A 57,671-nucleotide genomic window follows, 5' to 3' on the forward strand; every position below is an offset into this window, starting at 1 on the left:
TTGAGGGATCTTGTCGCGAGGTGTTTTGGGAAGCCAGGCACCGTTATCTGGATCGTTGATACGGATTTTCGCCCGCGCTAGCCGAGCACGTAGCAGCGGAGCCTTATCAAAACGAAAGTCTCCGCCGGGAACGATATGGTGGGCCTCAATGCGGTTCGGCGCTTCTGCCGGTCTACCCTTTATACGGGGAATAGGGCAGGGCTTTCCGTTTCTTTCCAGATTTGTCGCGAGCTTGGACGAGTCGTGTGTTTCAGTACGAAACTGTTTGCTACTCCAGCCATCAGAATCCCTCCGATACTTCTGCAATCCGGCATCGACACTGGCTAAACACTGGATATAACCAAGTAGAGCCTGCTCTTCCGAAACGGAGACCTTTTCGGGTAGTTCGCCAAAGTTCTCGATTGCGCAGTCGAGCAGTGACTTTTGACGATGGTGGGAGAGGCCCTCCATATCTTCGAGCAGAGGCATAAGATGAATCCCTTTCTCATCCAAATTCCATTTCTTGCATTGAACCACGAGAGCGCTGGGGGCTCCAAGCCAGAGTTGACTTAAAGGTGAAAAATGCGAAATTCCCCAGCGGTTTGATGTTCTAGAGCCAAATGTAGCGTTAACCGGGCTCGGAATGAATCAGTGAGCTTTCGAGTTCGCCCATACCCCGGGGAATATCCACAGTAACACCGAGATCCCGCATGGTGCACCCAAATGCGTGCAGGGTACGGAACAGGTTCTGTGCACGGCACTGCTCGCCCATTTGTCCGATGCGCACAAGGGGTAGCCCGAAGGACCCGGAGATTTCCACCTGGTACTTTTCCGACATGGTCGCGCAGATGTCGCGATTGCTCACCGCCTGTGGCGCTTCGATGCCGATCACCGAGTTCAGGCGGCTTTCCTCGGGTATAAACAGTTTCAGCCCCATGGCCTGGACGCCTTTTTGCAGCGCCCGGGAGCAGCGCTCGTGTCGCTGAAAACGCGCCTGCAATCCCTCCAGGCAGATCAGCCGCAAGGCTTCGTGCAAGGCGAGTACGCCGGAAACCGGTGCGGTGTAGTGATAGGAGCCCTTGTGCCAGAAATTCTCTGCGAGCTTGGCGTCCAGACACCAGTGGGCCGGTGTCCAGGCACGGCTTTGAATGCGGTCCCAGGCATTTTCCGAGAAGGCCACCAGGGACACGCCGGGAATGGAAGACAGCCCCTTCTGCCCGCCGGTGATTACCGCATCGATCCCCCAGTCGTCCATCTGCAGAGGCATGGTGCTGAGGGTGCACACGGCGTCGACGATGGTAATGCAGGCTCTTTTTCTGGCGGCGCTGGTGAGCTGGGGCAATTGCCGGTTGAAGGTGGTGTTGGAAGTCTCGCCCTGCACAATCGTAATGCAGTCGGGCTCGAAACGGTCCATCGCCGCAACAAAGCGGTCCAGATCCACCTGGCCCTTCTCGGGACTCTGGAGAATTTCGATATTCGCCCCGAGCCGCTGACACATCTCGGCCATGCGGTGGCTGAAGTATCCGTTGCACACGCACAGTACTTTGGTATTGCGGGTCACCAGATTGGCAATGGCCATTTCCATGGCCGCAGACCCCGGCCCCGCCACACCGAGAATCCACGGTGAGCTGGTCTGGAAGACATACTGCGACATCTCCTTCACCTGGCTGATGATCCGGGACATGGTAGCCCCCAGGTGATTGATCACGTTGCGGTTGGCGTTGGCCACCAGCTCGGGAATCGGCACCGGCCCGGCACCCATCATCAGCAGGGGTTCTGCGGGCAATATTTCACTCAGCGATGCAATGGTGGGCGCGGGCAGCATTCCTGCTTTGGTGGTGTCTTCCATAGTGAACTTCAGTAAACAGTCAGGTGGATTCGAGGGGCGCTATTTTTATCACAAAAAAGCGGGGGCGCGTGTAGGGATTTGTGGCGCATCACGGCGCGGGGCTGTCGCCATGTGGCATCACCGCTGGCTGTGATGGCGATTTGACCAGACAAGGTGCTCAGAATAAGTGGCTTGCGGAGGCCGTGGCCAGGTTCGCTGGTTTCAGTTTGGTTTGTTGACGGAAAGTGGGACGGGTTTTCCCGTACAGCCAAACCACATCCGTAAAGCATCATGCCAGAATATTGCGACATGCTCGTCCACTGCACGGACAGAAACGTCTTCTGTCTGATGGTGTAGACAACACGAATAAAAAACATCGGTGCAAAGTATGGAAAACCTGGCAACCGCTTCCGCGGCTGGTATTCACTCGTTGGCAACTCCGGCCAGGCCATCGCGATCAAATACCCGCGTCATTGCATTAGATGCGCTTCGCGGACTCGCCGTGATGGGAATGATCCTGGTTGTCAGCCCCGGCTCCTGGAATTACCGCCTCCCTATGCTTAACCACGCGCCATGGCACGGATATACGCTGGCTGATCTCGTATTCCCGGCGTTTCTGTTCGCCGTAGGCGTTGCCATTGCTCTGGGTTTTCGTGGAGATCGGCCACTGGGGGCAAGTGTTGCCAGAATTCTGCGCCGAACCTTGTCCCTGATTGGGTTGGGATTGCTATTGAATCTACTGCCCGCTTTCGACTTGGCCAATTTCCGTATCTCCGGCGTCCTGCAGAGGATTGGGCTGTGCTACGGCCTTGCGGCGATATTTGTACTTATGTCGGCGCGAGCGGCAGGATGTACCCGCTACCTGGACGCAACACGCGTGACCGTGGCTGCCGTGACATTGCTTGTAGGCTGGGCGCTTGTTCTGAGTTTCACATCGGCTCCGGGATTTCCGGTGGGGGATGTGAGCCAGGCCGGAACTCTCGGCGCATGGTTTGATCGTCAGGTGATTACACCAGCGCACATGTGGCCCCATGGAACCGACGCCGCGGGCGCTGTCGTGTTTGATCCGGAAGGGATCCTCTCCACATTTCCCGCCCTAGCGAGTGTGTTGATCGGTGTGATGTGTGGCCAGTGGTTGGGCAAAACACCGTCTATGCGTCTGTTGAAACTCGGCGCTGGAATGGGGTTTGCTCTGGTACTGTCTGGTTACCTGATGAGCCCCCTTATTGTGGTCAACAAATGGATCTGGACCCCGAGTTTCGCGCTGGTGTCGAGCGGGTGGTCGCTGTTGGCTTACTGTGCTTTACACTTTGCGTTACAGCGCAGCGCCGGGCAGGCAGTATTGAAGCCCGTTTTGATTCTTGGTGGCAACGCCATATTAGCCTTTGTGTTGTGCGAGCTTCTGGGGAAAATCGCCGGTATCCCAGTCGCAGGTGAGAGCCCTCAAAACTTTGCTTTTCAAACCATGCTGTCCATGGTGAACGATCCATGGATGTCATCGTTTCTGTGCGCACTGGGAGTTCTCGGTATTATCCTGCTGGTGATATGGCCATTGCAGCGGCGGGGTATCCATATCCGGCTATAATTGCCGCTCGTATTGTAAATACGCACATAACAATAACGAATGGATCGAAACTGTGGGGACGACGGCTTTCTTCGCAGTATCGCTTCGTACAGAGGACGCTCGCTATGTCCCATGGCTCCCGCAATCCCGATATTCTCGGTGTCGATGCGCACACCTTCAAAGATCTTGAGATATTCGAGTCGGATACGGGCGATGCCAGCCTGTTTGATTTCTGCAACCGGACGCGATCCCTCGGCGGCGCAGCGGTACTACGGCGGCGTATGCAGAATCCGTGGGCCCGCGCGGAGTACATTGAGGCCACTCAGCTTGCGGTCCGTTTTATTGCCGAGCAGCGCGCTGTTTTCAAAGAGATGCCCTCCATATATGCGGTTGAAGGCACCCAGGATTATCTGCAGGAAATTTTGCCGAACCTGGATTTCCGCAACCGGCTGGAATTCATTCTGGGTTCGTTTCAGACCTGGGCCAATCAGGACAGTCATTACTTCAGTATTGTGCGCGGTGCCCAGGCAGCCTGCCGCCTGATTCGCGCACTGCGCCGATTTCTGGAGATTCCTCAATTAAACCGTGTACCCGGGGAGCTGGGGCCACTGTTACAGCAGCTGCGCGCGCTTCTCTCGCGCCCCAACTTTCGTATGGTGCCGGATTTTGACGTGGGTGGCTGGGGCGTGTGGAGAATGCTCAAACTCGACCAGATGCTCCGTATAAAAGAGAAGGACACACTCAGCCGCTTGATGGCACTGAATTATGAGCTGGAGGCGCTGGTGTCGATGGCGGATGCCAACAGCGAGCACGGGTTTGTTCTGCCGAAAATCGGCGATGGCCCACTGCAGGTCACCGCCGAGGGGCTCTATCACCCCTACCTCACCGATCCCATCGCCAACCCTGCCACTCTCAACCAGCAACGCCGAATCCTGTTCCTAACCGGCCCGAACATGGCTGGCAAGACCACCTACCTGCGCGCCTTTGCCACTGCCCTCTATCTCGCTCACCTGGGGATGGGCGTACCCGCACGCGCTTTCCAGTTTGTGCCAATGCAGTGGCTGTTCAGCTCCATTTCCCTGACGGACGACCTGCGGCGCGGCGTGAGCTACTTCCGCGCAGAAGCGCTGCGGGTGAAAGCCGTGGCGGAGGCTGTGGCCCGGGGAGACAGGGTGCTGGCGCTGATGGACGAGCCGTTCAAGGGCACCAATGTGAAAGATGCCTTCGAGGCATCACTGGCCATCCTCGAGCGCTTCTCTATTCGCGAGAATTGCCTGTTCATGTTTTCCTCCCACCAGATTGAACTAAGCGGTCACCTGCACCGCCTGCACAATCAGGTGGACTGCCGCTACTTTGAGGCGGTGGAGGCGGAGGATCGCCTGCGTTTCGATTACAAGCTGCGCTCGGGAATCTCCGACCAGAGACTGGGGATGCGAGTACTGCGGGAGGAGGGGGTGTTCGCGCTGCTGGATGAGGGTTCAATTGTGGCCTCGGAGAGCATCCGTCTTTAGATCGCAAGTGCTGCCTTTTCCGAGAGAAATTAGTTCATCACCCCATACCGCTGAAGTCATCTCTGAAAATTTTATTAAAGATGTATCCGAAGGGACGACTCCATTCGGTTGGCCCTGACTCAATCAGGTCTGAAGGTAAGGCAGCCTTCAAGTTGCGGTTGGCTGCGGTTTCAGTGGAGAACTGATATAAAAAAAGCCCCGTGGTTGCGGACAACCACGGGGCTTTTTTACGTACGTTGGCGAGCGTGAAATCAGTCGCCGTAGATGATTTTGCTGTTCACCTTAACGGTCAGTGGGTGGTAGCCCGGCTTGGCCTTTTCGAAAATCCGCTTGGCTTCGTCGGTCTTGCCGTTTTCTACCATGTTGCGGTACAGCGGGCGCAGGAATTTGTTGCGACCGATACTGACGAGGAAGTCTTCCAGGCGGGCGTTGGCCGGTTCGTAGTCGTTGCGCACGGCGATCATCAGCCAGCTGAAGGCGATCTCGTTGTTTTTCGACTGGGTCAGGTCAAAGGTGCTGTCCAGCTCCTTCAGCTGATCTTCGCTCAGTTTTTCCGGCATGCCGTCGAGGAAGTATTTCCACTGGTGGAAGGTCCAGTTTTTGGTATCGATATCGCTGGCTTTGCTCTCGCCGTTCAGCCACTTCTCGCGAATCGAATCCAGCTTGGTAAACGCATCGGAGGTGGGTTGCGGTGCGCCTTCCGGAATGCCCGGCTCGAAGATCCATTCCTGAATACGTTCGCGGTCCAGTTTGTCTGGATACTGCTTGAGCAGGGTGTCGTCCAGATACTTCACGAAGTCTTCGGTGGTGATGCTCTGGAAGGCGAAATGGTTGAAGTATTCCATCAGGAACTTGTCGAAGTTCTCGCGGCCCACTTTCTGCTCCAGTTCGTACAGGAACAGGGAGCCTTTTTCGTAGGGAATATTCGAGAAGACTTCATCGGGATCGCGGCCGCGCAGGTCGATGGCCATGATCTCGTCTTTGTCCTCGCGGTCGTCCAGGTCGGCTTTGAGGTCGTCATAGCCCAGAGCCATTTCCATCTGGTAGCGCTCGTCACCGTACACGAACTGCATGATGCGGTTGGTGAGGTAGGTGGTGAAGCCTTCGTTCAGCCACAGGTCGCGCCAGCTGGCGTTGGTGATCAGGTTGCCGGACCAGGAGTGGGCAAGTTCGTGGGCGATCAGTGCCACCAGGCTTTTGTCACCGGCGATGACCGTGGGGGTGATAAACGAAAGGCGCGGGTTTTCCATGCCGCCGAAGGGGAAGCTTGGGGGCAGGATCAGCAGGTCGTAGCGGTCCCAGCGGTAAGGGCCGTAGTTTTCCTCGGTCACCTCGAGCATGTCTTCGGTGTCTTCGAATTCCGCGGCGGCGGCATCCAGTAATTCCGGCTCGGCGTAAACCCCGGTGCGCTCGCCCATGGGCTTGAACTCCAGATTGCCGATGCCGATGGCGATCAGGTAGGACGGAATCGGCTGAGGCATTTCAAATTCATACACGCCGTCTTTTTCCGTTTGCGGGTCGTTGTTGGCGCTCATCACTGCCAGCAACTCTTCCGGGGTGCGGATGGTGGCCTTGTAGGTCATGCGCACTTTCGGGGTGTCCTGTAGGGGGATAAAGCTGCGCGCGTGGATGGCCTGGGCCTGGGTGAACAGGAAAGGGTGCTTTTTGCCCGCGGTCTGCTCGGGTTCCAGCCACTGTACGCCGGAGGCGCCGGGGGAGGTCTGGTACTGGATGGCGACACGGTTGGCGCCTTTGGGCAGCTCAATTTTCAGCGGGGTGCCCAGGTGCGGGTCTTTTTTGCCCATGCTGAATTTGGTGTCGGCCAGGCTGTCGCCGATGCCTGCGCGCACGGCGGTCACGTCGATATCGCGGGTGTCGAGGATCAGAGCGGGATTTTTCTGGGTGAGGCGCTGGATATCCAGAATTGCTTCACCCTTGAGGACTTTCTTGTCAAAGTCCGCGGTGAGGTCGAGATCCAGGTGCTTGACGCGGTAATCGTCGGTGTTGGCAAAGGAGTGGTAGTCGATGCCTGATTTCGGGGCGTTCCCGTCCCTCGATTTCTGGGCCATGGGGCCTTCTTTTTCGAGGTTTTCTTGAGTGTATTCGGTGGCGGCTTCCGGAATATCGTCAGCGCCCTGGCTGGCGGCGGGGCGCTCTTCGATCTGCTTCTGGCGGGCCGGGTCTTCGGACTTGCCACAGGCGCTCAGGGTGGCAAGGCTGCAGGCGAGTAGTCCGGCGCCGATCAGACGGCCGAAACTGGCTTGGAACAATGGGGGCTGCATGGTGGGCTCCGTAATTGTTGTATTTATGAACTCAGAACTGGGTAAATTCGTCGCGGCACAGAATACCCAATTGCCGATGTGACTTGGAAGCTTTCGATATCAAGTTGTGCGTATTCGGCAAGAATAGTCTTTTTTGTGCGCATTGTAGTAGCGATTGCGGGCAATATAGGGTTAGAGGGCGAGGTCGCGATGGGGGGAGAAGCACCTCCGGCGTATGTTCGGCTTAATAATTACAAGTAAAAGGACTTCTGGATGTTTATTTGCAGGTTGGGAAGGTGTGTGATGTGCGCACTGACAATGGTGATCTTCAGCGGGTGTAGTACTACCGCAGAGGTTCAGGTTTATACCCAGTACTTGTCTGTCGATGACAAGGCTGATCTTGCGCGCCGTTTTAGTGATGTTAACTTTGAAGTGAATTTCAATGACACGCCAATTCCTGCGGGTATACGCCATACAACATTAATTTACTCTCCGCATATCCCGGATATCGAAGCGATAACATCTCTGGTGGAGCTTTTGGAAACCACCAAGCATGGAGTTCCAAGATTGGCATTGACTGGGACGGAGAATCACTATTACTCCCGCGATATTCTGGGGCTTTACCTCGTGCCGGAGGCGAAAGGTATCAATACGCAGGTTCAGGTGAGTGAAGCGCTGGCGGTTGAATACAACGGGCGATGTGAGAGTGTAGATGTGAGCCTGAGCCTTAATAAAAATGGCACGTTGCTAATGGTGAGTGATTTGTGGGATGAGGAGCAAGATATTGGCTACAGTGAAAGCCGAAGCGGGGTATGGGTATTTTCTGACAGGCAAATTTCAATCACTCTTGAGGGCGATAGCCCGGTCGAATTTGACGTTGCCAGGTTTGAGAAAAAAAGTGGCCCGCAAGGGAATACATTAGCCGTAATCGAGCTGAACAGAAGTGGTAGTGCACCGTTTTACGATGGATGTGATTTCGTTTATCAAGCCATGGTGTATTAGCCATAAATTCAGTAGCGCGTAAACAAAGCCGGTAAGAACTTACCGGCTTTGTTCTTTGAGGTGGGTGTCAAAATTTTGAGCCCATTAAGTGTTCCCGGGCTCGGGCTGGCCCCACAAAAAGGCAGTGATGATGCCTAAAAAAAGCCCCGAATGGTGTATTCGGGGCTTTTGCTTGGGGCTTTTTTTGAGCTCTTTGTCAGGGGCGAGAGAGCCGAGTGATCACCAGCTTGGGTGCGCTGGTCAGGCTGATGACTGAGAGGCCATCGGCAGACAGTACCAACTGCCGTTGCCTGATTTCATTTCCGTAGCTGGAAATGTGGCCGCTCAGTTCGTTGACGCCATCTTTGCTGTACCACCAGTAGTCGGCACTCCCATAGTTGTAATGATCGCGGGCGCCAGCAAGCAGATCGTCATCGGTTGCAAGCTCGACACAGCAAGGGTAGGCAACGCCGGGGAAGTTACCTAAAACGGTGCCGCTGCTGGTGTCGAACTTGTCAAAGCTGTAGCCGGAAGTTCCAGAGAGGGCGTAGACAAAATCACCGTTGAAACTCACTGCAACATCACCTTCGCCGGAGGGTTGGGCGCGCTGTGTGGAGCGGATGTCGTCATGCAGACTTGAAAATGCGATATCAAAGCAGGCCATTCCAGTTCCGGTGGAGCAGTACACTTGGCCATTTTCACTCACGTCCAGTTCATCTCTATAGGCGGAATTAAACTCGGTGGTCGCTGTGATCAGTGACAGGTCTACCGCATCGATTACCTGCAGTCGGCCAAACGTGGAGTATTCGCTTTCCCGATAAAAAGTAAGCGCCAGTGGTTTACCATTTACCCGCCCATATCGGACATAAAGTGGATGTTTGTCGAACGTATTGGCGGTTTCGGTTTTGAGTGACAGATCGTAAGCCGTGACCGTACTTTGCAGGGTGTCTGTTGCAAATAGCGTATTGCCATCACTGGAAATCGCCAGGGAGCTAATTTCGTCCACCGACAGGGTGACGGTGTCTTCAAGGTCGCCGCTGTAGATGTTGTATATTTCAACGGTGTTGCTGCTGGCGACATATGCGTAGGGCTTGGCCGGGTCCGCCAGCACGTGACCGTAATCGCCATCGATCTCGATAGACTCGGATGGATTTGTGCTGCCTACCCAGAGGCTTACCTGAATGGTTTCAGTGTTGCTCACCGCGGTGTTGCTGGAACTTATGGCAATTTCCGCGGTGTGCAATGTATCCAGTGCCAGGCCATCCGGATTCGCCGAAATGGTGAGGTTTTCACCGCTGACACCGGCACTGTTGATCGTCAGCCAGTGAGCGTCTGTGGACGCCTCCCATGACACACCGCCCTGCCAGTAGCTGTCTTCAATCAATACCGATTTCTGCAGCACCTGCTGTGCGGGGAAGCTGGAAAACGCAATCCCATTATCGTGTGCAATTAGCCGGTTTTCTGAGCTTTTGATTGTGAAGTTATAGCTGGTGTCGATCGCTTCACCGTCTACGGTTGCCGATAGGGTGACCGTGCCGCTATGGGTTCCTTGCTGAAATTTTGTCGGGTCAAAATCCAGTGCGATCTCGTGTTGCTCGCCATCGACATACAGCTCCGGCGCCACCTCCCATGCACCGGCAAGTGGGAAGTCCACCGCAACACTTGTGATGTGACTATTGCTGCCGGTACCCAGGCTCACCTGATTGACCAGCGCGGTGCTGTTCCAGCCAAAGCTGGCGTCCAGCTCCTGAGTCGCTTCTGCAACCGTGAGTTGTGGTAGTTGAATGTCAAAATTGAATGTTACTTGTTCGACGTCGCCAGCATCGGGATCCGTGATGGACACGGTTTCGATAACCGTGCTAGCAGGGATCTGGGTCATGTCCAGGGTGAAGACCACCTGACCATCACCATGGCCGCTGGCTACGTCTGCACTAATGCCTGCCACAGTGTCGGAGGCTAATTCCCAATCCAGGTTTTCGGCTACAACATCGACGGCGAAGGTAAATGTACTCTCGGAGCTGCCGCGGACATAAGTAACGTTGTGTGTGCTGTTGGTAAGTGCCAGCTTTGCCCATTTTTCGGGATCGTACGGATAGTTGTCCGAGGTGTCGTCGTAGCCGTCGTTGTCATCGTCGGTATCGGCGTTGTCTCCGATACCATCGTTGTCGTAATCGGAGGCCTCATTCGGATTGGTCGGGAAGGCATCGTTCTCATCTGCTACGCCATCATTGTCGTCGTCACCATCGGCATTGTTGCCAATACCATCACTATCGCTATCTTCCCACTCGTTGGGATCACTCGGGAAGGCGTCTTCGCTATCTGGAACGCCGTCATTATCGCTATCGGGATTGCCGCCGCCAGAGCTGCTACTACTGGAACTGCCACTGCTGGAACCGCTACCGCTCGAACTGCCGCCTGAACCGGAAGAGCCGCCGCTGGAGCTGGACGAGCTGCTGCTGGATGAACTGCTTGAAGAAGAGCTACTTGAAGAAGAGCTGCTCGATGAAGATCCATCGCCACCGGTATACGAACCGGTGTAATCGGTGAGCTGGAATTCGTAGTCGGCGTCTGCCAGTCGCGCAATACCCAGGTCTTTGACGAAGGCAAAGCCGTGGTAGAGCTGAAGTAATACCTGGGTTCCGCCGATATTGGCCGTGGCGTCGAGAGCGAGTTGCACAACGTGTGCGTTGTCTTCAGTGTAGCTTGTGGTTACCGTGCCTTCGCCCTGATAGCCGCGTGCTGCATCATAGCTAAAGGTATTATTGCCATATTCTGGCGAGATATGGACGGTGCCACTTCCGCTCTGCTCATGAAAATTGCCCGCAGCCAGATTTTCATCCCACAGTAGTATTTTCTCATTCAAACGAAGATCTACGGTATAGGTGCCGACTCCGTCGATATAGAGGTCCGGTGCGTAAAAGCCGAGATAATAAATGCCGCTGTTGTCGGATACGAAGTAATACTTCGCTCCGCTCGGGAATACCAGAGCGCTGGCACTTTCTGAATTAATCTCCACATCTTCGAAATGAGCGGGCTCTGTGCTCCAGTTGTAATAGAGCTCAATATCGCTGCCTGTGGGGAGGTAGGCGTTGCCGCTGCCCGAAGAATTATTGTCTCCTCCGCTGCTACTGCTACTGCTACTGCTACTGCTACTGCTCGAATTACTACCAGACGAGCTACCAGAGGAACTACCAGAGGAGCTACCGGAGTCGCCGCCGTCTCCGCCCCCACCGCAGGCCGTGAGTGTTGCCGAAAAAACCAGGTAGAGAAGGACCCTGAAAATCGAATGTTGCATGCATTATTCCCTAAAATGCTTATTTGTCCGGTCCATCGGCAGGCCCGTCTGAATTAACGCCCGATATGACTTATTAGATCGAGTGACTATGCCGGTGGAGTGCCGCAGTATCTTACTTGGACAGCCGTCACCAGAGGCACGCGGAGTATGCTCCTGGCGACGAAATGTCTGCCGAAATTGGAATAATCGACTATACCATCAAGGTTTGTAAGAAAAAAATGCCGCCATCATGGTCTGAGCAAGTCGCTCTGCTAAGCGGAGCGGTAGGAGGTGTGCAGGCGCCTCACGAGGCACTCGCCACCTTCATCAACACCAGCCCGGCGACAATCAGTACCGCGGCGGTGATTTTCAGGGCGTTGGCGGGCTCGCCGAGTATGAGGGTGCCCACTAGGAAGGCGCCCACGGCGCCGATGCCGGTCCAGATTGCGTAGGCGGTGCTGAGCGGCAGGGTGCGCATCGACATTGCCAGCAGCCAGAAGCTCGCGATCATGGCGACGAGGGTGATGACGGTGGGGGTGGGCTTGCTGAAGCCTTGAGACTGCTTCATGGAAAATGCCCAGACGATCTCGAGGATGCCGGCAGCGAGAAGATGTAACCAGGCCATGTGGCCCTCCTTTTTTCAAGGTAGGAGCCAGGTCGTCCTGGTGATTTTTCCCGGTATGGGGGAGGTCGTTCCTCCTGTGCTGCCGATTCTACTCAATCTAAACTGAAATCAAAGTCCATCTCATCCCCCGGCGGCTGTACATAGTAGCCCTGGATGTAGTCGGTGCCGGTCTGCCACAGGGTGGGCAGCATGCTGGCTTGCTCGACGTGGGGGACGATAACCTGGGTATCGATTTCTTTCAGCTGGCCCACCAGTTTGACCAGTCCTTCGCTGTCCTCGCCTTCGTCCTGTACTTCGCGAACGAAGGAGGCGTCGATTTTGGCGATGTCGACTTTGACGTGCTCCAGGGCCTTGAACGGGCTGAGGCCGGTGCCGAAGTGGCAGATGGCCACGCGGCAGCCCATACCCTGTACCTGGGCGGCGAAGTCGCGGGCGGCGTGCAGGTTGCTGTTGATGTCTTCGGCGCGCAGCTGGAAGGTGACCGCATTGGGCGGCACCTTGGCGGCTTTGAAGGCAACGCCGAGCCAGGCGGCGAGGCTGGTGTCTTTCAGGGAGGCGACGGTGAGGTGCAGCAATACGGAAACCGCCTCACCTTTGGCGCGTTGTGCCGCGGCGGCCTTGATCGCGCTGAGGATTACCCAGCGGTCCATCTTGGTGGACAGGCCGGCGTCGCCGAGTGTCTCCAGGAAGGCAATGGGGGCGAGCTGTTCCTTGCCGTCCACCAGGCGCACCAGTACTTCGTAAATCTTTTCACCGCTGCCTTGCAGGCTGAGGATCGGCTGGTACAGCAGTTTCAGGTTGCCGGCTTCCAGGGCCTGGGTGACGCGGGCGCGGTGGTAGGTGTTGGCGTCGCCCTGCTGTTCGCTGTCGGGTTCGTACAGGGCGAAGCCGTTGCCGCTTTCTTTCTTGTACGCCTGGTCGTGGGCTTTTGAGGCCTGTTCGAGGACCTTGTCGGCGTTGCCGGACGTTTCACTGAGCAGGGAAATACCGACAGACGCGGTAATGTGCAGGGTTTTGCCGGCGGCTTCAAAAATGGTGTCGGCAATTTTTTGCAGCAGTTCTTTGGCGCGGCCTTCCGCGCTGTCCGGGGTGGTTTCCGGCATCAGCAGGCAGTAGCTCTCTTCGCCGTAGCGGGCGACTACGTCACCGCGGCGCACGCTGCTCTGCAGCAGCTGGGCAAATTTGCGGTGCAGGTCGTCGGCACCGGCAACGCCGACAATCTGTTGCACAGACTCTTCGAAGCGGTCGATTTCGATATACATCAGGCCACCGGTGCGCTGGGAGCCGGCGGCGGTCTGGATGGCGTTGTCCAGCAGCTGCACGAAGCGCTGGCGGTTGTAGAGGCCGGTGGCGCCGTCACGGTTTTTGGCTTCGCTGAGCTGGGCTTCGAGCTCCTCGGTATTGCCGCTGCTGGCGCCGATACGGATCTGCAGGCAGCGCTCTTCGTCGTACACGGTGGAGAGCACTTCCGCTTTGGTGCCGAGCGGCGCGCCGCTGGCGGTTTTGGCGGTGAACTGCCACTCCTGGGCTTCCACTTCATTGCTGTTGATGGCGCACTGGCGCAGGAACTCGCGCGCATCTTCCTGCTCGCCTTCAGTGAGCATGTCGATCAGTGGTTGGTATTCGATGTCGTCGCGGTCGCTGTAGCCGAAGCGCTCGGCGAAGGATTCGTTGGCGTAGACGATCAGGCCGTCGGACACGTAGGCGATGGCGTCCTTGGAGCTGTCGAGCAGTTCTTTGGCGCGGTTCAGGGTGGCGTGGTAACGGCGGTCGTGCAGTCGCGCATTGCGGCGCTCTTCCAGGGCAGTGAGCTCGCGCTGGATTACCAGAAGCAGATGCTGGTCTTCGTCGACGGTGACCACGTCGCGGGCGCCGGACTTGAGGCCTTCCACCACTGGCTGTGACCCTTCGCGCTCACTGAGCAGAATGGTGGGCACGTCTTTCTGCAATTTGTTGATAGTGCGGATGGCGGTCGCGGCTTCGAGCTGTTTGCTCTGCTCGGCGGCGATCAGCAGGTCCCAGGTGTGTTCCTGCAGAAGCTTGGTCAGGGCCGCCTCGCTGGCGACGTGCTGGGCCCGGTTGGGGCGGCCGGCATTGTGCAGCATGCTCACCAGTCGCTGGGCTTCAGTGGGGGTGTCGTTGATCAGAAGAAGGCGGATGGTGTTGTCGCTGCTCATTGTTTTCCTGTTGTACTGCGTCGCGGCGGTATTGTCTGGTTCGACTGTTTCATTCTGTGTGTAACCGCTTCCATGCTGTACCTGAGGGTCGGGTCGGTTGGCGTTCAACCGTCAGGCAGTCCGTGAGGCCGCGAACCGGGTAGTGTAGTTCGCGTGAAATGGCGCAAACAAGTGCATAGTCGGCACTCTGGGATCTGCTATGGAGATCCTACGTTAAAACAACGGTTTTTGCGCCATTTCCCTCAGGAAAACTCGAAGATGGCAAGGCTGCCAGTGGCGAGGCTCTGGGTGTGGAGGGTCACTGTGCGCGCCTGGCCGGCGCTGACGATATCCACAGTGTCACCGGTCTGGAACAGGGGGATGGGGAGTACCAGCTCCGGGGGCAGCCCGGCGTCGCCGGTGAGCAGACCGGCCATGGGATCTGTGCGGCGGCCGCCGCGGGTGTGGCGGTGCACGAGTACCGCGCTGGTGTGACCACCCAGGAATTCTACGCCCGCGCGACACTGGTCCGGCAGGGCGAACTGCCAGCGGATCAGCGCCACTTCCCAGTGACCTTTGCTCCACAGGGCGACCAGCTCGCCACAGCGCAGCCGCTCCTGAATGTTCGAAGGCAGCCGCAGGCCGGCGCCACCGTTGCTGGTGTTGAGCAGGGTGGCGGGAATCGGCTGGTAGCGTTGGCGTGCGGTTTTCACACCGCGATTGCGCGATACCGAGGGTGCATCGGGTAGCAGGCAGCTGCTACTGCTAACACTAGAAGTATCGGACGCCGACACTTCGTAGCTGCCGAGGGTGCGGCCCGAGCGGAAGTCGATGCTGTCGACGTCCATAACCAGGTCTCGGGCTGCCTCGTGGCTGGAAAAGGTCGCCTCAATTTCCGGGGCGGGTTCATCGCCGTGCTTCAGGTGGTGACAGATGGCGCTGATGCCAATCACCATCTGGCAGCGGATATTGACCGGTGTACGCTGCCCGCCACGGCTCTTTTCGCCCGCCCAGATATCCTGCACGCGCTGCAACAGATCGGTGCTCGCCTCTTTGCTGCGACGCAGGCGTTGTTGCAGGTGCTGCAGGGGGTGGGTGAGATCCAGAACCCAGCCCTGCGGCGCGGAGAAGTGCTTCATGTCTACCCGGCTGCGCTGCAGGCGGATGGCGGGAATCGGGGGTTGGTCGAGCCTGATGCTGGCGAGTAGCCCTGGTGTGCCGTCTTGGGGGCCGTCGAGTAGTCGGGTTTTCCCAGACCAGTGGCGGCAGAAGTGCCACAGCTGCAGTTGCTCCCTGGTGTCCAGCTGCATGGGATTGGCGCTGGCGAACAGCGCAGTCTGCAGGTACGCCTGCGCAATTCGGCCCCAGCGAAAACCGCCGGCCAGCAGGTCGGTGATAGACGATGCGAGCGGATCGGATACCCGCCGCTGGTCCAGGTGTTGCTTCCGGGCCAGTTGCAGCAGGCGCTGTATCCGCCCCCAGCTGCCTTTGGGGCTGGCGAGGAAGAACAGGCTGCTGGTGAAGATCAGCCGGCGGTAGCCGTCGATCCCCCGCTGCAGGGCTATAGCCAGACGACGGCGAGTCAACAGATTCTGCGGTGCTGAGGCGAGTTGCACACAGACGCTGGTGTAGGCCAGCGCCAGATGCTGGAACAGGATGATGCCCGTCAACAGGTCGCGCCGCTGCTCCTGTGTCTGCGCAAAAGCGGGGGTTTCACGGGCCTGAATCAACAGAGGCTGGATCAGTTGCTGGCAGTGCGCCACGACGACCGGGCGCAGGATCTCCAGGCTCGCCAGCCGCGTCCCCGCAGGTACTTTCCAGCGCGTGATCTCGGTGAGCAGGCTGCGCAGGGTGCCGGCGTTGCGCTGTGCTTTATCCGCCAGTGGGTTCTGTTGCAGGTAGCTGCTTATCCAGCGCTTTAATTGACGTGGGGAGTGACAGCCGCAGGTCAGGGCTGGCAGGTCCAGTACTGCCGGTGACAGGCGCTCCAGCAATGATGAAGGTGCGGTAGTCGATGTCGTAGAAGGTCGCGCAGACGATGTAGACGCAGGTGAGGCGTGCCTGGGGGAGGTCGCCCGGGGTTCTGGGTGGCCGGCTTCACTGCCGGTGGGGGCTTTGCCCGCAATTTGAGTATCGACTGCTTCCTGCATGACTCTGACCGGATCTTATCTCTCCGCAGTATACGAGACATCCGGGCATAAACAATCGTACCAGTTGAATGTGGCGACACATGTGTGTGGTTTTTCGCTTTATGGGTGCGCTCGCCGTCCCGCTGTTGGCGTCTGTTGGCTCTTTTTAGGGGATCGTTAGCCCTTTTTAGGGGGCTTCGGGGGTGTGCTTTTAGAGCGGTGTTTTGGATTTTTCCGCGGGGATCTCGCGCACCAGTTTGGGCACCAGGTAGCCGGGTAGCTGCTGGCGCAGCTGTTCAATCAGGTCGCGCGCGCGGGCGTCGCTCACCTCGAAGTGCGCGGCGCCCTGCACCCGGTCCAGCTGGTGCAGGTAATAGGGCAGCACCCCGGCGGCAAACAGTCGCTCGGACAGGGCCGAGAGCACATCGGCATTGTCGTTAATCCCCTGAAGCAGTACCGACTGGTTCAGCAGGGTGACGCCGGCGGCACGCAGCTTGTGCAGGGCTGAGGCTACCGCTTCGTCGATCTCGCTGGCGTGATTGCAGTGCAGTACCAGAACCGGCTTGAGGCGACTGCGGCTGAACCATGCCAGAAACTCCTCGTTGACCCGTGAAGGGGCCACGATGGGCAGTCGGGTGTGGATGCGCAGCTTGTCCAGTTGCGGGATCTGTTCCAGCTCCCCCGCCAGCCAGCCCAGTTGTCGGTCGCTCATTACCAGGGGGTCGCCGCCACTGAGAATCACTTCGCGCAGGTCCTTCTGGCTGCGGATATAGTCCAGCGCCTGCTGCCACTGGCTGCGGCTGAGGTGGTTGTCGCTGTAGGGGAAGGCGCGGCGGAAGCAGTAGCGGCAGTTTACCGCGCACTGGCCGGCGGCAATTAACAGCAGGCGGCCGCGGTATTTGTGCACTACACCCGGTACCGGGTTGGCATTGGCCTCCTCCAGCGGATCGTCACTGAACCCGGGAGTGGGCTGCAGTTCGGCGGCACTGGGCAATACTTGCAGCAGCAGCGGGTCCTGCGGGTCGCAGGGGCGGATGCGCTGGAGGTAGGGGCGCGGTACGCGCAACTGGAACAGCCCGGAGGCGGCGGCCAGCTGCGGCAGTTGCTCCGGCGCCAGTTGCAGCAGGTCGAGCAGCTCTTGCGGATCGGTGACCAGATCGGCCATTTCGTCCTGCCAGCGTCGCTCGGCGGCACTTTCCCCGCCGTGGGTGCGGATTTCGGTACTGCTGATTTCACGGGAGGGCTGGCGGTGCTGTATCATATCCGGCTGTTTTTTGGCGTGGTCGCGGGTTGCTGCTGAGTGGCTCATTTTCCCGGTATCGGGGCGCGCGAAGTTTAATCAATTTGTCAGCGTAATGCTGTTATTTCGAGGAACTCATGGGTACATATTCCACTAACGAATTCAAAGGCGGTCTGAAGGTAATGCTGGACGGCGACCCCTGCTCCATTGTGGAGAATGAGTTCGTGAAGCCCGGTAAGGGCCAGGCGTTCAGCCGCGTGAAGCTGCGCAACCTGAAGACTGGCCGGGTGTGGGAGCGCACCTTCCGTTCCGGTGAGAGTCTGGAGTCGGCGGATGTGATGGACCGGGATATGGAGTATCTCTATAGCGACGGTGAGTTCTTCCACTTCATGGAGCCGGAGACCTTTGAGCAGTATCAGGCGGATGCGAAGGCGGTCGGCGATGCGGCGAAGTGGCTGAAAGAGCAGGATGTGTGCGTGGTGACGCTGTTCAACGGTGCGCCGCTGGCGGTGACGCCGCCGAATCATGTGATTCTGGAAATCACCGATACCGATCCGGGTCTGCGTGGTGATACGGCGCAGGGCGGTAACAAGCCGGCGACGCTGTCTACCGGTGCGGTGGTGAAGGTGCCGCTGTTCCTGGAGATCGGCGAGAGCATCAAGGTGGATACCCGCACCGCGGAATATCAGGGACGCGCCAAGGAAGACTGATCTTTTCTGATCTGGTGACTCTGAAGGGCGGATACTCTGGTATTCGCCCTTTTTCTTTCCAGCATCGGTGGCTTTGGTTCTCGGCCCTGTGGCGGCAAAGCGCTGGGTGCGCATCTGCGCTTCGTGGTTGTTGGCAGCTAAACTGGTATCTCCTTTCGATTGATTAATCCCATGTCTGAATCTCTCTGGCGCCCTACCGCCCCTCTGGAAAACCTCCGCCGCCGCGCCACCCTGCTTGCGGACATCCGTCGTTTTTTCAGCGAGCGACAGGTGCTGGAAATGGAGGTGCCGCTCCTGTCCCGTCGCGCCACCAGCGATCCCCATATCGACTCGATCACTGCCGGCTGCAGCGGTGCGCCGGCGTTTCTGGCCACCAGTCCGGAGTTTGGCCTGAAGCGCCTGGTAGCCGCGGGGATCGGCGATTGTTACTACCTGGGCAAGGCGTTCCGCAACGGTGAGGCCGGGGGCCGGCACAATCCGGAGTTCACCATGCTGGAGTGGTATCGGCTGGGTTGGGATGACCATCGGTTGATGATTGAGGTGGGGGAGTTGCTGTCGCACGTGTTGAGGATTTCCCGGGTGCGTTCCTACAGCTACCGCTCGCTGTTTTTACAGCACCTGGATGTTGACCCGCACCGGGCGTCGCTTGAAGAGTTGAAAGCGGTGGTGGCGCGGGTGCTGGAGTTGTCGTTTGAGCCGGCGGGGCGGGATGAGTGTCTGGATCTGTTGATGAGCCATCATATTGAGCCCCGTATGGATGGGGATGGCCAGCCGGGGATTACGCTGGTCTACGATTTCCCGGCCTCCCAGGCAGCACTGGCGCGGGTGGAGGACGATGAGCTTGAGGTGCCGGTAGCGCGGCGGTTTGAAGCGTATGTGGGTGGTATGGAGCTGGCTAACGGCTACTGGGAGCTGACGGATGCGCCAGAGCAGTTGCGCCGCTTTGAGGCGGACCGCCGCTATCGGGAGGACAACGATAAGCCGGTGTATCCGTTTGAGGAGCGGCTGGTGCAGGCGCTGGAAGCAGGGATGCCCGATTGTGCGGGTGTGGCACTGGGGGTGGACCGATTGTTGATGCTGGCCTGCGGGGCAGGCCGGATTGAAGAGGTGATTGCGTTTCCGGTGGAGCGGGCCTGAGCTGGATTTTAAGCCAGTCAGGCGCTTCGTCGGTCGTCGTCCAGGTCACTGTCTGGGGCTTCACCGCTATTGGTGATATGCGCGCTGCCGCGCTCGGGGGTAAATTCGTAGTGCGCCACTTCGCCGACGGCGTAAAAGCCCGCGTTCAGCCAGATATCCTGCTGGTCTTCTCCCACCAGGGCCACGGCGTGCTTGTGGTGGCTGTGTATGACTTCGTTGATCAGGTGCTGTAGCAGGGTGCTGCCAATGCCGCGCCCGCGGTGTCCCGGCAGGGTGGCGAGATCGTAAAAACCCAGTGAGTCGGCGGAGGAAAACAGGGTGCCGGTTGCGACAGGTTCACCCTGGTATTCACCGAGGTAGAGCTTCAGGCGGCTGTGTTTGTGTTCCGGCAGCTCAGAGAGTTTCTGGTAAAACTTTTTGATTTGAGCGGTTTCGCGCGGGCAGTCCTGCATGTTCGCAATCAGGTCGCCGAAGGCAATAATACCGTCGGCGGTGGTGACCGGTTTGATCTCCAGTCCCTCGATTTTTTTTTCGTCCGCGGCCAGCTGTTTTACTTCCGCCGCCACAGCGATTTGTGGCGCCTGTCGCTTCAGGTGCAGCGTGTCCATGGCCTCATCATCGAGAGATTTGCTGGCGCAGTGCCACAGGGAAAAGGGGCTGTGGCGTTCGGCGAAATAGTCGACCACAAAGCGCTGCAGTATGCGCATCTGCATCACCGAATTACTTACCACCTGGTTGAAGCGGCTACTGAGCAGCCCGCTGTCGGTTCGCAGCAGGCCGGTAATTTCCTTGCTCTGCTTGGGGTTGAGGAGATCTGCGCAGTACCCGGCTTTGTTTTCCAGGTTGCGGCACACGAGGTTTTTTGCGCTGAGACTGTATTTCATGGTTACAGAATAGTCCTGCCGGTGGTTGGCCGTATCTATAGTTCATAACCTGTGACAGCAGAATCAGCGCAATTGATCCACCTGCGACAGCGCGCACTGGTTCATCGACAGGGCTGGCTGGTCACAGCTCGCGGTGCCGATGACTTCGGCGGGTACCCCGGCCACCAGGGACTTCTCCGGTACGGCTTTGAGGACCACACTGCCGGAGGCGATTTGCGAGCAGCGGCCGATTTCGATATTGCCAAGGATTTTGCTGCCGGCGCCGATCAGCACGCCACAGCGCACCTTTGGGTGACGGTCGCCGGATTCCTTGCCGGTGCCGCCAAGGGTGACGGACTGCATGATCGAGACGTTGTCTTCCACTACTGCGGTTTCACCAATCACGATTCCGGTGGCGTGATCCAGCAGGATGCCCTGGCCCAGTTGCGCCGCCGGGTGAATATCTACACCAAATACCACTGAGATACGGTGCTGCACGAACAGGGAAAGGGAGCGGCGATTCTGCTGCCAGAGCCAGTGGGCTACCCGCCAGGCTTGCAGGGTGTGAAACCCTTTGAAAAACAGGAAGGGCTCGTAGAGGGATTGGCAGGCGCTGTCGCGCTCTTGGATGGCAGCCAGGTCGGCGCGCGCAGCGAGGCCAATGGTCGGGTCGGCTTCCAGCGCCTCGTCGATCACCTCGCGAATCAGTAGCGCGGGCGCCACGGCACTGTCGAGTTTGTTGGCCAGGTGGAAGCTGAGCGCCGCTTCCAGAGCGTCGTGGTTGAGAATGGTGGCGTGCAGAAAGCTCGCCAGAATCGGCTCCCGCTCCACCTGCACCGCCACTTCCCGGCGGATGTTGCTCCAGAGGTCGTCCTGTTCCACTCGGGGTTGCACGCTTTCCATTTGCCTATCTTCCGTTTGCCAGTCTTTCATCGGTTCCATTCACTCAGTGCCCGGCTACACCGCACCGAGGGTCAGTGTCGGCTCCTGCAGGGCGGACAATTGTTCGCGCAGCGCCAGAATATGTTCCGCCCAGTAGCGCGGAGAGTTGAACCACGGGAACGCCATGGGGAACGCCGGGTCCTCCCAGCGCCGCGCCAGCCATGCGGCGTGGTGCATCTGGCGCAGACAGCGCAGTGGTTCCACCAGCTGCAGTTGCGCCGGATCAAAAGGGTAGAAGGTTTCATAGCCTTCCACGACCGTGTCGAGGTAAGCGGTTGCCTCGGCGCGGTCACCGGAGATCAGCATCCAGATATCCTGAATGGCCGGGCCAGTAAGGCAGTCGTCCAGGTCCACAAACCAGGGGGTCTCATCCCGCCACAGGAAATTGCCGCTGTGACAGTCGCCGTGCAGGCGCAGGGTTTCCCACTGGCGGTCGAACAGCGGTGCAATCTGCTCGATGATATGCGCGGTGGTGGTTGCGTAGGCTTCCACGTTCTCTCGCGGTAGAAAATCCCCGGCGAGAATGAATTCGCGGCTGTCGATGGCGAAGCGCTGTAGGGTCAGTTCTGAGCGGTGTTCGAATGGCCGCGCTGCGCCGACGGCGTGAATACGCCCGAGCATGGTGCCCACCTGCTCGAGGTGCTCGAAGTTGTCCAGTTCCACCTGGCGGCCACCGCGGCGAGGAAAGAGCGCAAAGCGGAAACCGTGGGCCTCGTGCAGGGTGTCGCCGTTGATCTGCATCGGTGCCACCACCGGCACCTCCGCATCCGCCAGCTCCAGTGAAAACTGGTGCTCCTCGCGAATCTGCGCATCGCTCCAGCGCCCCGGGCGATAGAACTTGGCGATCAGTGGTTGCGCCTCGTCGATACCCACCTGGTAGACGCGGTTTTCGTAGCTGTTGAGGGGGAAGATGCGCGCATCGGACAGCAGCCCCACGCTCTCCACGCAGTCAATCACCCGGTCCGGGGTGAGCGCATCGTAAGGGTGTGACGATTCGGTCATTACAGCGCTCCGGCGAGCCCGCGGGCCCGTTTAAATAAGGGGCGCTATGCTAACGCGGTTACCCAATACCGCCAAACTTCAAACAAGACCCGCAGGAGCCTGCCCGCAGGCGAACCCAGCCGCAGGCTCACACCCAACTAAATCCGGAGACCTGATGAAATACATCTTCGAAGTCACCATAAAACCCGGCCACACCGCCGAACAATACGCAGATGCCTGGGTGCGCGCGTCAGAGCTGATTCAACAGGCGCCCGGCGCCATGGGCACCGAACTGCACCGCAAGATCGGCGAGCCGGACAAGCTGATTGCCATTGCCCGCTGGGCCAGCAAAGCCGAGCGCGACGCGATGGAAGCCCGGCACAATCCTGAGATCGAAAAGATCATCAAAAGCGCCGCACCGTTTGTGGAGATACGCAGCCTGGGCGGCTATGAGGAGCCGGAGTGGGTGGTGCTGCCGCCAGGCGGCGGCAGCGAACAGTAGGATTGCGCGGTCGCCGAGATTAAACGACGACTTTTTCCAGCGCCAGGCTGCCAATGGAATAGCCTGCACCAAACGAGCAGATTACCCCCGTGCTGCCCACCGGCAGATCGTCGCTGTGCAGGTTGAACGCGATCACCGAGCCAGCACAGCCAGTGTTGGCATATTCATCCAGCACAATGGGGGCGCGCTCGGGGGTGGCGTCGTTGCCCATGAGTTTTTTTGCGATCAACAGGTTCATGTTGATATTCGCCTGGTGCAGCCACCAGCGGCTTATTGAATTCGGCTCCATATCCAGCTCGTTCACCTGGTTTTCCAGGTGTGCCGCTGCCATGGGGCAGACTTCCTTGAATACCTTGCGACCGTTCTGGCGGAACAGCTTGCCCTCGCCGAACGGGTCCACATCGGCTGCGCGGGAGGTGTAACTGACGTTGGAGCGGATATTGTTGGAGAAAACAGTTTTCGCCTTGGTGCCGAGAATTTCCCAGGCAGTATCGGCGTTGCAGCTTTCCTTGCGCTCTACCACCGTGGCTACCGCCACATCGCCAAAAATAAAGTGACTGTCGCGATCGGTGTAATCCACCTGAGGTGAGGCCAGTTCCGGATTGATCACCAGCACCGCTTTTGCGGAGCCAGAGCTGATGGAATCTACCGCACGTTGCAGTGCGAAGGTGGCAGAAGAGCAGGCTACTTCCATATCGAACGCAAAGCCGTCGATACCCAGTTCGCCCTGAATCTCGATGGCGATGGCCGGGTAAGCGCGCTGCAGGTAAGAGGCGCCCACGATCACCGCGTCGATGTCTTCAGGCTTCTTGTTGGCTTTTTCCAATGCCAGCTTTGCCGCCTTCAGGCCCATTTCCGCCTGCAGGCACAGCTCTTCGTCTTTGCGCTCCGGCAGGTAGGGGCGCATACGCTCCGGATCGAGAATACCTTCTTTACTGATCACATAGCGGTTCTTGATCCCGGAAGCCTTCTCGATAAATTCCGCAGAAGAATAGGGCTTGGCCTGAACCTGGCCAGATTCGATGGCGTCGGCATTTTCGCGGTTGAATTTCTCCGCATGGGTGTTGAGCGCCTGTACCAGCTCTTCATTGCTGATGGCGTCCGGCGGTGTCCACAGTCCGGTGCCGCTGATCACGATGCCGCGGGGCATGTTGAATTCACTCATGTTCTTTATCCCATCATCCTGTGCTGTCCACCCGCGGAAGCCCTGAACCAGGTGGGCCGAATCGGGCGAACTCTATTTATAACGTTAGCAGCCGGTGGATTTTTGCGCAGCTGCGGAAAAGGGCGACTATTGTGGCGCCTGGAGTCACATGGGTCTAGAAATGAGCACGGGAGTACCGCTTGGTCACCGGGTCAAACTGGCTGAGGGTTGGGGTGTTTTGGCCACTCGTGTGTGCCGCCCGGGATTGATCCTTCAGATACTGCGGAGGAGCGTTTCGTTCAGTTGCGCAGTTTGCCCCCCTGGGGCAGGATTCCTCAGAGTATCTAAAGGAAGAAAAAATGATAAGAACAATAGGTATCGTTGTTGTGGCAGCCCTGATGCTCTCAGGGTGTGTGTCCAAGGTGACGTCCATCCAGCAGGATCTGGACTCCGGCCTGGAAAAGGGGGAAGGCTATTTACTGATCGGGGTGGATACGAATCAGCAGCTTGATGAGATTCATATTTCGGGCTGGCGAAGCTTCATTCTTACCGAGTCTGACCTTGATAAAGAACAAAATTATATCCTGTTCAAAGCCCCCGCCGGTGAGTACAGGGTTCGTAAAGTTGATATCAATTACTTTTTCGGATTTCGGTTGAATGATGATAACTGGGGCTTCTCGGTAAAACCCGGTGTGATCAGCTATGTAGGTGACCTGAAAGTGCGAACCAATCGCTGGTCCCTGATTGGTGAATTCGAGTTAGTGAATGAGTCTTCGCAGGCATTGGAGTATCTGGAAGAAAAGTTCCCACACCTGCTCTCTAGTCGGCGAGTAGAGTATTTTGGCCCCGGCGAGGATGATTTTTTTCGGTTGGCGGAAGGTTTACAGGGCGGAGGTGAATCATGAGGTGTTTTACCCCTTTCTTGTGGCTGGCAGTGGTGAGTTTGTTCCCATTGGGTAGTGCGGCGAAAAGTATTGATCCGGAAGTTCTGTTCAGCAACCCCAATATCCTGACGCTTGAAATGAGCCCTGACTCGGAACAGATTGCGGGGCACCTCCTGGACCAGGGGGAATTCCTGGGGGTGTTCAACCACAAAACAGGAATTTTTGACGGGCTGATCAATTTTGACAAAGATTATCTGGAGTTGTCCGGGTACGGCTGGGTGGATAACGATACCCTGCATTTCCGTTATCAAGACACCAGAATCAATCGTACGAGTCATGGCTTTGTGGATCTGAGCATCGTTGATGGTGAGGTGAGCTTTGATGTTCGATACGTTGCCGAGCACGGGTATATCGTCGATTATCTACCAGACTCAGAGAATGAGGTTGTGTTCGCTCATCGATCAGACCGCGATCCAAGTAGCCAGAAACTATATCGCCTGACTGTGGACCAGCTGGTGGAAGAAGATTTTGGCCGCAGAAATCGCTTCCGCAAAGAGATAGACGATGCTCTCTACTATCTGTGGGATGCGTCCAGTGAAAGCTTGATTTCCCTGGTTAGCGCGAATGGCTCGGTGGAGATCTGGGTGCTGTACAGGGATGCGCACGACTGGCGCAACATCTACCGGATTGAATCTTCGGTTGAGGAGTTCCTGCCTGTCTCGATGATTGATCAATCCAAAATGATTGTATTGAGTAACAAGGTGACCGATACCGTAGCGCTTGTTGAATACGACCTGGATAGCAACCAGTTTGGAAAAGTGCTTTATCAGCATGAGCGTTATGACCTGGACGATGCGGATATCGTCCTCGTGAGTGCCGGTAAAAACGACACCGTTGAGCAGAGTGTGCACATCAGGTCTGTAACCTACTATGACCATGGCCGCCGTTCAGTGCGTTATTTTCTGGATGAGGATGTCAGGCAAAATAAACTTCTAAGTGCTGCATTTCCTGGTAAGCAAGTTGCCGTGGTCTCGGAAGGGTTGAAAACGGAAAGGAAGGTATTACTCGTGTCTTCCTCTTCAGATCCGGGCGCCTACTATCTCTATGATTCGCAGCGCAAAGAGGCTGCGCTGATTGGCGAGCGATTTACCCGGATAAACCATTCTCTACTATCGGAGTCAAAGGTGATGACCTCCGAGATGGAAGATGGAACCCTGGTTGAATCGATATTTACCGAACCGCGCAGACATTCAAACAATGTACTTCTGGTGATGCCTCACGGCGGACCGGTCGGCGTCAGGGATTACGCCCACTTTAACCCGGAAGTTCAGTATTTTGTCAGCCGGGGATTCTCTGTACTGCAGGTAAATTTTCGCGGCTCTGCCGGCTTCGGGAAGAGGTTTATCGCCAGCGGTCGCGGGGAATGGGGTAAAGCCATCGAGCAGGATATATCGGCCGTTGTAAATCAAGTACGTGCCGATCACGACTTCAGAAATACCTGCTCAATTGGCTCCAGTTATGGGGGCTACTCCGCCCTGATGTTGGCAATCGATCAACCTGCTATCTACGATTGCGCTGTTGCCATGTACGGCGTATTTGATATTCCTCTGCTATTCAATACCAGCAATTTACGTTTGCACGAGGGTTATCTGAAAAGCGTGGAAAAAGTGGTTGGAAAGTTCGATGAGGGCATGAAGGTGCGGTCCCCTTTCCGGCTAGTGGATAAAATTGATGTGCCGGTTTTGCTGGTGGCCGGCAAAGAAGACAGTGTTTCCGGGTTTGAACAGAGCAACCGGATGAAGTATGTGTTACAGCAAAGCGGAGGCGACGTCGAGTTTCTTGCCTATGAAGCCGTTGGGCACGGGAACCATAACTGGGTGGGCGAGCGGCATCAGGCTGCGCTGGTGAATGAATTTCTGGTGCGTAAACTGGGGTTGCCCGATCAAAATTTTGTCGAAGACTCAGTGCGGATTGACGAGGCAATATTGCTTGCAGATTCCTTCTGGTTCGGAGCTGCCACAGTCAAGGACCTTCCGCGCGCAATCTTCCACTACACTCGTGCCGCGGAGCTGGGTAGCGGCAAGGCAATGTACATTCTGGGACAGTACTTCCGGCGGCCGGGTCCCCACAAGAACCTTGAATTGGCTTCGAACTGGTATCGGCGCGCTATGGATGAGGGGTTCGCTCCCGCACCGTACTGGCTGGCCCGGTTGGCAGAGGACGGGGTATTTGACAATGTCAGCGATCCGGAACTGCTGCAGTATTACACCCGTGCTGAAGAGCTGGGCTACGAGTATGCCGCGTTGGATATCGCGAGACTGAATTGTCTGGGGGGCGAAGGATTCGGTCAGAACCCGGGCAAGTGCCTGGATTTATTGGCTTCGGATCGGGAGAGCACCGATTTGGAGGAAAAAGATGACGACTTACTGAAAAAATTCGATCGCCACAGGCTGAGTATACTTGCGCAGATCGTCACCTCGCCCCGGTATGATCGTGCCTCGGCCGATGTGGTGCGGCAGGTCCTTGAGGAGGTGTACGATGTGGATACCCATGACGTTTCCGTACATCTGGAAGATTTTGGAAATGTCGCAAGGCGTCGCAACGCGAACAGGGTATATGTCCGTTCAACGAAAGACCGTATCGATGTCAACGAAGACTCCCGCTTCGGTATAGAAGTGGAGGTTGAGGACCGGTTTGTGGATGGGAAAGAGGAACCCAAAGTGGCGATTGTGGTGCGTTGGCGTTTCCCTGAGTTGGAAAATGAGCAGGGCGATCGCACGTCTGAGTCATCGCAGCTGCTCTTTCCATCCGTGGGCGATGAGACGGTCGTTTACCAAACCATGGACGAGGAGTGGGAAAAAGTCCCTGGGGATTGGGCCGTGGATCTTTTGTCGGTGGACGGGACAGTACTGGCATCCAAGCAGTTCACGGTGACAGATTCCAGGCCGGACTGAGTATCTGATATTCGAATCACGGCACGCGCGCCAACGCAAAGGTGCTGACTTTCTCGGCTCCCGCCTCCAGCAGCGCCTGTGCCGCGACTTCCAGCGTGGCACCGGTGGTAATCACGTCGTCGACAAGGCCAATGTGCAGGCCGGCAACGCGCCCGTGCGCGGCAAAGCTGCCGGACAGGTTATTCAGGCGCTCGCGACGGCGCAGTTCCTGCTGGCTGCCGGTCAGTGCGACCTTGCGCAGGACGCGAGTATTTACGGGTATGCGCCACTGATGGCCGAGCCGCTCGGCGATCAGCCCGGCCTGGTTGTAGCCGCGGGAGAGCTGCTTGCGCCAATGCAGAGGCACGGGAACGAGCAGATCGGGTTTGTCTTTCCCTGGATTGAGCCGGGTTGCGGCCAGTTCCGCCAGGGTGCGGCCGGCGGTTAGGTCGCGGCGGTATTTGAAGCGTTGGATCAGCTGTGCCACCGGGTAGGCGTAATACCAGCAGGCGCGGCTGATCGCTTGCGGCGGTGGCTTCTGCAGGCAGCGGGGGCACTGATGGTCCGAGACGTGTTGCAGCGGCAGTGCGCAGCTACTGCAAGCGTGGCCGATGGCGGGCAGGTTCCACTGGCATGACGGGCAGATCCCCGCACGAATATCGTTACCGCTGGCGCACAACAGGCATACGGCCAAATGACGGTCGATAGTGCGGTCAAGCAGCTGTCCCAGCAAGCGCATTACCATGGATCTTCCCTCTCTCCTTCCCTTTCCTTTTGGGGCCCGCTAGCCCCCATCCTCGCGGTGTCAGACTTGTAAACCAGAATTGGTTTTCCAGGTTGACAGCGAAGGGGCCGCGGCTAAACTGGCAGGCTTTGATGGAAACCCGGTTAATCAACCGACCCCGACGCTGTGACCCAGTATGTTGACTGTTTAGTCCCGTCGCCCGAGGAGAATAATTCCTGTGACTGCCAACCCGCAAATGTCTTCTGAATCGTCCACCTACGGCCAGCTGCGCCACGACTGGACTCGCCGGCAGGTTCTGGACCTGTTTGCGATGCCGTTCAACGATCTGCTGTTTACCGCGCAGACGGTGCACCGCCAGCATTTTGACGCCAACCGGGTCCAGGTGAGCACACTCTGTTCCATCAAAACCGGCGCCTGCCCGGAAGACTGCAGCTACTGCCCGCAGAGCGCCCGCTACGATACCGGCCTGGAGCGCGAAAAGCTGATGAAGGTGGAAGCTGTGGTGGAAGAGGCCCGCGCGGCCAAGGCCAGTGGCGCCACCCGTTTCTGCATGGGGGCCGCCTGGCGCTCGCCGAAGAAAAAAGACATGCCCTATGTCACCCAGATGGTGAAGGAAGTGAAGTCCCTGGGGCTGGAAACCTGCATGACCCTGGGCATGCTGTCCGATGACCAGGCCAAAGACCTGGCGGATGCGGGCCTCGATTACTACAACCATAACCTGGATACCTCGCCGGAGTACTACGGTGACATCATCACCACCCGCACTTATGAGGATCGCCTGAATACCCTGTCCAATGTGCGCTCCGCCGGTATGAAAGTCTGCGCCGGTGGCATTATCGGCCTGGGTGAAGAGGAAAAGGACCGCGCGGGCCTGCTGATGCAGCTGGCGAACCTGCCGGAGCAACCCGAGTCCGTGCCTATCAATATGCTGGTGAAAGTGGCTGGCACCCCGCTGGAAAATAACAAGGATCTCGACCCCTTCGAGTTTATCCGTTGCATCGCTGTCGCTCGCATCATGATGCCAAAGTCTCACGTGCGCCTGTCTGCCGGTCGCGAAGCGATGAACGATGAGATGCAGTCTCTGGCGTTTCTCGCCGGTGCCAACTCCATTTTCTATGGCGAAAAACTGCTGACCACCGGTAACCCGGAAGCCAATAAAGACATGCAGTTGTTTGGCCGCCTGGGCATCAAGCCGGAGGAATTCCACCAGCACGAAGACGAAGCGGCGGTGGAAGCAGAGCTGCAGGAGCGGGTCACCGAACAGCAAAATGATTCCTTTTTCTACGACGCCGCCAAGGCGTAAGTTCTGTTGCTGTTGTGACCTCTCTTCAGGATTTTCTCAAAACGCGCCTGGCCGAGCGCCGGGCGCAGCAGCTGTACCGCAGTCACAAAACCCTCACCGCGGCGCCCGGCCCGGCGGCTGTGGTGGATGGGCACGAACTGGTTACCTTCAGCAGTAACGATTACCTGGGTCTTGCCACCCATCCGCAAGTGATCACCGCGCAACAGCGCGGTGCAGAACTGGGGGCCGGTGCCACAGCGTCCCATCTGGTCAACGGCCATTTCGAAATCCATGAGCAACTGAAAAATAAAATCACCGAAATTACCGGGCGTGAAGCCGCGCTGTTATTTGGCAGTGGCTATATGGCCAATATGGGCGTGATCAACGCACTTGTCGGTCGCGGTGATGTTGTGGTGCAGGACAAGTTGAACCACGCTTCGCTGATCGACGGTGGGCGCATCTCCGGCGCCCAGTCTCTGCGGTTTGCTCACAATGATCTGGATGGTCTGGAAATTCAGTTGAAGCGCGCCCGGGGAAAAAACAGCGGCAATATTTTGCTGGCAGTGGACGGCGTTTACAGCATGGACGGCGACACCGCGCCGCTCGCGCAGATGGCAGCATTGTGCGCCCGCTACGATGCCTGGTTGATGGTGGACGAGGCCCACGGTTTTGGCGTGATGGGCAGTGATGCCTATCCCAGTGCCGGCAGTGTCGCCGCAGCGGGGCTGGACCAGGACTCAGCGCCCATCGTGATGGGCACCCTCGGTAAAGCCGCCGGTAATGGCGGTGCGTTTGTGGCGGGCTCACAGGCACTGATCGATTATCTTGCGCAATTTGCCCGCACCTATATTTACACCACCGGCATGCCGCCGGCGGTGGCCGCCGGTTGTCTGCGCGCGCTTGAGCTGATGCAGCAAGAGCCGTTGGCTGAAACCCTGCAACAGCGCATTGCGTATTTTCGCCGCAATGCCGCGGCAAAAGGCCTGCCCCTGGAAAGCTCTACCAGCGCCATTCAGCCGCTGGTGCTGGGCTGCGAGAAAATCGTATTGAACGTTGCCGGGCAGCTGCAGAAATCGGGATATCTCGTCGGCGCGATACGCCCACCCACGGTACCCGCCGGCACTGCGCGTTTGCGTATTACCCTGTCAGCCGCACACAGTGAGGCGCAGATTGATGGTCTACTCAATGCATTGGCAGCGGCGCTCAGAACCAGCGAGGTATTGGTATGAGCGGCGATATGAATATCGCTCTGTTGCACGGCTGGGGCGGTGATGCCCGTTGCTGGCGGCCACTGCTGGAGGCATTGAGAAATCACTTCGGCACGATAGTAAATATTGAGCTGCCGGGGTTTGGTGCACGCGCGGAAGCGCCATGGCCCGACCCTCAGGAATTGCTCGCTCAGCTGGACGCGCAGTTACCGGAAAATTGTCTGCTGCTGGGTTGGTCACTGGGCGGCATGTTGGCCACACAGCTGGCGGCAAGCAGCAATAAAGTACGCGGCCTGATCACCATCGCCGCCAATGGCAGTTTCGTCACTCGCGATGACTGGCCGGGTATGGAGCCAGGTACCTTTGCCGATTTCTGCCATACCCAGCGGGAAATGCCGGAAAAAAACTACCAGCGCTTTTGTGGGCTCGAAGCGCGCGGCGACAGCGCTATGCGCGCGCTACTGAAAACCCTCAAAGGCTGGCAGCCACAGCAAATCCCCGAAAGCTGGAGTAACGCTCTGGACTACCTTGGAAATCTGGATAACCGGGCGTTGTTGGCGGAACTCGCTGTGCCCGCACTGCATATTTTTGGTGAAGGGGATGCGCTGGTGCCGGTTGCGGCGGCGAAAAAGATCGAAGCGCTGGGTGTGGGAATAGGAGTGATCACTGGTGCTGGTCATTGCCCGCATCTGAGTCAGCCGCAAGAGGTAGCCGGGTTGATTGAATCGTTCCTGGCGTCGTTGCACCTGGAGCCCGCGCCGCTGGAAAAAACCTCTGTGGCCCGGGCTTTTGGCCGCGCCGCACAGAGTTATGATGCGGCTGCTCACCTGCAGCGGGCGGTGTGTCGGGAGCTGATTCAGCGCGCAGGCGAGAACTGGTCACCGAAACGTATCTTGGACCTCGGCAGTGGCACCGGCTACGGCAGCGAGCTGTTGCGCAAACGCTTCCCCGATGCGGAAATCATCGCCCTGGATATCGCCCCACAGATGCTGGCATATGCCCGCGAACACCGGCCGGTGAGTGCTGGCTACGTTGCCGCGGATGCGGAACAGCTACCGCTGGCGGATGGTTGCGTGGACCTGGTGTTTTCCAGTTTCGCACTGCAGTGGTGTTACCAGCTGCCGCAACTCTTCGCAGAAATACGCCGGGTATTGGCGCCCGCGGGCAATACCCTAATTTCCACCCTGGTACCGGGCACTTTGTCAGAGCTGGAGTCCAGTTGGGCGGCGGTGGATGGCGCTGTGCACGTCAATCGTTTCCTGTCGTGTGAAGCCTGGCAAACCGCCTGTGTGGGGAATCAGCTGGAATGCGCGGTAACCTTAGAGCAGCGGGTACTCCATTTCGACAAGGTCACCACCCTGATGCGCGAGTTGAAAAGTATTGGCGCCCACAATGTGAACCGGGCTGCGGGCAAGGGGTTGCTAAGCCGGGATAAGCTGCGGAGGCTTACTGCGGCCTATGAACAGCAGCGCACCGCCGCGGGCCTGCCCGCTACCTATCAGGTGCTGTATCTCAAACTGGCACACAATCTGGCACGCAGCGCGGCCATGGATGCGGCGGTATCCGGCTAATCGAACCGGTCAGTCCTTCGGAATAAACGCGACGATACGTGTCGGCCCGCCACTGCCCCCGCGAATCTTCATTGGCAGCGCGATCAGGGTAAACCCTTTGTCCGGCAGCGCATTCAGGTTGGCCACATTTTCCAGCGCGGGAATATTGCGTTTGAATAATTCCCGATGGGTTTTGAAGAGGCGCGAGCCGCCGTAGTCGATACTCGGCGTATCCAGCCCGACGGCTTTCACCCCACGTTTTTCCGCCAGGAAAATGGCTGCTTGCGGCGATAGCCCGGGGAAGTTCAGTTTCTCAACCGCCGCCTCACCGCGCTCCGCGGTACCCATATACTTCTCCGCATCCGGCCAGTACTGCGCGCTGCCGGTGTCGAACAGCACCAGGCTGCCTTTCTCGATGGTGCCGTGCTGCTGTTCCCAGCGCGTAATATCCTCAACAGAAATCAGATAATTGCGATCCTTTTTGTCCTGCTTGCCAATCTGATCCGCTACACGAATCACAATCCCCGGTCCGATCAGTTGCTGCAGTGGAATCTTGTCTACCGTCGGATGATTGCGCGCAAAATGCACCGGCGCATCCACATGGGTGCCGCCATGTTCCGCAGTTTCCAGGTTGTAGGCCGAGTAGTAATAGCCTTTGTCGGTTTCCCCGGCGAATACGGTGCTCTTGGCGAACTTGTCCGCGGTGGGCCAGTAGAGGGTGTCTTCGGCAAAATCGTGGGAGAGGTCCACCCACTGGCCTTCAGTCAGTGCATCTGCCAGCAGGCTGATGGGTAGGCAAACGAGTAGAGCGAGGGTGAGGCGTAAAGGGGTCATGGCTGGGCTCCGGGTGTACTTTGGCGCTTCCTGCTCAATCCCTTACAGAAGTGCGCCCTGAAAGCCTATACCAATGTACGCATGCTGCCAGCGGGTGGTCGTGGAGATACAGAAAGGCCTCCGTAACGCACGCCTGTTGCCAGGCGTTTGTTCTCGGAGGCCCTAATCGGTGGGGTGCTGATAAGAGGCGGGTTTACACCTGGACGACCACGTAAACCTCGCGGCCGTCGCGCTGGGTGGGCATAAAGTAGTGGCCGCCATAGCGGTAGTACTGGATGCCGTTGATCACCTCGGCCGCATAACCAGCGGGTAGTTCATTTACCACCTGGCCCGGGGAGTAGGCGGGCTGGGTACTGCCAACTGCCGGTGCGCTGGCAACGACGGTTGCGGGTGGTGGAACTACTACATAGCGGTTCATTTGCGGGCGCCACTGGTAGTAGGCCGCACCGTACTGGTAGAAGGTGCCACCGCCAATCTGTACGCGCACGGCGCTACTTGGCAGGGTCAGTACCGCTGCGCCCAGAGGCGCGTCCACGACCACGTATCCGGCGCGGGCCGGACGATAGTAATAGCCGCCATGGTAGTAGTAGGGCACGCCGCCCACCGCCATGTTCACGTACCCTGCCGGCAGAATGGGGACGGTAAAGCCGATACCGATACGCGGGCCGCGGAAGCGCGGGCCCCAGTAGCCGGGTCGGTAAGCCGGGCGGTAACGGGGTCCGTACGCCGGCAGATGTCCGTGGTGGTGACCGCGGTGGCCAGAATGTGCGTCTGCCGGTGCGGCAAACGCAAACGACAGTAGTGCGACCAGTCCGGTGCCAAATATCAGACATTTGACCGCTTTTTTCATGGGTCCCCCCGTATGTGAGTACTTGCTATCTGTCCAAATAATAACCGCATTCGAGGGGGCGCGCTAGCGGCTGGTCACGGCTTAGCGTTAAGAAATGTCAGATCATCCCGGGAGTTACCCACAGCCTGGTTTCGCTGTGGATAACTGGTCGATTGTCCGGTTATGTATTGCTGTGGCGCGGCGTTACTGATTGCGCTGGATGATACCCATCAGCTTGTACAGCAGCTGGGCGGCGCCAAACTCGTAGGCATGGAAGCCTTCGATGGGCGCAAACTCCAGCAGGTCCAAGCCGATGATCTGCCGCTGCTTTGCCACAGATTCGAACAGGCTCAGGGTCTGGTACCAGCCCAGGCCGCCCGGTACTGGTGTGCCGGTGGAGGGGAAGACCGATGGGTCCATGCCGTCAATATCCAGGGTGAAAAACACCTGGCTGGGGAAGTCGTCCGGCAATTGGATGGACTGCACCTGATTCGGAACCAGCTGGTGGGCGTCCATAAAGCGCACGTTGTACTCCCGGCGCGCTTGCATTTCCTCTTCGCAGTAGGCGCGGATACCCAGCTGATACAGGGGCACGCCGGCTTCGCATACCAGGCGCATGACACTGGCATGGCTGTGCTTGTGGCCCTCGTAACGGTCGCGCAGGTCGGCGTGGGCGTCGATCTGCACTACGCCGAAATCGGTGTACCCGGCATCCAGGTAGCCCTTGATGATGCCCCAGGTCACCGAGTGTTCACCGCCGATGCCCACAGGCATTTTGCCGAGGGTGAGGATTTCGCGGGTGGCGGTCGCGATATTCTCCATGACCTGCTCGGCGGGGCCGCTGACGTCTATGGCGTCGTGGGTGTAGATGCCGAGGTCGCAGGGGGTGGAAAAGTTGTCGAAGGTTTCCAACTGGTGGGATGCTTCGATAATCGCCGCTGGTCCCTTGCCTGTACCGCCGCCGTAGGAGACGGTTTCTTCGTACGGAATTGGCAGGATATGGAACAGGGCGTCTTCTGGTTTGGGTTGCTCGATTTCGGAGCCCAGAAAAACATTGGGGTCTTCTTGGTGCATGGGTTCTTTATAACCGTTTGTGGCGGCGGAGTGCCGGGTGAAAGGTTTCACCGTCACCGCAATTGCTTCAGAGCACCTGCGGTGGGCTGGAGTCACGAGAGACGACTTTTAAAGTCCTCGTACCCGAATTCTTTAACCATGCGCAATTCATCGGTATCCGAATTCCACAGCGCAATGGAGGGCAGCGGGATGCCGTTGAACGTATTGGTCTTTACCATGGTGTAGTAGGCCATTTCCTCAAACACAATCCGCTCGCCAATATGCAGTGGCTCGGCAAAACTGTATTCGCCGATCCTGTCTCCGGCCAGACAGCTCTGACCGCCAAGCTGGTAACTGTGCGGCAGCTCCTCCGGTAGAGAGGCACCGGTGATTTCCGGGCGGTAAGGCATTTCGATAACGTCGGGCATATGGCAGGTGGCAGAAACATCGAGAATGGCCTGGTTTTTACCGTTCCAGGTGAGGTCGATCACTTCGCCTACGAGCACACCGCAAAATAGCGCGACTGCTTCGCCTGGTTCCAGATAAACCTGAACATCGTGCTTGCTGGAAAAGGCTTTGACCGCAGCAATCAATTCTTCCACCTGATAATCACAGCGGGTGATGTGATGGCCGCCGCCGAAATTGATCCACGCCATTTGTGGAATCAAATCGCCAAACTTGTCCTCGACTGCCTGGATGGTGCGCTCCAGGGGTTTGAAGTCCTGCTCGCACAGCGTGTGGAAGTGCAGTCCACTGATGCCGTGCAGGTCTTCCCCGTCAAACTGATTGCGCACGATACCCAGGCGCGAACAAGGGGCGCAGGGGTCGTAAATCGGTGTGTGCCCTTCGGAATGTTCGGGGTTGATGCGCAGGCCAAATTGCAACTCCGGGCGCTGCTTTTGCGCGTCCAGACACATGGCTTTGTAGCGCTTCCACTGGGAAAACGAATTGAAAATCACGTGGTGGGCGAAGCCCAGAATTTCTTTCAGCTCCGCTTCTTTGTAACCGGCGCTGAACACATGCACTTCTTTGCCGAGGTCCTTGCCACCGTACTCTTCAAAACCCAGCTTTGCTTCATTAATGCCGCTGGCGCAGGTGCCGGAAAGATACTCGGCCACAATGTGGCCGACGCTGAACATGGAAAAGGCTTTCAGTGCGGCCAGTACCTTGGCACCACTGCGCTTCTGCACATCGGCCAATACTTCCAGGTTGTCGCGCAGGGCGATTTCGTCCACCACGAAGCAGGGGGTGGGGACGCGAGTCGGGTCAAATTCGCCGAAGTAGTCTTTGCGGGGAGTCAGGTCCATTTATTCTCACGTTGTATTTGCAGGAGCCTGCCCAGCAGGCGAACAGGGCGGATGCCGAGGTGGTTCGCCAGCAAGCAGGCTCCTGCAGGGAGGTCAAGGTCATGCCGGCGTGGGCCGGCAGTCCAGTGCAATTAAACGAAAGGCTTATCCAGCCAGGTTTCCTGCCACGGCAGGCCGTACTTGTTCAGATCGTCCATAAACGGATCCGGATCCAGCTGTTCCATATTCCACACGCCGGGCTTCATCCATTTGCCTTCCATCATCATCTTCGCGCCGATCATCGCCGGTACGCCGGTGGTGTAGGAGATGGCCTGGGACTGTACTTCTTTAAACGCTTCCTGGTGGTCGCAGATGTTGAAGACATAGTAAATCTTGTCTTCACCGCCGCCCTTGGGAGTACCCTTTACGATATTCCCGATACAGGTCTTGCCCTTGGTCAGCGGGCCGAGGCTCGCCGGATCCGGAAGCAGCGCTTTGAGGAACTGGATCGGTACAATCTGTTGCCCCTGGAATTCGATTGGCTCGATGCTGGTCATGCCAACATTCTGTAAAACTTCCAGGTGCTTGAGGTAACTGGAACCGAAGGTCATCCAGAAGCGTGCGCGCTCGATTTCTGGGAAGTGCTTGGACAGGGATTCCAGTTCTTCGTGGTACAGCAGGTACAGGTCTTTTTCACCAATACCCTCCGGGAATTCGAACACTCGCTTTTCTTCCATGGGCTTGGTGGTCACCCATTTACCGTCTTCCCAGTAACGGCCATTCGCGGTAATTTCGCGGATGTTGATTTCCGGGTTGAAGTTGGTGGCAAACGGAAGGCCGTGATCGCCGGCGTTACAATCGAGAATATCCAGGGTTTTGATGCGGTCGAAGTGGTGCTTCTTGGCATAGGCGGTAAATACGCTGGTTACGCCGGGGTCAAAACCACTGCCCAGCAGTGCCATCAGGCCTGCTTTCTCGAACTTCTCCTGATACGCCCACTGCCAGCTGTACTCGAACTTGGCTTCTTCTGGCGGCTCGTAGTTGGCGGTGTCCAGGTAGTGCACGCCGGTTTCCAGGCAGGCATCCATGATATGTAGGTCCTGATATGGCAGGGCCACATTGATGACCATGTCTGGCTTGACCTTTTCGATCAGGGCGACCATTTCGCTGACATTGTCAGCATCCACTTCCGCGGTATTGATTTTGCGCGGCAGCATATCGGCGATTTTGTCGCATTTGGATTTGGTGCGACTGGCGAGGGTGATATTCTCAAACACCTCTTCTACCTGCGCACACTTGTGTGCAACCACCTGACCGACGCCACCGGCGCCTACAATTAATACGTTGGCCATATCGTTCTCCCTTTGGGCTTCGTCGCCACCGGACCGGCGTTAACAGGACTTCGGCCCGTGAAATTTTGGTGGATACGCTTCGCTTATCCACCCTACAAAATACACTCGAAAATCGATTTACTTTTCGAAGTAGGTGTAACCACTCATGCTTGCAGTGTAGGTGTGCAAAATATCCTTACGCTGCTGCGCAGTAATCCGCTTTTCTTTTACCGCTCGCTCTGCGAGCTTGCGGAAGCGTTCAAACAGATCCTGCGGTGAATATTCCACGTAACTCAATACATCCGCGATGCTGTCGCCGTGGATCTCACGGCTGTAATCGACACTGCCGTCTTCTTCGATACGAACGCTCACCACATTGGTATCACCAAACAGATTGTGTAGATCCCCCAGCGTCTCTTGATACGCACCAACCAGGAAAGTACCGAGAATATACTCTTCGCCTTCCTTCAGCGGATGCACCGGCAAGGTTTTACGCACATCCTGGCGGTCGATAAAGCGATCGATCTTGCCGTCACAGTCGCAAGTGATGTCCGCAATAATCGCCGAGCGGGTCGGCGCTTCATCCAGGCGGTGTACCGGTACCAGCGGGAACAGTTGGTCAATCGCCCAGATGTCCGGCAGCGATTGAAACACACTCACATTTGCGTAATAAATGTCGGACAACACTTCCGGCAACGCCTGCAGGTCTACCGGTACCTGCTCCACTTCATCCAGCAGTTTGCGAATTTTCTGCGCGCACTGCAGGAACAGGTTCTCCGCCAGTGCACGATCCCGCAGGCTGACCTGCCCATGCAGGTAGAGCGCGCGAATCTCGTCGCGGTAGTAGAGCCCGTCGTTGTAGCTTTCCTGCAGGTTTCTCGGTGTCACACTCTGCAGTGCATGCTGCAGGTTTTTCAACATCGGGTGCGCATCATCGCTGATGCTGTCCTCTTCCAGCTCGATCGGCTCGAAGCTGGTGGTGTCCAGAATGTTGAACAGCAATACCGACGAATAGGCTACCGTGGCGCGGCCGGACTCGGTAATGATTACCGGGTGCTCCACGCCCTCGCTGTCCAGGGTGCCCATGATGGCTTCCACCACATCCACACAGTACTCATCCAGCGAGTAGTTCTTGGAGTGGGTGTAGTTGGTCTTGGAGCCATCGTAATCCACTGCCAGGCCACCGCCCAGATCCAGGTAACCCATGGCGGCACCTTCTTCCACCAGGTCTGCATAGTAGCGACAGGCTTCCAGCACGCCGGTGCGGATATCGCGGATATTCGGTACCTGCGAGCCCAGATGGTAGTGCAGTAGTTTCAGGCAGTGCAGCATGTCGGCATCACGCAGCTTGTCGACCATCGCGATCAGGTCGTTACTGCCCAGGCCAAAGATACTGCGGTCGCCGCTGGTGGCGTTCCAGTAGCCGCCAACCTTGCTGGCCAGCTTGATGCGCACTCCAATGTTGGGTTCCACTTTCTCGCGCTGGGCGCAATGAATAATGGTGTCCACTTCCGATGGAGTCTCCACTACAAAGAACACCTGTACGCCGAGGCGTTGGGCCTGTAAGCCCAGGTTGATGAACTCTTCGTCTTTGTAGCCGTTGCACACGATCAGTGCATCGGTGTTGTCCAGGATCGACAGGGCGGCGATCAGCTCCGCTTTGCTGCCGGCTTCTAGGCCGTGACCGAACTGGCGGCCAGCGCGGGCGATCTCTTCGATCACCTGGCACTGCTGGTTCACCTTGATCGGAAAAACGCCGCGGAACACGTTGTTGTATCCGCTGCTCTCAATAGCGCTGCGGAAGGAGTTGTTGATGCGCGCGATCTGGGCGTCGAGCAGGTTTTCAAAGCGCACCAGCAGTGGCATGCCGAAGCCGCGCTCGGTGGCACCCTGTGCGATATCCATCAGGGAAACGGCGTGCAGGTCCCCGGCATCGTTCTTAACTTCAACCGTGATCTCACCAGACTGGTTCAAATTGAAATAGCCGGCACCCCAGTTGCGGATGCCGTAAAGCTCTGCTGAGTCTTCGCAGGTCCAGTTTTCGATCTGTTGTTGTTTCATGGCGTCTATTAAGTTGGGGAATCCTAGGGGGTTCTGAAAGTGTGTACCGGAAAGAGTTCCGGGGTGCGTCAGCGGCGCGAATCTTGGGGCCAGAGTTTGTGGAAAGCAATAACTATAGAAAAGAAAAATGGCCTTTTTTTAAAGGAAAAAATTAAATTTTTGTTCGGTTTTTGCGCTGTTTGTGAATGCGGACATCTTTGGCGCGGGGTTTGCCGGGTTGGCGCGCGCTCGAGATATAAAAAAGGCGACTCGAGAGAGTCGCCAGAGGGGCAATAACCGAACTTTCATTCGGTTGTTGGGGTTGGGAGAAAACCGTTCCTGTGAGCTTCCTTTCCAGTCGAATTGGTGGAATCAATCCCGCATTACAGGAAGCCGGGGTTGTGTACTACTAAGTAACCGTTGCGGCGATGGTCCCAGCGATAATAGGTGTCGTACGCGACGAAGTAGTTGAGGCCGTTGAAGCTTACGCTCATCGCTGTGCCCGGCAGGGTGCGCACGAAGGCGCCAACCGGGGCCTGGGCAACCACATATCCGGCGCCGTTAGGGCGGTAGAACACCCCGTCACTGAAGTAGTAGCCCAGGCCGCCAAACGTCAGGCTGATATAGCTTTTGGGCAGGCGTTTCCAGCGGTAGCCGTAACCGTAGTGCTTCGGGCGCCAGCGATGTTTGTGTGGGCGATGATGCGGGCGGTGTGGCTTGTGACTGGGTCTGTGTGCAGGGCGGTGGGGTTTGTGGCCGCCATGCGCTTGTTTCCTGTCGTTGCGGTTTTTGTCGTAGCGGCGGTCATAGCCTGCGTACTTCAGGTATTTGTGCTTGTCTTTGCCGTGCTGCTTATCCTGTCGGTCGTCTTTTCCTTTGTGGTTTTTGCGGCGGTCCTCACGGGCATTTTCGCGGTCCAGGCGGCGGTTGTGGGCATCCCGGCGCTTGTTCTCCATATCCCGTATCTTGGTGTGATGCTGTTTGTTGCGGTCCTGCTGCTGCACGAACTTGCGGTTGTGGTCGTTGCGGTGGTGGCGGTCGTCCCGGTCCGCCAGTGCCGGGCCGGTGGCCAGCAACAGGCCGGCGGTGGTGATGGCAGTAATCAGTCTTTTCATGGCTTCTCTCCACAGCCGCCGGTGCGGCTTGTCGGTGCCCGTTATCGTGGGCTTTCTGGCTAACTTGGGACCAGTGTGCCCGGAGTACACTGAATCCTTCCTGAACCAGCCCCGCAAGTTTGTTAACCCGTAGCCAAAAACCGAACTCGACCAATGTTTTGATCTGGTTCACGTTATTTGTTCCGCCCGGCGCCGGAAGGTAATATGCCGCCCGTGTATACCTCTGGCGGATCCCCGGCAATGCAAGTTTTTCACCATGTGGCCAGCCTGCGCGAAGCGCTGGGCCAGGCCCGCCGCGATGGCAAGACCATCGGTTTCGTACCCACCATGGGCAACCTCCACGCCGCCCACATCGAGCTGGTGAATCTGGCCCGGCAGCAGTGCGACCTGGTGGTGGTCTCCATCTTCGTCAACCGTCTGCAATTTGGCCTGAACGAAGACTGGGATACCTACCCCCGCACCATGCAGGAAGACATGGCCAAACTGCGTGCGGCAGATTGTGACTACCTGTTCCACCCGGAAGAGGCCGAGATCTACCCCAACGGTATGGACCAGCAGACCCGTGTGGTGTGCCCGGCCATGACGGATGTGCTGTGCGGTGCGAGCCGCCCGGGCCACTTTGAGGGGGTAACGACGGTTGTCGCCAAGCTGTTCAATATTGTGCAGCCGGACAAGGCGGTATTCGGCATCAAGGACTTCCAGCAGCTGGCGGTGATCCGCCGCATGGTCGAAGACCTGTGCATTCCGGTTGAGGTGGTTGCGGCACCGGTACATCGGGAAGAAGATGGCCTGGCAATGAGCTCACGCAATGGTTATCTCACCGAGGAGGAGCGGCCGAAGGTGGCGGTGTTGAACCAGTCGCTGAACTGGGCGCGTACAGAAATCGAAAATGGCCGCCGGGATTTCGCCGCACTGGAGGACGAGGCGAAAACACGGATTGAAATAGCGGGATTCAAGGTAGATTACTTTTCCATCTGTAACAGCAAGGATCTGCAACCCGCTGCACACGATGATCGCGCGATCACGCTACTGGGCGCTATGTACACCAGCGGTGCACGCCTGATTGATAACGTTTCTTTGAGTATGTAAAGGTAGGGATCTGTTTATGCAAATTGAGATGCTGAAGGGCAAACTGCATATGGCCGCGGTCACCCAGGCGGAGCTCTGGTATGACGGTTCCTGCGCGATTGATGAAGATCTGGTTGAGCTGGCTGGGCTGCGCGAGTTTGAGAAGATCGATATTTACAATGTTTCGAATGGGGAACGTTTTCACACCTACGTGATTCTCGCGGAGCGTGGTTCCGGGATTATTTCTATGAACGGTGCGGCGGCGCGTCGAGTACAGGTGGGAGATCGGGTGATCATCGCCGCCTATGCGCAGATGTCTGAATCTGAGGCAGATTCATTTAAGCCCAAGCTGGTTTATCTGGATGAGCGGAACCGGGTCGAGCGGAGCGCGAACACAATTCCTGTTCAGAAGTTAGAGTCGGTATAAATTGCTAAGTTAGCAGGGGAAACCTCGGTCGCCGATTCCTGTAGGTGAGGCCTGGGAGTCGGTTGTACCCATTCCTGGGTTGCTGGAGTGGTCGCGGATTGCCAGGCCGTGAGATTGTCAGTAGTATCATCGAAAAAAGTAGCGATGAAATGCGGGACAGACACCCTCCACTCAATGCCATGTTGTGCTTTGTCAGTGCAGCACGGACCCTCAACTTCAGCCGTTCGGCAGAAGATCTGTGTGTCACCCGATCTGCGATAAGCCGGCAAATCCGCGGATTGGAAGAGTTTCTCGGCCTTCAACTATTCGAACGCTGCAATAAAAATCTGGCGCTTACGTCGGCTGGTAAACAATACTTCGAAGCAATTGCCCCCTTATTTGTAGAGCTAAAAGCGGCAACCGATCGCTTGGTGACGGGACGGGCAGAACAAAGTTTCCGTCTGAATGTTTCCGCCACATTTAATGCGATGTGGCTAATGAGTCGCCTATCGAGCCTCGAAGCGCTTTCTCCCGGCTTCTCCATCTCCTTTATCACAAACAACGTCGATGCCAGCTACCCGGCACTGGATCTTGGCGGATCTATGGATGCTGCAATTCGCCTTGGCCGAGGAGACTGGCAGGACTGCCTGTTTGACAAGCTATTCGATATTCCCATTCAGATCATGGGCGCGCCAAAGCTGATCGGCCGGACCACGCCCTTTGAAAATCTGGAGTCGTTGGCCGAATACGACTGGCTGCACTATAAGCATCTGCCAGATTTGTGGCCCCAGTGGCTCGCCGCAGCGGGCGTTCCAGAACTGAAATCTAAGAAGCGCAATATCATTCTGGATAATGTGGCTGTAGCCTCCCAGGCCGCCGCAGATGGTTTGGGTTTGATCCCGATGTACATGCCTCTGACAGCGCCGCTTATCGCGGATGGCAGAGTGGCATGCGCACACAGTTTTGCCATGCTGAAGGAAGAATCTTACTACCTGCTCTATCCAAAAAATTATGCACAAAATCCGGCGACCGTTTTTTTCCGGAATTGGCTACTTCAAGAAGCCAATGCACCGGAGAGCGTTCATCCTTAAACCCGGGCCTGCTACCCCTGGCCTCAGGCTTCTAATCCCGTATCTTTTCACATTCTAGCGTCGCAAACTGGATTCAGTGGGCCTGGCTGGTCTCATGGCTTGCAAGGCTCGCGCGGTAGTGCGGCAGGGCTCGCCAGAGCAGCAAGGCGGAAATAGTGAGTGCACACCCGGGTGCCAGCACTAATGAATAACGCAGGAGGTTCGGGTCTTCAAACACGTAGTCCGTGGCGAGTGCAATGCTCAAGGGCCCCAGCCCCAACCCAATGATGTTGACGACAAACAGATACAGCGCCGATATTTGCCCGCGCATATTCGCCGGCACCACTTCCTGAATGGCCGCCGGCCCCAATCCCATCATAAAGTTGGTGAAATAGGTTGATATGGATAGCAGTATCAGTACGCCTGTGAGTGACGGCATCAACGGATAAAGCAGTGTTGGTGCCAGCCCCAGTAGCGCCGCATACAGTGCTGTGCGTGGTTTACCATCTTGCCGTCCGCGCTGCCCCAACCAATCTGCAATACGGCCGCCGCTGACGACACCTGCCGAGCCAAAGATCAAAACGATCAAGCCAAAGGCAAGGCCGGCTTCGGCGAACCCCAGTTGATGGGTGCGAATAAGAAAGCTCGGCACCCAGGCCACGGAACCGTAGCCGGCCAAGGATGCCAGTGCGGCGCCGAGAATCAGCAGGATAAGGGTGCGGCGGTTGTGCCGCAAGAACTGCCAGACATCTGCCAGTGGAATCGCAGTACCACCGGCGTTGGCGCGACGGGGTTCGCGCAGGGTGAGTACGAATGGAACCAGTAGCAGCCCGGGCAGCCCGACAGCCAGGAATACCAGCTGCCAGGAGCGGATTTCCCCAATGAGCGGAACCACCACGCTGTCTATATTCACCGCCCAGGCAACCACAGCGCCGCCGGCGATCAGTGCCAATCCGCCGCCGATATAAATACCCATGGAGTAGACACCGATGGCGGCGGCCAGGTTTTTGCGATCAACGCTATCGGCAATGAGGGAGTAAGCCGCTGGTGACAGTGAGGCCTCACCCACGCCAACGCCCATCCGCGCGACAAACAGTTGCCAGTACTGTCCTGCCAGGCCACAAACCGCTGTGGCTAAACTCCATAAGGTTAATCCAGTGGCGATAAGCCCGCGCCGGCTAACTGTATCGGCGAGGCGCCCCATCGGTAAACCAAGAATGGTGTAGAACAAGGCGAATGAAAGCCCCTGTAGCAAGCTCACCTGGGTGTCGGATATCCCCAGGTCGCGTTTCATCGGCTCCACTAACAGGCTAAGTATCTGGCGGTCAATAAATGAAAATGTATAGGCCACCAGTAGTATGCCGATCATATACCACGCATAGCGACTTGATTTTGCGGCGACTCTACCGGCAGCGATAGACTCGGCAACGGGAATTTTTAAACCTTCTGTGTGCATGTTGGGAACTCCGAATTAGTACGCGGCGCGGTAAATCTGCAGTGCATCCTGCTCTGATACCGTACGTGGATTGTTGACCAGCAACCTCTGCTGCTGCATGGCATCACGGGCCAGACCGCTCAGGCTCTGTTCCGGTACTTGGACTGCGCGCAACTGATTCGGGAGTTCCAGCTTTGCAATCAGCTGTTCAATGTAGTGAATCAAATCGAGACTTCTCTGCGTTGGGTCTGGGGCTACACCTGCGTCATTCTTCACTATGATCTCGGCCAGTTCCGAATAAAGCGGCGCCGCTACCGGTAAATTAAAGCGCATGACATGCGGTAATACGAGCGAATTACTGAGCCCGTGGGGGATATGAAAATGGCCGCCCAGCGGATAGGCGAGTGCGTGAACGGCGGCAACCGGCGCATTGGCAAATGCCTGCCCGGCGAGGAGCGAACCCAGTAGCATCGCACTGCGGGCGTCGCGGTTTTGTCCGTCGTAAACCACCGTCTCGATGTTACTGCTGAGTAACCTCAGAGCTTCTTTGGCAAGCATGTCTGAGTAAGGATTTTTTTTGATCGCACTGGTGTAGGCTTCGATCGCATGCACCATCGCGTCGATACCTGTGGCCGCGGTAACCTGCGGCGGTAGGCCGAGAGTCAGGTCTGCATCCAATAGCGCAATATCGGGCAACAACTGCGGCGACACCACTCCGGCTTTGGTGGTTTCACCGGTGGTGATAATGGCGATGGGCGTGACTTCTGAGCCAGTCCCTGCGGTAGTGGGGATTTGGATCAAGGGCAGCCGGCTACCCTTGATATTGCCCACGCCGTAAGCATCTTCCAATGCGAGTTGTGTGTGAAATAGTGCAGCGACCAGTTTGGCCACGTCCATCGAACTGCCGCCACCGAATCCAATCACACCGTCGATATTGTGGTCCCGCGCAAACTCGATGGCATCTTCGACAATAGATTCTGGCGGGTCTGCAACGACGTCGGTATACAGTAGACACTCAACGCCGGCCTTCGTCAGTGAGTCTACCGCTGACTGGTGCAGGCCTGCATCAACAAGGCCGCGGTCCGTTACCAGTAAAACCCGCAGAGTCCCCAGGTTCACGCTGAGCTCGCCGAGCCTGGCTATTGCGCCGGGTTCACAGACGATGGATTTACACGAGTCAAAATTGAAGTGCGACATGAAAAGCTACCGGATAAAAAGCGCAAGCGATCCGAGTTTCAAACATTAAGCATCGCTTGCGAAAAGGGAGTCACTGGTAGGTATGTGCAGGCGGAAATAATGCGTTGCCGCCTGCACACCAGATTTTTAGAAGTTGTATTTAGCGCGTGCGTAAAATACACGACCCAGAGGGCTGTGCTGTTTGGGATCGTAGCTAAGATTCGCGCCGTTATACGCGCGCGGCGGCGCCTCATCCAGCAGGTTCTGAATGCCGACGCTAAGAGTCGTTTCAGCGTCATCGCTCAGGCCAAACGCAAACCTCTGGCTGTACTGAGTATCCAGCGTTACAAAGGAATCTACACCCTGTTGTTCGGTGGATGGTACCGCTTGGCGCATGTCATAGCTGGAGGTGTAATTGACGTTCAGGCCAGCTGACTGGTTGTCGGACATCCAATTGATTGAGAGGTTTGCCTTGGTTTCTGGCATGGACCGCGCAAAATTGTCGTAGTTGAAGTAGCCGGCCGCTTCCACAGTGTCGCTCGCTTCATTAGTGAGTTCATAACTCAGGAAGCGCGCAATATTCAGTGTCGTTGACCACTGATCACTGATCTGCCAGATGGACTCAAAGTCAATTCCCGCCACGTCAACACTGGAGGAGTTGAAGTACTCGACGTTGATTCCGGACAGGTTGCCGAACTGATCGCGCTGAATGTCAGACCCATTCAGGTTGGCCAGTAGTTTGCCTTGAGCATTTTCTACGGTAATAAGGTTGGTGTAATCAACACGCCAGTAATCAAGCTTGAAATCCAGGTTGTCAGTTGGCTGGAAAATAACACCAAGGTTGTAGTTTTCAGACTCTTCGGGTTTCAGCGCTTCAGAACCCGTAGCGGCTACACGAATAAACGCAACACCGCCTTTGGTTGTGCCATCGGCGTTGAAATCTTGAATGCCGTTGAGGGTGACTGCCGTCGCGTATTGCTGTGATAGCGAAGCCTGGCGAAATGCTGTGCTTGCTGAGGCGCGCAGTGTCCATTGATCTGAAATCTGCCAGCGAGCGGCAAGCTTCGGGTCGAAGCTGCTATCGGTATCCAGATTTTCATAGCGCAGCGCGCCGGTAAGCTCGAGATTGTCGGTAAGCGGTGCTTTGACCTCGGTAAATATGGCCGCCCCACTGCGAGAAACATCCACATGAGACAGGCCACCCAAGAAAATAAGGTCGACAGGGACTGGGTTACCATTGGCGTCTTTTTTGAGCTCGTAGACATCATCAGTATCCACAGCGAAGCCTTCGTTACGAACCTGTACCCCGGTCGCAAAGCTCAGCGTTCCAGCAGGTAGTTCGATGAGATCTCCACTGATAACCGCATCCCATACCAGAAGGTCGGTTTCACGAGTTGCTTTGGTTTCATAGGAAAAATCGTCGATCACACCCGGGCTATTACTGGTCGGAGAGAATGGGTTGAACCATTCGTCATTGTTCGGGCCGCCGGTTCCGCTGAGACCCGCAAGCAACCGGGACTTGAGCGTGTCTTGTTGAAACTGTGTGTAACTATTGGCGCTGTAGGTTAGCGCGGTATCCCAAGACAGGCCGCCGGCGGTATCTCCGGTTAACTGCACTGAGGTGCGCAGCGTATCGTTCTCACGCGCTGCAGTCGGAGGTTCAAAGCCGGCACCCAGCGGGCGGCCGAGCCAAATAACCGGTACACCGAACGGGTTGCCGGGGTGATCTGAACCGATAACGGGGAATGTCAAATCTGGATAGCTGGGCGACTGCGGATTGTCGGTGACTTCGCTCGTTGAGTATCCGAGTTCCGCAAATAACTCCACTCCACCGGTGAACTGTTGGGTCAGATTGCCGTATACCTGCGCGTGGTTCTCTGTATTAACCAGGTTGTAATATTCGCCGTAGTGAAAGCCACAGTTTACACCGCTGGGCTGCGGAATCAGCACACCTTCCTTATTGTCGGTACACCCAGCATCCGGTACCGACTCGAAGGGCATATAAGTGCCGGCGTATGCGCCGCTGGCCACCGTGACTGGTGCTGCGGCATAAGGAAGAAAGGAGTTTCCGAGCGAGCTGATGGCATTGTCGACAAGTTCGGGCCGATCCGCTCCATTGAGTGGCGTGCGGTCAAGATAATGCGCGGAGATAGTAAAGCGCGTATCGTCATCTCCACCACCCCAGACCATGCCAAAATTTGTATCCTGCTGGCCGCCATCGCTCGTCCTGCGAACGCCACCGTTTATTTCAACACCCTCGAAATCGCTGCGCAGAATAAAGTTTACTACACCGGCAACCGCGTCGGACCCGTATGCAGAAGCGGCGCCCTCTTTCAGTACTTCCACGCGTTCAATGGCATCGACTGGAATCGTGCTGGTATCGACAAATACGCTCCCGTCATTGCTGAGAGCCCCGGATATAGTTTGTCGCCGGCCATTGATCAGCACCAGGGTGGAACTCAGACCCAAACCACGCAGATTTACGTTCGAAGTACCCTGGGTTGAACCCTGAGTAAAGGAATCAGCCTGATTTTCTGAACCGGAGATTAAAGGCAGTTTGGCAATCACATCGGCTACCGTCGTGGCTCCGATGGAATCGATAAACTCACGGCCCACTACTTGAACCGGAACCGCCGCATCGCCAGGTGATGACTTGATATAGGATCCGGTCACCAGAACCTCTTCTAGAACGCCGTTATCCTGTGCCGCGACAACGCTGGATCCGCCCGAGATGACTAGGGATATGGCAACGCCCAGTGTTTTTTTATTAGAAAATCTTGTATTCATCGCTATCTCTCTTTTTATTAAAACGGTTGTAGTTATGGTTACCTCAACTGTTACTGCGCAGTCAGACTTATATTCTAATTAGAATCAATTTCTTGCTCTCTCTTTCCTGCCGATACGCGCATTGCGCGTAATACCGTTGCGCACTCCGACAGCGCCAGCCGGCACTGGCTCAAAGTGCCAAAGTTGATAAATCCGTGAAACATGTCGGTATAGCATGAGTGGCGGACGGCGCTACCAGCGCGTCTCAGTTTTTCCGCATACGCCGCACCCTCGTCTCGCAGTGGGTCGAATCCCGCGGTCAACACAAACGCCGGGGGGAGATTGCTGTGATCTGCAGCGTGTAATACGCGAAATCGCCAGTCGTCGTCTTCGCTATGTGAAATGTAATGGTTGTGGAACCACTCCAGCCCCGCTTGCGTAAGCAGAAGGCCATCCGCAAATAGTTTTCGACTGGGCGTCGCTGCATTGCCTTCCGTGCAAGGATAAATTAATAGTTGCAGGCTCGGGCGTGGGAGTTTTTGATCGCGATTCAGTAGACAGGCTACCGCCGCAAGGTTCGCCCCAGAGCTATCACCACCGATTGCGAGGCGGCTCGCATCCAGGCCCAGTGTGGAGGCTCGCTCGTGAATCCAGTTAAACGCATTTTGAGTATCGTAAACTGCACTTGGAAACCGGTGTTCCGGCGCAAGCCGATACTCCACTGAAACGATCGCGCAGCCAGAAAGTGCCGCGAGTTGAGCGAGACAGTTGTCATAACTATCTATACTGCCGAGAACGAAACCACCGCCGTGAAAGTAGACCAGTGCTGCGAGCGGATACTCATCGTTAACTTCCGGTAAGTAGATCCTTGCAGGTAATGTGCAGTCGGTCAGATCAACGGAGATATCGCGACGAAGGACGCCACTGGGGTTCTCGTGATCCCATGGGTTTCCGCGCACCAAACGCTGTTCGCGTACTTGACTGGGGTGGTACTCGACCATGGCAGGTAGGCTGTTGATCGCCCGCAAGATGTCGCGTCCCTCGGAAGCAACTTCAATCGCGGCCAGAGGGGTGCTGGATATATAAGTCTCACCAGCAGTCTGTTCCGCGAGTGGTTTGAGGTCCAAATTTTGAAGCCAATGAAGGCTTCTATCTTCGGCAACTTCTAAATCGAACATGTGGGACACTGCTCCGAATACCGTTTTTGTTATATCAATTGAGGTTGGCGCGTACAGCCATAATGGCGTGGGGTGAGCAACCGACACAAGCGATTAAAACTTGACAGTTTGTTGCGTGAAACGCGACAACGACCAACAGGAGGCGATTCCATTGCACCCTGTGGTTCCTGGAATTCAACTGATCAAGTGTCATGAAATTCCCTGGTGCATTTCCGGCAACAGCTGTTGAAATTTGGTTGCTTGACCGGCAGTCGAGCAATTAACACTATTGACCCTGCCATCGGGGGCCGCGGTAATCGCGGTTGTGATACGTATATTGACTGGACAAGTAATGCTTCACTTAAATGACCAATCGTTACTGAGAACTAGAGCATTTGTGGCTGGAAGCTGGGTTGAAGAACCTGAACTGGGGGAATTCTCAGTATTCAATCCCGCAGACGATAAGGTACTTGCGTCAGTTGCCAACACCGGCCCGAAAACGGCAAATACCGCGATTGAAAAGGCCGTGGTGGCAATGGAGGGCTGGAAGCGGCGTACAGCGAAAGATAGAGCGCATATTCTGCGCAAGTGGTTCGACCTGATTCTTACGAATGCGGAAGATTTGGCACTCATAATGACGGCCGAGCAGGGTAAGCCACTTGCGGAGTCCCAGGCTGAAATTCGTTATGCCGCGTCCTTTGTTGAGTGGTTTGCGGAAGAGGGTAAACGTGCCTATGGCGACGTAATACCCGCGCATGCGCCGGATTTGCGCTTGCTAACCCTGAAGCAGCCAGTTGGTGTAGTAGCGGCGATTACACCGTGGAACTTCCCGAGTGCGATGATTACACGCAAGGCGGCACCGGCACTGGCCGCCGGGTGTGCGCTGGTGATCAAACCCGCCGCTGAGACGCCGCTCTCCGCGCTGGCATTGGCGGAATTGGCACATAGGGCTGGATTCCCGGATGGGCTTATCAACGTTGTTGTCGGCACGGATGCAGTGGGAATTGGTGGAGTGCTCAGTGGCCATCCGCAGGTGCGTAAACTGACGTTTACAGGGTCCACTCGAGTGGGAAAACTGCTCATGGCGCAATGTGCGGCAACCGTCAAAAAAACATCGATGGAGCTTGGGGGCAATGCGCCTTTTATCATTTTTGATGACGCGGACCTGCGTGCGGCAGTTGCCGGTGTCATGGCTTCTAAGTTTCGCAATGCGGGGCAGACCTGTATCAGTGCGAATCGAATTCTGGTGCAGGAGGGTATATATCCCGACTTCGTTAGAGAGTTAACCCGCGCCGTAAAAGCATTGAGGCTAGGCGATGGGAGGGATCCGGATACCGATATTGGCCCACTAATTGATGGCGCGGCGCTGGACAATGTTGACTCCCTGGTTAGGAATGCCCTGGATGGCGGTGCCATGGCGATGGCGGGAGGCCAAGCGTCTGTTCTAGGTGGGCAGTTTTATGAGCCTACGGTGCTTGTCGATGTCACCCCCGAAATGCGGGTATTCCGCGAGGAAATATTTGGTCCGGTTGCGCCTGTTGTGCGGTTTTCTTCCGAAGCCGACGCGATCGCGATGGCAAATGATACGAGCGCAGGATTGGCGAGTTACATCTATACGCAAAATGTTTCGCGAATTTTCCACATGGCGGATGTTTTGGATTATGGGATGGTCGGTATCAACGAGGGAATGATTTCTACCGAAGTCGCCCCATTTGGTGGCATGAAAGAATCTGGTGTCGGTCGGGAAGGCTCCAAGTACGGCATCGACGACTATCTCGAGATTAAGTATCTGTGTATCCGCGGTGGTTGAGCACTGGTGACGTTGCCATGTGCGAGTTTGTGAATATTAACAAGCATTGATAATGCAAGGGTTGAGGCGATAAAGTGGCCAGGAATTACCCACCGCTGAACGCGCTGTTGTTTTTTGTTACTGCTGCGCGCACTTTGAGCTTTACGCGAACAGCGGAAGAACTCTTTGTTACTAGATCTGCAGTGAGCCGGCAAATCAAGGGGCTGGAAGATTTTCTCAGTGTCGGCCTGTTTCATCGGGCCAAATCTGGATTGGAGCTGACCCCGGCGGGTGTTAGTTATGCCAATGCGCTATCTCTTTGCTTTGCCGATATAAAATTGGCAACCGATACAATCATGGGGCAGCAAGGAGAGAGAAAATTCAAACTCGGGCTTTCAGCCACCTTTAATTCAACCTGGCTGATCGGGCGTTTGAACAGACTCTATGATTTACATCCGGAACTGGCCGTCGCTTTTGTAACCAATGCGCTGGATACTACGGAAGAGTCGGTAGACTTTAGTAGTGGGATAATGGACGCAGCCGTGCGATTGGGTAATGGAAAATGGGCAGGGTGTCAGAGTGATAAGCTGCTGGATATCCATATTCAACTGGTGTGTGCTCCTGAACTATTGCGTGCACCAGATGCGGTAATGTCGTTGTTCGAACTGGAAGCTCAACCATGGTTGGGGTACAAGCACCTTCCCGAGTTGTGGTCAAATTGGCTCGCGGAAGCGGGGTGTGGCAGTTCGGTTCTGGCGCGCAAGCGAGTGATGACCTTTGACAATGTGGCGGTGGCGGTGCAGGCAGCAGTGGACGGACTCGGGATCATTCCCATGTATCGGCCGCTAGTTGACCCTTTGCTCGATTCAGGAAAATTAGTCGTAGCACACGATTTTAAAATGCTTAGCGAGAAAGCATACTATTTTGTATGCCCTTCTAATTATACCGCTCACAAACCGACGGTACTATTTCGAGAGTGGATTATTGCGGAAGCGGAAATGTTTATGCGTCGGCGGTTTTTGCCTTCTGGCGAGTAGAAGCTAGACAAAACGATAAACGACTTAGCTGGATCTTTCTGTCATTAACCTTGCCTTCAGTGTCATATTGGTGAGGCTGGAGACCTCCGGAGCCGCACAAGCCCGGCTCCGGAGGGAGTTCGTCGAATCTAATACCTGCAGATCAATACATTCGATTACGGACAGCTGCCCGCTTCAAAGTAGCCTTCACTGGTTTCTGATACAGTGGTGTAAGAGAAGGGCCCGGCAAACGCCAGTTCCTCACCACTGCCTTTTGCATAGTAATGATAGACCCAATTGAAGTACCAAACCGTTGCTCGCTGGGGAGTGCTGTTGTAGTGGTAGGTGTTGGTTGTTGTGTATTCTTTACATGTCCAGGCACTGCAGGCCAAATCACTGCCACTACAGTTCTGATCAATGCCGTCATCACATATCTCAATCGCATCGGGGTTGATGTTGGCATCCTGGTCATTGCAGTCGCTGCCGGAGCTGAACCCATCGCCGTCGCTATCAACCCCAGAAGAGCCACCAATTCGACGATTGTTGTCAAAAAACCATTGGGTTACGTAGTTGGGGTAGTCAACTTTGGTGTTGACGAAGTAGCCGAAGTTGCCGCCATTTCCCGTAGACCAATCGTGTCCCATGCCGCTGACTGAAATTCGAGATACCCGAGGTCCAGTGGTGTCTGAAAATATGACTTTGGTGCCACCGTTTGCGATGCTGGTCGCCAGCCCTTGTATGGGCGCGCCGTATACGAGGCTCATTATTTCTGCGCCATGTTGATTGAAGCCCGGTGCCACGGTGGAGTCTGAGCTACCGTGAATAGTTGAATAGATTTGTGTGGCGAGATGTGGAGCGTTACTGCCGGCTAAATTATTGCAATGCGCTGCTTTACTGGTGTCCGAGTAATTCCAGGGTACGCTGGAATATTGATAGACGCTCGTGCCTAGTCCCGGGCCTGCGGAGCTACCGACACCTGAAAAAATATCCGGAGCGAGGCAGGCGATAACATTGGCTTGTCCGCCGCCGGAAGAAAACCCGGTGATGTAAACCTGGTTTGGGTCAATATTCAGTGCGGGCCGGCTAATCAGGTCAATCGCTAGGTTGATGATTTCGTTGTTGTGTTTGTTGCTTCGGGTATGACTCTCGCCATAGTAATCCCAGCAGCTCATATTTGATGCACCATTTCCCGGGACATCTGGCAGGGCGACAACCATTCCGAACTGATCGGCCGTGGGCTTCCAGTCCGCATTATTCTTCATGTCGGTGTTGCTCATGGAGCAGCCGTGAAGATTTATCATCAGTGCGCGTTTATTGTTTACAAGTGGTTGAGTTGTCGGCAGGTAAATATGTACGGAGTCCATACCCGCAAGGTAGTATTCCGTAGTCCAGCTGCCGGCATGTGATTGCATAGAAATCAACAGATTCAATGCCGTGAGCATGTATATGATTCGGAAGAGCTTTCTATTTGATGGTTGTGATTTTTGTTTCATTATTCTCACCATGTTTATAATGTATTGTTATAGTTAGGTCGGTTTTGAAGTGAACTGTACAAATACTCCTGATGCATTTAGGTGTTTGTTTGTGAAATTTGATGCTCAACAATCATCCGAATCGGGTCAAGTGATTTAAAGTAACCAGGTGTCAACCTGAGATCACCAGAATTTAAGTGTGCTTTTCGGTTTTACTTTGACGAGTGCGCGACACTTGGCTGTGTTTGTTTTTTGTTCTGCACGGAGGTGTGACGTATAAACGCCGGGGGATTTGCCTGGTTTCTGGCGGGCGCTGTCACGTTGAATTTCTCATGGATGTTCGGGTTCTCACCGCCTACCATAGACTTACCCAATTGGTAGGAGCCCACTCAACCCAATGCCACCTCTGACAAGTCCGAAAACCGATGAAATCATCCCGTGGGATCAGCTGCTAAAAAGCGGCTGCCGAATTTTTCTGGGCTCTCACGCCGCCGTGCCCAACGCATTGATGACTGACCTTGTTGCCAATAGCCGGGGCCTCCATGACATTGAAGTGACCCACGTATTTACCCTCTCTGACAACTTCTGGGCTGAGCGCAAATACGCCGAACTGTTCACCGTCAACGCCCTGTATATCGGCGGTACCGCGGTGCGCAATGCAGTGGCGGAAGGGCGTGCGGATTACACACCGACCTTCCTTTCCGAAGTGCCCAAGCTGTTCGGTGATCATGTACTGCCATTGGATGCAGCATTGATCATGGTCAGCCCGCCCGATGAGCTGGGGTACTGCTCTTTGGGCGTGAGCGTGGATGTGGTTTCCTCTGCGGTAGAAAATGCCCCGGTGGTGATTGCCCAGGTAAACCCGGCGATGCCTCGTACCAGCGGCCATACGTTTATTCATCGCGATCAGATCCACGCCTGGATGACGGTTGAAACACCTATCCCAGAGTCGCCACCGCCAGAAATGGATCAGGCGGTGGAGCAGATCGGGCAGTATGTATCGGTGCTGGTGGAGAATGGCTCCACCCTGCAGATTGGTATGGGTAAAGTCCACGATGCGGTATTGCGCTATCTGGGGAACCACAAAGACCTGGGCATACATTCGGAAATGATTTCTGACGGTGTGGCACAACTGATGAAAAGCGGTGTAATCAATAACCGCAAGAAAACCTTTCATAAGGGCAAGACCATCACCAGTTATTGCATGGGGTCGAAAATGCTATACGACTTTGTCGATGGTAATCCCCATGTGGAGCTCTACCCCGCGGAGCATGTCAGCTCGCCGGTTAAAATCGCCCGCAATGAAAAGATGGTGGCGATCAACAGTGCCATCGAAGTGGATTTGACCGGACAGGTAGTTTCCGACTCCATCGGCAGTTTGCTGTATAGCGGTATCGGCGGGCAGGTGGATTTTATTCGTGGTGCCGCACTGAGCAAGGGAGGAAAGCCGATCATTGCGCTGCCGTCTACTGCGAAAGACAAGGATGGTAAATTGATCTCCCGTATCGTCGCGTCGCTTACTCCTGGCGGGGGCGTGGTGACGTCCCGTGCGCATGTGCACTATGTGGTAACCGAATACGGTATCGCTTCACTGCGCGGAAAGAGCGTGCGCGAACGCACCCTGGAAATGATCCGCATCGCCCACCCGGATTTTCGCCGCGCGCTGTTGGAGAAAGTGCGCGAGTTCTACTGGGTGCCGGAATACCAGGAGCAGGCGCCCACTGCGGTACCTGAATTGGGCCCGGTCGACCAAAAACGCTATACGTTTGACGGCATCCGCTATACCTTGCGCCCCCTGCGCCCTTCCGATGAACGGCGGCTTCAGGAATTTTTCTACACCCACAACAAAGAAACCCTGATGATGCGTTACAACCACCATGTAACGCAGATGTCCCGGGAGAAATCCTGCAATCTGGTCAGTGTTGACCAGCGCAAAGATCTCGCACTGTGCTTTACCGACCTGGATGGGGCCAGTGAAGTTATCCAGGGGGTGGGGCGCTATTACTTTTACGAAGCGAGCAATAGCTGCGAAGTCGCCTTCGTTATTAAAGAGAGCCGACGTGGCCAGGGCATCGCCACCACCCTGCTGAAAGAAATGGAAACCGTCGCCCGCGCGCGGGGTATCGAGAAGATGTTTGCCTGTGTGCGCCGGGACAATACACCCATGCTCAAAATTTTTGAAAGCAACGGTTTTGTTTCCCGGGTGGGTGACAGTATGGACGAGCTCTATCTGGAACTGGATTTGTCCGCCGGTAATACACAAGAACAAAAGGACTGAACTGCGCATGGCCACCGTCGGATTTTTTTCCAGTCCCGCTTGTAGTAAACACGATATGGGCGGTGAACAGCCCGAGTGCCCGGAGCGCCTCGATGCCATCCAGGATCAACTGCTCTCCAGCGGCATGGAGTTCGTCCTGCGCTTCTTCGATGCCCCACAGGCGACTCGTGAACAGATCGAGCAGGTGCATACCCCGGAATATGTCGAATCCATTTTCGCCCGCGCCCCCAGTGAGGGTATCGAAGTGCTCGACGAAGACACTCGCATGTGCCCCCACACCCTCGCCGCCGCTCTCCACGCCGCCGGCGCCGCCGTGGACGCTGTGGACAAGGTCATTGCCGGCGAACTCAATGCCGCCTTCTGCGCCGTGCGCCCCCCGGGGCACCACGCCGAGCGCGACAAAGCCATGGGCTTCTGCCTGTTCAATAACATCGCCATCGCCGCCGCCCACGCCCGTGCGCAGTACGGCCTCGACCGCGTCGCCATCCTCGACTTCGACGTCCACCACGGCAATGGCACCGAAGACTTCGTGGCCGGTCGCGAGGGCTACCTGCTCTGCTCCAGCTTTCAGTCCCCTTACTACCCGTTCACCGGGACCGGCGAACTGCCGGATAACATCGTCAACTCGCCTCTCGAGGCCGGTGCCGGTGGCGATGCCCTGCGCGAAGTCGTCGAAAAACAGTGGCTGCCGGCGCTGGAGAAATTCCGGCCGCAGATGCTGTTTATCTCCGCCGGGTTTGATGGGCACGTGGAAGATGCCATGGCGCAGTTGCGCTTTAAGGAGGAAGATTATTTGTGGGTCACAGAAAAGCTGCGAGAGTACGCAGACCAGCACTGCGAGGGGCGAGTTGTCTCGGCTCTGGAAGGCGGCTATGCGCTGTCCGCCCTCGGCCGCAGCGTGGTCGCCCACCTGAAAGGTCTGATCGGCAGCTGAATCCCAGCCGCCACACACCCACATAGTGGATGCCTCAACCCCAGAAAAAAGGCACCAGAATCCAACCCAAAACTGGGAATCCGCAAACTCCGCACGCTATGATGAAGTGATAGAAGGGGTGACAGCGTTGTCATTCCGTGGTCGCCAATGGTATAACTTATCGGGATAAATGCCCTCACGCCGCCCT

At 56.6% G+C, this 57,671-nt stretch carries 43 protein-coding genes (1 of these 43 running past the window's edge); 18 read left to right on the forward strand and 25 right to left on the reverse strand.

Annotated elements, in window-relative coordinates; all coding sequences use genetic code 11:
- A protein-coding gene (locus tag Q1A74_RS08310; protein WP_299594580.1) for an AHH domain-containing protein crosses the window boundary here: on the reverse strand, window positions 1-468 show its 5' portion. Its footprint begins 189 nt before the window's first position; only the first 468 of its 657 coding nucleotides appear in the window; its start codon is at window positions 466-468; its stop codon lies beyond the left edge, outside the window.
- Between the two features lie 139 nt (window positions 469-607).
- Window positions 608-1,828 carry an alanine--glyoxylate aminotransferase family protein gene (locus Q1A74_RS08315; protein ID WP_299594582.1) on the reverse strand — a complete coding sequence of 407 codons (1,221 nt, stop codon included), beginning with the start codon at window positions 1,826-1,828 and terminating at the stop codon, window positions 608-610.
- Between the two features lie 367 nt (window positions 1,829-2,195).
- Here Q1A74_RS08315 and Q1A74_RS08320 point away from each other — a divergent pair, with 367 nt between their 5' ends.
- On the forward strand, window positions 2,196-3,392 hold the full coding sequence (locus tag Q1A74_RS08320; protein ID WP_299594584.1) for an acyltransferase family protein: 1,197 nt from the start codon (window positions 2,196-2,198) through the stop codon (window positions 3,390-3,392).
- A gap of 104 nt (window positions 3,393-3,496) precedes the next feature.
- Window positions 3,497-4,882, forward strand: coding sequence for a hypothetical protein (locus tag Q1A74_RS08325; protein WP_299594586.1), 1,386 nt, complete (start codon window positions 3,497-3,499; stop codon window positions 4,880-4,882).
- Window positions 4,883-5,133: 251 nt separating this feature from the next.
- Here the strand turns inward: Q1A74_RS08325 and Q1A74_RS08330 are convergent, their stop codons facing one another.
- On the reverse strand, window positions 5,134-7,164 hold the full coding sequence (locus tag Q1A74_RS08330) for a M1 family metallopeptidase (protein ID WP_299594588.1): 2,031 nt from the start codon (window positions 7,162-7,164) through the stop codon (window positions 5,134-5,136).
- A 282-nt stretch (window positions 7,165-7,446) separates the two neighbouring features.
- Here Q1A74_RS08330 and Q1A74_RS08335 point away from each other — a divergent pair, with 282 nt between their 5' ends.
- Window positions 7,447-8,145, forward strand: a complete 699-nt coding sequence (locus Q1A74_RS08335) for a hypothetical protein (RefSeq protein WP_299594590.1) — start codon at window positions 7,447-7,449, stop codon at window positions 8,143-8,145.
- A gap of 196 nt (window positions 8,146-8,341) precedes the next feature.
- Here the strand turns inward: Q1A74_RS08335 and Q1A74_RS08340 are convergent, their stop codons facing one another.
- The 5 genes from Q1A74_RS08340 to epmB all read right to left on the reverse strand — a co-directional run bounded on the left by Q1A74_RS08340 (window position 8,342) and on the right by epmB (window position 17,617).
- Entirely contained in the window at window positions 8,342-11,419 is a 3,078-nt protein-coding gene (locus Q1A74_RS08340; protein ID WP_299594593.1) for a thrombospondin type 3 repeat-containing protein, read from the reverse strand.
- Between the two features lie 283 nt (window positions 11,420-11,702).
- Complete coding sequence (locus tag Q1A74_RS08345) at window positions 11,703-12,023, reverse strand: multidrug efflux SMR transporter (RefSeq protein WP_299594595.1); 321 nt, start codon at window positions 12,021-12,023, stop codon at window positions 11,703-11,705.
- Window positions 12,024-12,115: 92 nt separating this feature from the next.
- On the reverse strand, window positions 12,116-14,200 hold the full coding sequence (locus tag Q1A74_RS08350; RefSeq protein WP_299594597.1) for an EAL domain-containing protein: 2,085 nt from the start codon (window positions 14,198-14,200) through the stop codon (window positions 12,116-12,118).
- A 242-nt stretch (window positions 14,201-14,442) separates the two neighbouring features.
- Window positions 14,443-16,329, reverse strand: coding sequence for a hypothetical protein (locus Q1A74_RS08355; protein WP_299594599.1), 1,887 nt, complete (start codon window positions 16,327-16,329; stop codon window positions 14,443-14,445).
- A 190-nt stretch (window positions 16,330-16,519) separates the two neighbouring features.
- On the reverse strand, window positions 16,520-17,617 hold the full coding sequence (epmB, locus tag Q1A74_RS08360) for an EF-P beta-lysylation protein EpmB (protein WP_299594600.1): 1,098 nt from the start codon (window positions 17,615-17,617) through the stop codon (window positions 16,520-16,522).
- Window positions 17,618-17,685: 68 nt separating this feature from the next.
- Between epmB and efp the strand changes: the two genes are divergently transcribed.
- Both efp and epmA read left to right on the forward strand, forming a co-directional pair.
- The gene (gene efp / locus Q1A74_RS08365; protein WP_299594602.1) at window positions 17,686-18,258 is read left to right on the forward strand and encodes an elongation factor P; all 573 of its coding nucleotides are present in this window, start codon (window positions 17,686-17,688) and stop codon (window positions 18,256-18,258) included.
- Between the two features lie 171 nt (window positions 18,259-18,429).
- Complete coding sequence (gene epmA, locus Q1A74_RS08370) at window positions 18,430-19,395, forward strand: EF-P lysine aminoacylase EpmA (RefSeq protein ID WP_299594604.1); 966 nt, start codon at window positions 18,430-18,432, stop codon at window positions 19,393-19,395.
- Window positions 19,396-19,412: 17 nt separating this feature from the next.
- On the opposite strand, the gene Q1A74_RS08375 is transcribed toward epmA, so the two are convergent.
- From Q1A74_RS08375 to Q1A74_RS08385, 3 genes are all read right to left on the reverse strand, one after another.
- A complete protein-coding gene (locus tag Q1A74_RS08375) occupies window positions 19,413-20,279 on the reverse strand; it encodes a GNAT family N-acetyltransferase (RefSeq protein ID WP_299594606.1) in 867 nt (288 codons plus the stop codon).
- Between the two features lie 63 nt (window positions 20,280-20,342).
- Window positions 20,343-21,161 carry a serine O-acetyltransferase gene (gene cysE, locus Q1A74_RS08380; protein WP_299595574.1) on the reverse strand — a complete coding sequence of 273 codons (819 nt, stop codon included), beginning with the start codon at window positions 21,159-21,161 and terminating at the stop codon, window positions 20,343-20,345.
- 54 nt (window positions 21,162-21,215) lie between these two features.
- Complete coding sequence (locus tag Q1A74_RS08385) at window positions 21,216-22,202, reverse strand: serine/threonine protein kinase (protein ID WP_299594608.1); 987 nt, start codon at window positions 22,200-22,202, stop codon at window positions 21,216-21,218.
- Between the two features lie 154 nt (window positions 22,203-22,356).
- On the opposite strand from Q1A74_RS08385, the gene Q1A74_RS08390 reads away from it, so the two are divergent.
- A complete protein-coding gene (locus tag Q1A74_RS08390; protein WP_299594610.1) occupies window positions 22,357-22,683 on the forward strand; it encodes an antibiotic biosynthesis monooxygenase in 327 nt (108 codons plus the stop codon).
- A 19-nt stretch (window positions 22,684-22,702) separates the two neighbouring features.
- Here the strand turns inward: Q1A74_RS08390 and Q1A74_RS08395 are convergent, their stop codons facing one another.
- On the reverse strand, window positions 22,703-23,848 hold the full coding sequence (locus tag Q1A74_RS08395; RefSeq protein WP_299594612.1) for a beta-ketoacyl-ACP synthase III: 1,146 nt from the start codon (window positions 23,846-23,848) through the stop codon (window positions 22,703-22,705).
- A 365-nt stretch (window positions 23,849-24,213) separates the two neighbouring features.
- Here Q1A74_RS08395 and Q1A74_RS08400 point away from each other — a divergent pair, with 365 nt between their 5' ends.
- Entirely contained in the window at window positions 24,214-24,732 is a 519-nt protein-coding gene (locus Q1A74_RS08400) for a hypothetical protein (RefSeq protein WP_299594615.1), read from the forward strand.
- Window positions 24,729-27,665, forward strand: coding sequence for a prolyl oligopeptidase family serine peptidase (locus Q1A74_RS08405; protein WP_299594617.1), 2,937 nt, complete (start codon window positions 24,729-24,731; stop codon window positions 27,663-27,665). Before Q1A74_RS08400 ends, Q1A74_RS08405 begins: the two co-directional genes overlap by 4 nt.
- Window positions 27,666-27,681: 16 nt before the next feature.
- On the opposite strand, the gene Q1A74_RS08410 is transcribed toward Q1A74_RS08405, so the two are convergent.
- On the reverse strand, window positions 27,682-28,389 hold the full coding sequence (locus tag Q1A74_RS08410; RefSeq protein ID WP_299594619.1) for a ComF family protein: 708 nt from the start codon (window positions 28,387-28,389) through the stop codon (window positions 27,682-27,684).
- 235 nt (window positions 28,390-28,624) lie between these two features.
- Here Q1A74_RS08410 and bioB point away from each other — a divergent pair, with 235 nt between their 5' ends.
- The 3 genes from bioB to bioC are packed head-to-tail and all read left to right on the forward strand — an operon-like array spanning window position 28,625 to window position 32,450.
- Window positions 28,625-29,692 (forward strand): biotin synthase BioB, encoded by a 1,068-nt coding sequence (gene bioB / locus Q1A74_RS08415; RefSeq protein WP_299595576.1) that lies wholly within the window; start codon window positions 28,625-28,627, stop codon window positions 29,690-29,692.
- Window positions 29,693-29,706: 14 nt separating this feature from the next.
- Window positions 29,707-30,900: an 8-amino-7-oxononanoate synthase gene (gene bioF, locus Q1A74_RS08420; protein ID WP_299594621.1), complete on the forward strand. Its 1,194-nt coding sequence runs from the start codon at window positions 29,707-29,709 to the stop codon at window positions 30,898-30,900.
- On the forward strand, window positions 30,897-32,450 hold the full coding sequence (gene bioC, locus Q1A74_RS08425; protein WP_299594623.1) for a malonyl-ACP O-methyltransferase BioC: 1,554 nt from the start codon (window positions 30,897-30,899) through the stop codon (window positions 32,448-32,450). Before bioF ends, bioC begins: the two co-directional genes overlap by 4 nt.
- Window positions 32,451-32,459: 9 nt before the next feature.
- Here bioC and Q1A74_RS08430 read toward each other — a convergent pair whose 3' ends face one another.
- The 7 genes from Q1A74_RS08430 to Q1A74_RS08460 form a co-directional block, all read right to left on the reverse strand.
- Window positions 32,460-33,263: a cyclase family protein gene (locus Q1A74_RS08430; RefSeq protein ID WP_299594625.1), complete on the reverse strand. Its 804-nt coding sequence runs from the start codon at window positions 33,261-33,263 to the stop codon at window positions 32,460-32,462.
- Window positions 33,264-33,456: 193 nt separating this feature from the next.
- Complete coding sequence (locus Q1A74_RS08435) at window positions 33,457-34,113, reverse strand: DUF6515 family protein (protein ID WP_299594627.1); 657 nt, start codon at window positions 34,111-34,113, stop codon at window positions 33,457-33,459.
- Window positions 34,114-34,296: 183 nt separating this feature from the next.
- The gene (gene speB, locus Q1A74_RS08440; RefSeq protein WP_299594629.1) at window positions 34,297-35,166 is read right to left on the reverse strand and encodes an agmatinase; all 870 of its coding nucleotides are present in this window, start codon (window positions 35,164-35,166) and stop codon (window positions 34,297-34,299) included.
- 92 nt (window positions 35,167-35,258) lie between these two features.
- Window positions 35,259-36,452 carry a carboxynorspermidine decarboxylase gene (gene nspC, locus Q1A74_RS08445; RefSeq protein ID WP_299594631.1) on the reverse strand — a complete coding sequence of 398 codons (1,194 nt, stop codon included), beginning with the start codon at window positions 36,450-36,452 and terminating at the stop codon, window positions 35,259-35,261.
- A 131-nt stretch (window positions 36,453-36,583) separates the two neighbouring features.
- Window positions 36,584-37,783, reverse strand: coding sequence for a saccharopine dehydrogenase family protein (locus tag Q1A74_RS08450; RefSeq protein WP_299594633.1), 1,200 nt, complete (start codon window positions 37,781-37,783; stop codon window positions 36,584-36,586).
- Window positions 37,784-37,900: 117 nt separating this feature from the next.
- Window positions 37,901-39,823 (reverse strand): biosynthetic arginine decarboxylase, encoded by a 1,923-nt coding sequence (gene speA / locus Q1A74_RS08455; protein WP_299594635.1) that lies wholly within the window; start codon window positions 39,821-39,823, stop codon window positions 37,901-37,903.
- Between the two features lie 362 nt (window positions 39,824-40,185).
- Entirely contained in the window at window positions 40,186-40,917 is a 732-nt protein-coding gene (locus tag Q1A74_RS08460) for a DUF6515 family protein (protein WP_299594637.1), read from the reverse strand.
- Window positions 40,918-41,157: 240 nt separating this feature from the next.
- Here Q1A74_RS08460 and panC point away from each other — a divergent pair, with 240 nt between their 5' ends.
- From panC to Q1A74_RS08475, 3 genes are all read left to right on the forward strand, one after another.
- Entirely contained in the window at window positions 41,158-42,006 is an 849-nt protein-coding gene (panC, locus tag Q1A74_RS08465; protein ID WP_299594639.1) for a pantoate--beta-alanine ligase, read from the forward strand.
- A gap of 16 nt (window positions 42,007-42,022) precedes the next feature.
- Window positions 42,023-42,412: an aspartate 1-decarboxylase gene (panD, locus tag Q1A74_RS08470; RefSeq protein WP_299594641.1), complete on the forward strand. Its 390-nt coding sequence runs from the start codon at window positions 42,023-42,025 to the stop codon at window positions 42,410-42,412.
- 98 nt (window positions 42,413-42,510) lie between these two features.
- Window positions 42,511-43,482, forward strand: coding sequence for a LysR substrate-binding domain-containing protein (locus Q1A74_RS08475; RefSeq protein WP_299594643.1), 972 nt, complete (start codon window positions 42,511-42,513; stop codon window positions 43,480-43,482).
- 73 nt (window positions 43,483-43,555) lie between these two features.
- Here the strand turns inward: Q1A74_RS08475 and Q1A74_RS08480 are convergent, their stop codons facing one another.
- The 4 genes from Q1A74_RS08480 to Q1A74_RS08495 all read right to left on the reverse strand — a co-directional run bounded on the left by Q1A74_RS08480 (window position 43,556) and on the right by Q1A74_RS08495 (window position 50,016).
- The gene (locus Q1A74_RS08480) at window positions 43,556-44,917 is read right to left on the reverse strand and encodes an MFS transporter (RefSeq protein WP_299594645.1); all 1,362 of its coding nucleotides are present in this window, start codon (window positions 44,915-44,917) and stop codon (window positions 43,556-43,558) included.
- A 15-nt stretch (window positions 44,918-44,932) separates the two neighbouring features.
- Window positions 44,933-46,093 carry an iron-containing alcohol dehydrogenase gene (locus Q1A74_RS08485; protein ID WP_299594647.1) on the reverse strand — a complete coding sequence of 387 codons (1,161 nt, stop codon included), beginning with the start codon at window positions 46,091-46,093 and terminating at the stop codon, window positions 44,933-44,935.
- A 126-nt stretch (window positions 46,094-46,219) separates the two neighbouring features.
- A complete protein-coding gene (locus Q1A74_RS08490; RefSeq protein ID WP_299594649.1) occupies window positions 46,220-48,859 on the reverse strand; it encodes a TonB-dependent receptor in 2,640 nt (879 codons plus the stop codon).
- A 74-nt stretch (window positions 48,860-48,933) separates the two neighbouring features.
- Window positions 48,934-50,016, reverse strand: coding sequence for an alpha/beta hydrolase (locus Q1A74_RS08495; protein ID WP_299594651.1), 1,083 nt, complete (start codon window positions 50,014-50,016; stop codon window positions 48,934-48,936).
- A gap of 376 nt (window positions 50,017-50,392) precedes the next feature.
- Between Q1A74_RS08495 and Q1A74_RS08500 the strand changes: the two genes are divergently transcribed.
- On the forward strand, window positions 50,393-51,805 hold the full coding sequence (locus tag Q1A74_RS08500) for an NAD-dependent succinate-semialdehyde dehydrogenase (RefSeq protein WP_367275369.1): 1,413 nt from the start codon (window positions 50,393-50,395) through the stop codon (window positions 51,803-51,805).
- A 74-nt stretch (window positions 51,806-51,879) separates the two neighbouring features.
- Entirely contained in the window at window positions 51,880-52,821 is a 942-nt protein-coding gene (locus Q1A74_RS08505; RefSeq protein ID WP_299594655.1) for a LysR substrate-binding domain-containing protein, read from the forward strand.
- A gap of 155 nt (window positions 52,822-52,976) precedes the next feature.
- On the opposite strand, the gene Q1A74_RS08510 is transcribed toward Q1A74_RS08505, so the two are convergent.
- Complete coding sequence (locus Q1A74_RS08510; protein ID WP_299594657.1) at window positions 52,977-54,293, reverse strand: PHB depolymerase family esterase; 1,317 nt, start codon at window positions 54,291-54,293, stop codon at window positions 52,977-52,979.
- Between the two features lie 376 nt (window positions 54,294-54,669).
- Here Q1A74_RS08510 and Q1A74_RS08515 point away from each other — a divergent pair, with 376 nt between their 5' ends.
- Window positions 54,670-56,550 (forward strand): GNAT family N-acetyltransferase, encoded by a 1,881-nt coding sequence (locus Q1A74_RS08515; protein ID WP_299594659.1) that lies wholly within the window; start codon window positions 54,670-54,672, stop codon window positions 56,548-56,550.
- 7 nt (window positions 56,551-56,557) lie between these two features.
- Window positions 56,558-57,484 carry a histone deacetylase family protein gene (locus tag Q1A74_RS08520; RefSeq protein ID WP_299594661.1) on the forward strand — a complete coding sequence of 309 codons (927 nt, stop codon included), beginning with the start codon at window positions 56,558-56,560 and terminating at the stop codon, window positions 57,482-57,484.
- The last annotated feature ends 187 nt before the right edge of the window (window positions 57,485-57,671 follow it).

The organism is uncultured Microbulbifer sp. (assembly GCF_947504145.1).
Taxonomy (GTDB): Bacteria; Pseudomonadota; Gammaproteobacteria; order Pseudomonadales; family Cellvibrionaceae; genus Microbulbifer.

Bases quoted from the DNA above. Each gene is read 5' to 3' on its own strand.
- Q1A74_RS08390 (WP_299594610.1), top strand. From the start codon at position 22,357: ATGAAATACATCTTCGAAGTCACCATAAAACCCGGCCACACCGCCGAA.
- Q1A74_RS08355 (WP_299594599.1), bottom strand. From the start codon at position 16,329: ATGCAGGAAGCAGTCGATACTCAAATTGCGGGCAAAGCCCCCACCGGC.
- Q1A74_RS08405 (WP_299594617.1), top strand. From the start codon at position 24,729: ATGAGGTGTTTTACCCCTTTCTTGTGGCTGGCAGTGGTGAGTTTGTTC.
- Q1A74_RS08495 (WP_299594651.1), bottom strand. From the start codon at position 50,016: ATGTTCGATTTAGAAGTTGCCGAAGATAGAAGCCTTCATTGGCTTCAA.
- Q1A74_RS08335 (WP_299594590.1), top strand. From the start codon at position 7,447: ATGTGCGCACTGACAATGGTGATCTTCAGCGGGTGTAGTACTACCGCA.
- efp (WP_299594602.1), top strand. From the start codon at position 17,686: ATGGGTACATATTCCACTAACGAATTCAAAGGCGGTCTGAAGGTAATG.
- Q1A74_RS08345 (WP_299594595.1), bottom strand. From the start codon at position 12,023: ATGGCCTGGTTACATCTTCTCGCTGCCGGCATCCTCGAGATCGTCTGG.
- bioC (WP_299594623.1), top strand. From the start codon at position 30,897: ATGAGCGGCGATATGAATATCGCTCTGTTGCACGGCTGGGGCGGTGAT.
- Q1A74_RS08315 (WP_299594582.1), bottom strand. From the start codon at position 1,828: ATGGAAGACACCACCAAAGCAGGAATGCTGCCCGCGCCCACCATTGCA.
- cysE (WP_299595574.1), bottom strand. From the start codon at position 21,161: ATGGAAAGCGTGCAACCCCGAGTGGAACAGGACGACCTCTGGAGCAAC.
- Q1A74_RS08340 (WP_299594593.1), bottom strand. From the start codon at position 11,419: ATGCAACATTCGATTTTCAGGGTCCTTCTCTACCTGGTTTTTTCGGCA.
- Q1A74_RS08385 (WP_299594608.1), bottom strand. From the start codon at position 22,202: ATGACCGAATCGTCACACCCTTACGATGCGCTCACCCCGGACCGGGTG.
- speB (WP_299594629.1), bottom strand. From the start codon at position 35,166: ATGCACCAAGAAGACCCCAATGTTTTTCTGGGCTCCGAAATCGAGCAA.
- Q1A74_RS08320 (WP_299594584.1), top strand. From the start codon at position 2,196: ATGGAAAACCTGGCAACCGCTTCCGCGGCTGGTATTCACTCGTTGGCA.
- Q1A74_RS08430 (WP_299594625.1), bottom strand. From the start codon at position 33,263: ATGACCCCTTTACGCCTCACCCTCGCTCTACTCGTTTGCCTACCCATC.
- Q1A74_RS08515 (WP_299594659.1), top strand. From the start codon at position 54,670: ATGCCACCTCTGACAAGTCCGAAAACCGATGAAATCATCCCGTGGGAT.
- panD (WP_299594641.1), top strand. From the start codon at position 42,023: ATGCAAATTGAGATGCTGAAGGGCAAACTGCATATGGCCGCGGTCACC.
- Q1A74_RS08460 (WP_299594637.1), bottom strand. From the start codon at position 40,917: ATGAAAAGACTGATTACTGCCATCACCACCGCCGGCCTGTTGCTGGCC.
- Q1A74_RS08330 (WP_299594588.1), bottom strand. From the start codon at position 7,164: ATGCAGCCCCCATTGTTCCAAGCCAGTTTCGGCCGTCTGATCGGCGCC.
- panC (WP_299594639.1), top strand. From the start codon at position 41,158: ATGCAAGTTTTTCACCATGTGGCCAGCCTGCGCGAAGCGCTGGGCCAG.
- speA (WP_299594635.1), bottom strand. From the start codon at position 39,823: ATGAAACAACAACAGATCGAAAACTGGACCTGCGAAGACTCAGCAGAG.
- Q1A74_RS08350 (WP_299594597.1), bottom strand. From the start codon at position 14,200: ATGAGCAGCGACAACACCATCCGCCTTCTTCTGATCAACGACACCCCC.
- Q1A74_RS08375 (WP_299594606.1), bottom strand. From the start codon at position 20,279: ATGAAATACAGTCTCAGCGCAAAAAACCTCGTGTGCCGCAACCTGGAA.
- Q1A74_RS08520 (WP_299594661.1), top strand. From the start codon at position 56,558: ATGGCCACCGTCGGATTTTTTTCCAGTCCCGCTTGTAGTAAACACGAT.
- Q1A74_RS08410 (WP_299594619.1), bottom strand. From the start codon at position 28,389: ATGGTAATGCGCTTGCTGGGACAGCTGCTTGACCGCACTATCGACCGT.
- Q1A74_RS08480 (WP_299594645.1), bottom strand. From the start codon at position 44,917: ATGCACACAGAAGGTTTAAAAATTCCCGTTGCCGAGTCTATCGCTGCC.
- epmA (WP_299594604.1), top strand. From the start codon at position 18,430: ATGTCTGAATCTCTCTGGCGCCCTACCGCCCCTCTGGAAAACCTCCGC.
- Q1A74_RS08485 (WP_299594647.1), bottom strand. From the start codon at position 46,093: ATGTCGCACTTCAATTTTGACTCGTGTAAATCCATCGTCTGTGAACCC.
- bioB (WP_299595576.1), top strand. From the start codon at position 28,625: ATGTCTTCTGAATCGTCCACCTACGGCCAGCTGCGCCACGACTGGACT.
- Q1A74_RS08510 (WP_299594657.1), bottom strand. From the start codon at position 54,293: ATGAAACAAAAATCACAACCATCAAATAGAAAGCTCTTCCGAATCATA.
- epmB (WP_299594600.1), bottom strand. From the start codon at position 17,617: ATGAGCCACTCAGCAGCAACCCGCGACCACGCCAAAAAACAGCCGGAT.
- Q1A74_RS08490 (WP_299594649.1), bottom strand. From the start codon at position 48,859: ATGAATACAAGATTTTCTAATAAAAAAACACTGGGCGTTGCCATATCC.
- Q1A74_RS08325 (WP_299594586.1), top strand. From the start codon at position 3,497: ATGTCCCATGGCTCCCGCAATCCCGATATTCTCGGTGTCGATGCGCAC.
- Q1A74_RS08395 (WP_299594612.1), bottom strand. From the start codon at position 23,848: ATGAGTGAATTCAACATGCCCCGCGGCATCGTGATCAGCGGCACCGGA.
- nspC (WP_299594631.1), bottom strand. From the start codon at position 36,452: ATGGACCTGACTCCCCGCAAAGACTACTTCGGCGAATTTGACCCGACT.
- Q1A74_RS08435 (WP_299594627.1), bottom strand. From the start codon at position 34,113: ATGAAAAAAGCGGTCAAATGTCTGATATTTGGCACCGGACTGGTCGCA.
- Q1A74_RS08450 (WP_299594633.1), bottom strand. From the start codon at position 37,783: ATGGCCAACGTATTAATTGTAGGCGCCGGTGGCGTCGGTCAGGTGGTT.